The sequence below is a fragment of the Acinetobacter sp. Ag2 genome, from assembly GCF_001005515.1.
Lineage (GTDB): Bacteria > Pseudomonadota > Gammaproteobacteria > Pseudomonadales > Moraxellaceae > Acinetobacter > Acinetobacter bereziniae.
The window spans coordinates 1-45,994 of the sequence record NZ_LBNA01000025.1 but is presented as its reverse complement, the minus strand read 5'-3'; the positions used below and the strand labels follow the sequence as shown (position 1 = coordinate 45,994).

Annotated in this window: 41 protein-coding genes; 11 read left to right on the top strand and 30 right to left on the bottom strand. The window is 35.6% G+C overall.

Features of this window, described 5'->3' with window-relative positions; translation table 11 throughout:
* The first annotated feature begins 70 nt into the window (after positions 1–70).
* Together AAV97_RS02070 and AAV97_RS02065 are read left to right on the top strand one after the other, a co-directional pair.
* Positions 71–1,146 (top strand): IS3-like element ISAbe6 family transposase gene (locus AAV97_RS02070; RefSeq protein WP_155769243.1). Its coding sequence is split into 2 segments (ribosomal slippage): positions 71–323 and positions 323–1,146, totalling 1,077 coding nucleotides; the frame shifts between segments, so codons are not numbered across the junction.
* 448 nt (positions 1,147–1,594) lie between these two features.
* Positions 1,595–1,828: a DUF2171 domain-containing protein gene (locus AAV97_RS02065; protein WP_004830796.1), complete on the top strand. Its 234-nt coding sequence runs from the start codon at positions 1,595–1,597 to the stop codon at positions 1,826–1,828.
* A gap of 149 nt (positions 1,829–1,977) precedes the next feature.
* Here AAV97_RS02065 and AAV97_RS02060 read toward each other — a convergent pair whose 3' ends face one another.
* Positions 1,978–2,943, bottom strand: coding sequence for a DMT family transporter (locus tag AAV97_RS02060; protein WP_046759669.1), 966 nt, complete (start codon positions 2,941–2,943; stop codon positions 1,978–1,980).
* Between the two features lie 148 nt (positions 2,944–3,091).
* Positions 3,092–3,862 (bottom strand): alpha/beta fold hydrolase, encoded by a 771-nt coding sequence (locus tag AAV97_RS02055; protein WP_042086762.1) that lies wholly within the window; start codon positions 3,860–3,862, stop codon positions 3,092–3,094.
* A gap of 337 nt (positions 3,863–4,199) precedes the next feature.
* Between AAV97_RS02055 and AAV97_RS02050 the strand changes: the two genes are divergently transcribed.
* Positions 4,200–5,405 (top strand): aromatic amino acid transaminase, encoded by a 1,206-nt coding sequence (locus AAV97_RS02050; protein WP_005028851.1) that lies wholly within the window; start codon positions 4,200–4,202, stop codon positions 5,403–5,405.
* 331 nt (positions 5,406–5,736) lie between these two features.
* Entirely contained in the window at positions 5,737–7,305 is a 1,569-nt protein-coding gene (locus tag AAV97_RS02045) for an ATP-binding cassette domain-containing protein (RefSeq protein WP_046759668.1), read from the top strand.
* Positions 7,306–7,442: 137 nt separating this feature from the next.
* Here AAV97_RS02045 and AAV97_RS02040 read toward each other — a convergent pair whose 3' ends face one another.
* From AAV97_RS02040 to AAV97_RS02005, 7 genes are all read right to left on the bottom strand, one after another.
* On the bottom strand, positions 7,443–7,871 hold the full coding sequence (locus tag AAV97_RS02040) for a VOC family protein (RefSeq protein WP_046759667.1): 429 nt from the start codon (positions 7,869–7,871) through the stop codon (positions 7,443–7,445).
* Between the two features lie 31 nt (positions 7,872–7,902).
* Positions 7,903–8,649 (bottom strand): helix-turn-helix domain-containing protein, encoded by a 747-nt coding sequence (locus AAV97_RS02035; protein ID WP_046759666.1) that lies wholly within the window; start codon positions 8,647–8,649, stop codon positions 7,903–7,905.
* Between the two features lie 97 nt (positions 8,650–8,746).
* Positions 8,747–10,006: a hypothetical protein gene (locus tag AAV97_RS02030; RefSeq protein ID WP_046759665.1), complete on the bottom strand. Its 1,260-nt coding sequence runs from the start codon at positions 10,004–10,006 to the stop codon at positions 8,747–8,749.
* A 38-nt stretch (positions 10,007–10,044) separates the two neighbouring features.
* Entirely contained in the window at positions 10,045–10,989 is a 945-nt protein-coding gene (locus AAV97_RS02025) for a hypothetical protein (RefSeq protein WP_042088603.1), read from the bottom strand.
* A 156-nt stretch (positions 10,990–11,145) separates the two neighbouring features.
* Complete coding sequence (locus tag AAV97_RS02020; RefSeq protein WP_228136496.1) at positions 11,146–12,471, bottom strand: serine hydrolase; 1,326 nt, start codon at positions 12,469–12,471, stop codon at positions 11,146–11,148.
* Between the two features lie 1,024 nt (positions 12,472–13,495).
* Complete coding sequence (locus AAV97_RS02010; protein ID WP_046759664.1) at positions 13,496–13,804, bottom strand: I78 family peptidase inhibitor; 309 nt, start codon at positions 13,802–13,804, stop codon at positions 13,496–13,498.
* A gap of 162 nt (positions 13,805–13,966) precedes the next feature.
* Positions 13,967–15,076 (bottom strand): S-(hydroxymethyl)glutathione dehydrogenase/class III alcohol dehydrogenase, encoded by a 1,110-nt coding sequence (locus AAV97_RS02005; protein WP_005028868.1) that lies wholly within the window; start codon positions 15,074–15,076, stop codon positions 13,967–13,969.
* Positions 15,077–15,266: 190 nt separating this feature from the next.
* Here AAV97_RS02005 and AAV97_RS02000 point away from each other — a divergent pair, with 190 nt between their 5' ends.
* On the top strand, positions 15,267–16,745 hold the full coding sequence (locus tag AAV97_RS02000; RefSeq protein WP_046759663.1) for a phospholipase D family protein: 1,479 nt from the start codon (positions 15,267–15,269) through the stop codon (positions 16,743–16,745).
* A gap of 53 nt (positions 16,746–16,798) precedes the next feature.
* Here the strand turns inward: AAV97_RS02000 and AAV97_RS01995 are convergent, their stop codons facing one another.
* Both AAV97_RS01995 and AAV97_RS01990 read right to left on the bottom strand, forming a co-directional pair.
* On the bottom strand, positions 16,799–17,449 hold the full coding sequence (locus tag AAV97_RS01995; protein ID WP_046759662.1) for a class I SAM-dependent methyltransferase: 651 nt from the start codon (positions 17,447–17,449) through the stop codon (positions 16,799–16,801).
* Positions 17,450–17,650: 201 nt separating this feature from the next.
* Positions 17,651–19,051 (bottom strand): PLP-dependent aminotransferase family protein, encoded by a 1,401-nt coding sequence (locus tag AAV97_RS01990; RefSeq protein ID WP_046759661.1) that lies wholly within the window; start codon positions 19,049–19,051, stop codon positions 17,651–17,653.
* A gap of 156 nt (positions 19,052–19,207) precedes the next feature.
* Here AAV97_RS01990 and AAV97_RS01985 point away from each other — a divergent pair, with 156 nt between their 5' ends.
* Entirely contained in the window at positions 19,208–20,071 is an 864-nt protein-coding gene (locus AAV97_RS01985; protein ID WP_004830818.1) for a DMT family transporter, read from the top strand.
* Positions 20,072–20,257: 186 nt separating this feature from the next.
* Here the strand turns inward: AAV97_RS01985 and AAV97_RS01980 are convergent, their stop codons facing one another.
* The 3 genes from AAV97_RS01980 to AAV97_RS01970 all read right to left on the bottom strand — a co-directional run bounded on the left by AAV97_RS01980 (position 20,258) and on the right by AAV97_RS01970 (position 22,215).
* On the bottom strand, positions 20,258–20,848 hold the full coding sequence (locus AAV97_RS01980) for a uracil-DNA glycosylase family protein (protein ID WP_046759660.1): 591 nt from the start codon (positions 20,846–20,848) through the stop codon (positions 20,258–20,260).
* Positions 20,849–20,910: 62 nt separating this feature from the next.
* Positions 20,911–21,414, bottom strand: a complete 504-nt coding sequence (locus tag AAV97_RS01975) for a hypothetical protein (RefSeq protein WP_046759659.1) — start codon at positions 21,412–21,414, stop codon at positions 20,911–20,913.
* A gap of 99 nt (positions 21,415–21,513) precedes the next feature.
* Positions 21,514–22,215, bottom strand: a complete 702-nt coding sequence (locus AAV97_RS01970) for a hypothetical protein (protein ID WP_046759658.1) — start codon at positions 22,213–22,215, stop codon at positions 21,514–21,516.
* 332 nt (positions 22,216–22,547) lie between these two features.
* Here AAV97_RS01970 and AAV97_RS01965 point away from each other — a divergent pair, with 332 nt between their 5' ends.
* Positions 22,548–22,898, top strand: coding sequence for a hypothetical protein (locus tag AAV97_RS01965; RefSeq protein WP_046759657.1), 351 nt, complete (start codon positions 22,548–22,550; stop codon positions 22,896–22,898).
* Between the two features lie 13 nt (positions 22,899–22,911).
* On the opposite strand, the gene AAV97_RS01960 is transcribed toward AAV97_RS01965, so the two are convergent.
* The 5 genes from AAV97_RS01960 to AAV97_RS01940 form a co-directional block, all read right to left on the bottom strand.
* On the bottom strand, positions 22,912–23,637 hold the full coding sequence (locus AAV97_RS01960; protein WP_046759672.1) for an SGNH/GDSL hydrolase family protein: 726 nt from the start codon (positions 23,635–23,637) through the stop codon (positions 22,912–22,914).
* Between the two features lie 203 nt (positions 23,638–23,840).
* Positions 23,841–24,584: an SDR family oxidoreductase gene (locus AAV97_RS01955; protein ID WP_009585328.1), complete on the bottom strand. Its 744-nt coding sequence runs from the start codon at positions 24,582–24,584 to the stop codon at positions 23,841–23,843.
* Positions 24,585–24,625: 41 nt separating this feature from the next.
* Positions 24,626–25,324: a histidine phosphatase family protein gene (locus tag AAV97_RS01950; RefSeq protein WP_004830828.1), complete on the bottom strand. Its 699-nt coding sequence runs from the start codon at positions 25,322–25,324 to the stop codon at positions 24,626–24,628.
* Entirely contained in the window at positions 25,321–26,442 is a 1,122-nt protein-coding gene (locus AAV97_RS01945) for a phosphotransferase family protein (RefSeq protein ID WP_005028897.1), read from the bottom strand. Before AAV97_RS01945 ends, AAV97_RS01950 begins: the two co-directional genes overlap by 4 nt.
* Positions 26,443–26,574: 132 nt before the next feature.
* Entirely contained in the window at positions 26,575–27,813 is a 1,239-nt protein-coding gene (locus tag AAV97_RS01940; protein WP_046759656.1) for an acyl-CoA dehydrogenase family protein, read from the bottom strand.
* 107 nt (positions 27,814–27,920) lie between these two features.
* Between AAV97_RS01940 and AAV97_RS01935 the strand changes: the two genes are divergently transcribed.
* The gene (locus tag AAV97_RS01935; protein WP_046759655.1) at positions 27,921–28,838 is read left to right on the top strand and encodes a LysR family transcriptional regulator; all 918 of its coding nucleotides are present in this window, start codon (positions 27,921–27,923) and stop codon (positions 28,836–28,838) included.
* Between the two features lie 133 nt (positions 28,839–28,971).
* On the opposite strand, the gene AAV97_RS01930 is transcribed toward AAV97_RS01935, so the two are convergent.
* The 4 genes from AAV97_RS01930 to AAV97_RS01915 form a co-directional block, all read right to left on the bottom strand.
* Entirely contained in the window at positions 28,972–30,876 is a 1,905-nt protein-coding gene (locus AAV97_RS01930) for an esterase/lipase family protein (RefSeq protein ID WP_046759654.1), read from the bottom strand.
* Positions 30,877–30,883: 7 nt separating this feature from the next.
* Positions 30,884–31,885, bottom strand: a complete 1,002-nt coding sequence (locus AAV97_RS01925; RefSeq protein ID WP_046759653.1) for a T6SS immunity protein Tli4 family protein — start codon at positions 31,883–31,885, stop codon at positions 30,884–30,886.
* 61 nt (positions 31,886–31,946) lie between these two features.
* Positions 31,947–32,942 (bottom strand): T6SS immunity protein Tli4 family protein, encoded by a 996-nt coding sequence (locus tag AAV97_RS01920; RefSeq protein ID WP_046759652.1) that lies wholly within the window; start codon positions 32,940–32,942, stop codon positions 31,947–31,949.
* Complete coding sequence (locus AAV97_RS01915) at positions 32,935–35,673, bottom strand: type VI secretion system Vgr family protein (protein WP_046759651.1); 2,739 nt, start codon at positions 35,671–35,673, stop codon at positions 32,935–32,937. Before AAV97_RS01915 ends, AAV97_RS01920 begins: the two co-directional genes overlap by 8 nt.
* 521 nt (positions 35,674–36,194) lie before the next feature.
* On the opposite strand from AAV97_RS01915, the gene AAV97_RS01910 reads away from it, so the two are divergent.
* Entirely contained in the window at positions 36,195–36,956 is a 762-nt protein-coding gene (locus tag AAV97_RS01910) for a DUF805 domain-containing protein (protein WP_042087029.1), read from the top strand.
* Positions 36,957–37,371: 415 nt separating this feature from the next.
* On the opposite strand, the gene AAV97_RS21085 is transcribed toward AAV97_RS01910, so the two are convergent.
* From AAV97_RS21085 to AAV97_RS01885, 5 genes are all read right to left on the bottom strand, one after another.
* Positions 37,372–37,479: a DUF2474 domain-containing protein gene (locus AAV97_RS21085; protein ID WP_085944238.1), complete on the bottom strand. Its 108-nt coding sequence runs from the start codon at positions 37,477–37,479 to the stop codon at positions 37,372–37,374.
* A 101-nt stretch (positions 37,480–37,580) separates the two neighbouring features.
* Entirely contained in the window at positions 37,581–38,585 is a 1,005-nt protein-coding gene (gene cydB / locus AAV97_RS01905) for a cytochrome d ubiquinol oxidase subunit II (protein ID WP_004830849.1), read from the bottom strand.
* On the bottom strand, positions 38,585–40,021 hold the full coding sequence (locus AAV97_RS01900; protein ID WP_004830850.1) for a cytochrome ubiquinol oxidase subunit I: 1,437 nt from the start codon (positions 40,019–40,021) through the stop codon (positions 38,585–38,587). Before AAV97_RS01900 ends, cydB begins: the two co-directional genes overlap by 1 nt.
* 283 nt (positions 40,022–40,304) lie before the next feature.
* The gene (locus tag AAV97_RS01890) at positions 40,305–40,742 is read right to left on the bottom strand and encodes a DUF2946 domain-containing protein (protein WP_004830853.1); all 438 of its coding nucleotides are present in this window, start codon (positions 40,740–40,742) and stop codon (positions 40,305–40,307) included.
* Between the two features lie 293 nt (positions 40,743–41,035).
* The gene (locus AAV97_RS01885) at positions 41,036–42,013 is read right to left on the bottom strand and encodes a GlxA family transcriptional regulator (protein WP_046759650.1); all 978 of its coding nucleotides are present in this window, start codon (positions 42,011–42,013) and stop codon (positions 41,036–41,038) included.
* Positions 42,014–42,139: 126 nt separating this feature from the next.
* On the opposite strand from AAV97_RS01885, the gene AAV97_RS01880 reads away from it, so the two are divergent.
* Positions 42,140–43,927 carry an acyl-CoA dehydrogenase gene (locus AAV97_RS01880; protein WP_046759649.1) on the top strand — a complete coding sequence of 596 codons (1,788 nt, stop codon included), beginning with the start codon at positions 42,140–42,142 and terminating at the stop codon, positions 43,925–43,927.
* A gap of 67 nt (positions 43,928–43,994) precedes the next feature.
* On the opposite strand, the gene AAV97_RS01875 is transcribed toward AAV97_RS01880, so the two are convergent.
* The gene (locus tag AAV97_RS01875; RefSeq protein ID WP_046759648.1) at positions 43,995–44,597 is read right to left on the bottom strand and encodes a nitroreductase family protein; all 603 of its coding nucleotides are present in this window, start codon (positions 44,595–44,597) and stop codon (positions 43,995–43,997) included.
* Positions 44,598–45,143: 546 nt separating this feature from the next.
* Positions 45,144–45,635: a hypothetical protein gene (locus AAV97_RS01870; RefSeq protein ID WP_004830857.1), complete on the bottom strand. Its 492-nt coding sequence runs from the start codon at positions 45,633–45,635 to the stop codon at positions 45,144–45,146.
* A gap of 211 nt (positions 45,636–45,846) precedes the next feature.
* Here AAV97_RS01870 and AAV97_RS21525 point away from each other — a divergent pair, with 211 nt between their 5' ends.
* Positions 45,847–45,981 carry a hypothetical protein gene (locus AAV97_RS21525; protein ID WP_265597201.1) on the top strand — a complete coding sequence of 45 codons (135 nt, stop codon included), beginning with the start codon at positions 45,847–45,849 and terminating at the stop codon, positions 45,979–45,981.
* The last annotated feature ends 13 nt before the right edge of the window (positions 45,982–45,994 follow it).

The following is a 45,994-nucleotide window of genomic DNA, read 5'->3' as shown; positions in this document are numbered from 1 at the left end:
GGTAATCCCCCCTCAAAATAATTGAACTCAAAAGTAGAAAATCGAATAATCCTGTTCAAGGAGATTTTTTATGAAAACATCTAAATATTCAGATAGCTTAATCATGAGTATTTTAAAACAAGCTGAATCAGGAACACCTGTGCCTAACTTATGCCGTGAACATGGTATGAGTTCCGCTACATTTTATAAATGGAAAGCGAAATATGGAGGTATGGATATTTCAATGATGACACGACTTAAAGAATTAGAGGCTGAAAATGCTCGTCTGAAACGTATGTATGCTGACGAACGCCTTAAAGCAGATATTCTTCAGGATGCACTGTCAAAGAAGTTATAAAGCCTGTACAACGTAAATCTCTTGCTCAGCGAGCCGTTGAACAATTTAAGATTTCAGTGAGTAAAGCTTGCTTCATCTTTCAACTTAGTCAAACCTGTTATCGTTATAAAGCTCAATTAGATGAGCAAAATAAGATGATTGCAGACTGGCTACTGAAGCTCACCAACGAGAATAAGACTTGGGGCTTTCAGCTTTGCTTCTTGTACCTGCGTAATGTCAAAGGCTACCCATGGAACCACAAACGTGTTTATCGAATTTATAAGGAGCTTGAGCTTAACCTACGAATTAAACCAAACAAACGCATTCAGCGAATAAAGCCTGAACCGCTTACAGCACCATCAACACCAAATGAATCGTGGTCAATGGACTTTATGCATGACCAACTGAGTGATGGTCGCAGTTACCGAATTCACAATGTTATTGATGATTATAACCGTGAGTCACTGGATATATTGATTGATTTTTCTTTGCCAGCTCAACGAGTGCTGAGGGGATTAGATCAATTAATTGCATGGCGAGGTAAGCCAAAGCGTATCCGTAGTGATAATGGACCCGAGTATGTTAGTGATTTGATGGAAGCATGGTGTACTCAACATGGAATTGAGCATGTATTTACCCAACCAGGTCATCCACAACAGAATGCTTATGTCGAACGCTTCAACAGGACGGTGAGATATGAATGTTTGAATCAATATTTATTTCGAGAGCTTGAAGAGGTTGAAGACTATACAACGATATGGCAACACTTTTATAATCATGAACGACCACATATGTCAGTTGATGGTAAACCACCTAAATTTAAACAATGATAAGGACTTTGGCTTTCTACTTATTAAATCAATTAAAAATGGGAGTATTACCGATTTAGTAACTGAAGATTAAAAAATTAGCCCCCTGCTTAGCCTGTCGTTTTTTCGTTTGTTGTCGTTTTATTCGTGTATCAGTACTTTATTTTATCAATTTATTTTCTTACTCACAGCAGAAGCCCATTTTAATCATTCAATGAAAATGAAGTTTAGTTTTGTGAAAACTACGATAAAAGTGTTAAAAACTACAAAAAATAGTCAATAAAAACAATTAACTATCAAGAATTAAATACTGCAATCTTTTTTATTTCAAGACATTACCATGTAGCAATCTTAAAGCCTTAAGTAAATGTTTAGGTGGTCTTGTAGTGTTTCCTTTTCATTCCAAGACTCTCTAAGATCTTTAGGCTATGGTGAATACTCAAATCACATTTCAATAGGAAAGAATCAAATGACTTCTATCAATGTTGAGAGTATTAAAAATCATGCTGATGTTATCGCTGCGTGCGGAACTAAAGTTGGTGAGGTAGATCATCTGGTAGGTACAGATCAAATTAAGCTGACCAAACATGGAGATGGACACCATCATCTGATCCCAACCTCATGGGTGGGACAAATCCAAGATCAAAAAGTTATTCTGACCAAAGACTCTCAAGAAGTAAAAGATACTTGGATAGAGGTTTAGGAAAAAATCTATACCCGTTTTATTTTAATTTAAACTGAATCTAATGATTACGAACAGCCCTCTTTTGAGGGCTGTTCTATTGAAGAAACCAAATCATTTTTAAAACTTATTGTCCGACAATAATTCGATATCTTTTGATTTGGAAAATATCAATTTAATCCTATTCTATTTTGATTCGCTGATTTGTCCGTCGAATAGCGTGTGTCGTGCCAGTTTAAAGGTTTTTTATTGGTCATTAAAACACCAATAAAACTCATTGCGCCGCCGACCAACATTACTACTGTTATTGGTTCATTAAGAAGTAAAAATGCCAGTAGTACTGCAAATAAAGGCACTAAATTGTTAAAAATAATTGTTCTGGATGTACCTATTTTTGCAATGCCTTGTGCATACCATACAAATGCCAACACTGTACCTAAAGCGCCTAAATAAAGGATACTCAAATAAATACTGGCATGGAACGTAAAACTTTGCCATTGTCGAAGATACGGAATAAAGCTCATCGATAAGAAAAATAGCCCCCAAAGTGTTGAATAGGTTGTAATGATCAGTGGTGATAAACCCGCAATTTTTTTACAAAGCAATGTATATGCAACCCAACTGAGTACAGCACAACTCATCATTAATTCACCCGTTCCAAAAGAAGTGTTTAACTGAGAAAAAAGATGACCTTTGGTCACAACCAGTAAAGTTCCAAAAAATGCGAGAACCACACCAAAATAGTTAAATTTCGAGAGTTCTTCTTTAAAAAAAATTCGTGCTGCAATTATGGTCAATATCGGTGAGAGACTAACAAATAAAGCGGTTCGCCCTGCTTGCATATGCGATAACGCACCAAAGAAAAAAATATTATAGGCAAATACCCCAGTGAGTCCCATACATGCAGTAAGTAAATGCTGTTTAAAGTTTATTGTTTTAAATGACCCTTCGACTTTTATCAAAATTATCATCAGTAAAATAGAGGCAACGATAAAACGCATCAATGCTGCAATTTGGGCAGGCATTTCAAAGGCAATCACACGCCCTGCAATAAAAGTTCCACCCCATAGCATCGCTACACAGGTCAGTTTCAAATAAATTGTAAAATCCGCCCAGACGATTCTTTTTGTGTTCATGTGCAATGTTCAGTTCAAAATATGTATTTTTTAAATATTAAAACTAATAATACATCATGACATAATGAGCATTTACTCATGAGACTAAGCACAATAATTCAAAAATATTGATTTATGAAGTGCTGTGGAAATTCGAAATTTTATCTGATTATTTCTCTATAAAGGTAGAAATCAATTTATTTACTTCAGCGGGTTTTTCGGCATGCAACCAGTGACCAACCTGTTGAATGATTTCAACTTGGCTGTGGCTAAATTGTGATTCAATTGCATCAAAATGCTCTGGTTTTGAAATATAGGGAGAATTCCCACCTTTGATAAATAATGCTGGAACTGTATTTACCGACTGATTTTGCCAGTCCAAAATATCAGCATAATGGTTAAATAATGCGTGCACATTGAATAGCCACTTCCCTTTATTAAAAGATTTCAATAAAAATTGAATGACCATTTCTTCTTTTAAATATTGGCGCATAAGCTCAGTGGCTTCTTTTCGAGACTCCAATTGCGCATTTTCAACAGCAAATAATGCTTTAAAAATTTGATCATGGTGATTTTCTTGATATGCATAAGGCGTCATATCTAGCACCACCATCTTCAACATACGATCCTGTGTAAGATCCGCCAGTTTCATTGCAATTTTACCGCCCATGGAGTGCCCAACAACAACAAAAGTTTCAATCTTGAGATGGTCGAGTGTTTCCAAAACATCAGATGCCATGAGCGTATAATTCATTTCAACAGAGTGTTCAGAATGCCCGTGGTTACGCACATCGAGTTGCAATATATTAAATTTTTCTTGAAAGGCACGTGCAATAATCCCTAAATTACTTAAACTACCAAACAAGCCATGGATCAAAACAAGTGTTTGTTGATTTTCCGATGTAGATTGGGCTTGATCGTATTGATAATTGAGTAACATTAAGAATCTTCCAAAATTAAAATTGCTTTCACGCTATGATGACAAGAAGCTAAATCTAGGACAATAGTTTTATCATTCAGGTCACAATAATGCGACTTAAAGGCAAGCCATATTTTAAAATATTTTGTGCCTAGCATTAACCACCATATATTACTTATTTTCTACTTAGCTTCTGCTTTAATCGCAAATTCAGTCGTAAATATAGACAAATAAGACTGAACTTCATCTAAAGTTGAATAAATAATAAAAAATAAACTTCATTCTGCTGTTGAGTCGGACTTCGAATTACCTATATTATCAGACACGAATATCTTCGTTTGATTTAGGACTTGAGACCATGTTTCAACATGTAGATCCTTATGCAGGTGATCCAATTCTTTCTTTAATGGAAGCCTTTGGTAAGGATGAACGGACACATAAAGTAAATTTAAGTATTGGTCTTTATTATAATGAGGACACGATTGTTCCTCAGTTAAATGCTGTAAAAGCAGCGTTGAAGAATATTGAACCAAGCAATGATAAGGTAAAGCTTTATTTACCAATGGATGGTTCAAAGTCTTATAACGAAGCGACCCAAAAATTAGTGTTAGGCGAAAACAGTCAAGCGCGTAAAGATGGTCGTGCTGTGACTATTCAGACACTGGGCGGTTCTGGTGCGCTCAAAGTGGGGGCTGATTTTCTCAAAAAATATTTCCCTGAATCTGATGTTTGGGTCAGCCAACCGACTTGGGAAAATCATATTGCAATTTTCAATGGCGCAGGAATCAATTCGCATTTCTATCGCTACTTTGATGCTGCAAGCAATGGTGTTGATATTGAGGGCATGTTGGAAGATTTAAAACAAATTCCAGCCAAAGGTATCGTTCTACTGCATCCATGTTGCCATAACCCAACTGGAGCAGATTTAACACCTGCTGAATGGGATCGTGTTATTGAAGTCTTAAAAGCACGTGATCTAATCCCCTTCCTTGATATTGCTTATCAAGGTTTTGGGCAAGGCTTAGAAGAAGATGCTTATGCTATTCGTGCTTTAGATCAATCTGGTTTAAATTTTATTGTCAGCAATTCATTCTCTAAAATTTTCTCACTGTACGGTGAGCGTGTTGGTGGTTTGACATTCATATGTGATGATCAAGCAACAGCACAAAAAGTTTTAGGTCAGTTAAAAGCAACTGTACGTCGTATTTACTCAAGCCCACCTACAACTGGTGCGTTAGTGGTCGATAATGTATTGAACGACGCAACGCTGACTGAACAATGGCATGCAGAACTAAAAGAAATGCGTGAACGTATTATTCAAATGCGCGAACTGTTAAAAGCAAAATTATCTACTGCTCTGCCTGATCGCAACTTTGATTATCTGACTGCCCAACAAGGTATGTTTAGTTATACAGGTTTAACTGCTGAACAAGTGGATATTTTGAAAGATCAATATGCCATTTACTTGGTTCGTAGCGGTCGTATGTGCGCTGCTGGTTTAAACTTGAAAAATATTGACTATGTGGCAAGCTCTGTTGCAGAAGTCATTAAGGCAACCTCTTGATTTAATAAAGAGTGGTTTGAATCTAAAAAAATCCCTGGTTGTTAAAAGCTAGGGATTTTTTAAGTTATCCAATATCATCCATAAACATGGATTGACATCTGGTTTGAATTTTATAAAATATATATTCTCATCTCATCTTTTAAAGAGTAAAGCCAATGAAGTAAGTCATTTTCTCATCATTATTTTTAACTTTTGATGTGCAAAATAGATTTTACTCAAGGCAAAACTTATCTTTTGGTTCTGATACCACACTAACGATAAATAGAATAACCCTGTTATTTATAGCTTTATTTCATCCTATTTTGTGCATCCTCTATATGAGGGTTCTCCCATGCAACAGGCATGTATTATTTCAAATCTGAGTTTGGCATTCCCTACTCAAGATATGTTTAATCAATTGAATTTGGTGCTTTATTCAGGGCAAAGTTCAGCTTTGATTGGACGAAATGGTCTAGGTAAATCATTACTTTTTCAGATTTTGCATTTGCAACAATATTCAAATCTCGCGTATAGCGGTCAAATAACGTGGCATATCCAGCATGACTATTTAGCACAATTGCAACGCTTAGAAGCACAAACCATTGCTCAAGGATTGGAGGTTGAACACTTACATCGTGCATTTCAACGGATTGAGGAAAATACTGCCAATTTTGAAGATTATGACTTGGTTGAGAATGCTTGGGATCTGCCACAAAAATGGCAACAGATTTTACATAACGCACAGTTACCGATGGATTTAAATTATCCAATTCAACAACTGAGTGAAGGACAAAAAACCAAATTAGCCTTGTGTCGTTTATTCTTAAAGCAAGATCATTATTTGCTGTTAGATGAACCGAGTAATCATTTGGATATTCAATCTAGACAATGGCTTATGGAGTCTATTTTGGCTCATCCTGCTGGTGTATGTCTGATCAGTCATGACCGTCAATTGCTTGATCAGGTTCAACATATTTATGCATTAACCGAATTGGGATTGCAGCACATCCATGGAAATTATACAGACTACATTCTACAACATCAGCAACAGATCAATGCTTTAACTCAGTCGATTCAACAAGATAAACGTGAATTAAAACAGTTAAAGCAACAACAACATGAAAGCTTAATGAAAGCCCAAAAACGGCAACGTAAAGGAGCACAGCTAAGAGACTCAAACTCTCAAGCTAAAATTCTACTCGACTTTAAAAAGGAGCAAGCTGGACAAAGTTTTGGAAAATTACGCACGCAACAACTTCGTCAAATGGATGATTCACAACATGATTTACAAGATAAACAAAGCAAACTAGAGAAAATTAAGCCTCAAAGATTTGAATTTCAACTGCATAGCGCGCGTCAAGGTGAAATATTGAGAATCAATGATTTAAGATTGCCCTATACATCGACACAAAAAATCAAATTTTCATTGCATGCTGGTGAAAAAATTCAGCTTAAAGGTGCCAACGGTATTGGAAAATCAACCTTGTTAAAAATGATTGCTCATCATCAGACTCAGGAAATCTTTTTTAATGGTGCTTGTCTATATCTGGATCAAAACTTTAGTCTGTTAAATAATGATCTCACGGTGATTGAAAATTTAGCCATGTTTAACCCTCAAATTGCTGAAGTTGAGTGGCGAAAACTTTTGGGACAATTACGTATCCGTCGCGAGAAAGCCTTGTTCAAGTTGGGGCAATTAAGTGGTGGGGAAAAGCTTAAAGTCGCATTATTAGCCATCAGTCAAGCAGCCAATGGTGTTGATTTACTTTTATTGGATGAACCTGAAAATCACTTAGACATTGAATCTAGAATACTACTTGCACAAGCCATTGAGCAATTTAAAGGTGCCGTCATTTTAGTTTCGCATGATGCATTCTTTGTTGAAGAATGCGGAATAAATGAGGCATATCTACTTCACTAGTACTGCAAATGAATATTTCAAAGCAACATTAATGTGTTTATCGCTCTATAACAGGACATGACAAACTCTCTAGCAATGAATTGAAATGTATTCGTTTCGACTTGGTGAGAATTTGTCATCATGCCCATGTTGCACATTTATTGTTTTTGAACTGCTTCAGCGAACCCGAGAATATAACCATTTGGATCTTTTAAATAAAACTCTCGCATTCCATACCATGCTGTTTTTAATTCAGTAAGCTCAAGATTTTTACTTTTAAGCGCTAAATAAAATGCCTCTATGCCTTCAATTTCCATATAAAATGATACTGATGCGCCTATATTCAACCCTTTGGAAAATATAACATCATTTTTAAAAGTGTCTGAACGCTGAAACATAAATTCGATTTGATTTCTTTGTACCAAAGCATAAACATAAGCTTTGTTGTCCATAAAACGAGTATCTATTCCATCTTGAGATTCTGCAACTGCCATGATTAATTTAAAACCCAAGTGATCGACATAAAAAGCCACAGTTTTTTGAATATCAGACACTTCAAAGTTTGGAGAGATTTTATGAATATTCATATTGATTTCACCTGCAAATTAAGATGATCAATTATGATTGTGATGTCACCTTAAATAATTGTATAAATCGGTCATTTTTGTTTTTACTTAATTCTTTCGGTGTAGTCCCTGTGTATTTTTTTATTTGTTTAATAAAATGTGCTTGATCATAATATTCACAATTCGGATTGAGATGATCACTGGTTATTTTCCTATATGCTGTATGGCAGCGTACAATGTTCAAAAATTCTTTTAGTGTGATCCCAAATGTTGTCTGAAAATATCTGTTGATTTGTCGACTGCTCCAGAAAACATGGTTAGAAATTTCAGCCACAGTTTTCACTTCTTGATCATAGACCATGCGAAATAATTTCAATTTTCTATGGTCAATTTGATTTAAATCATTAAATAAAATTTCTAAATCTTTTGATATTTGAACAACAAAATGTTCAAATTCATCTGAATGATACAGATCAAGTTGCCAAAAGTTTAAAGCTAAGTTAACAGATGTGTCTAAAATCGACTTTAATTGATCTTTGAAAACATATTCGATTGCCGGAAGTTTAAATCTAACCGCAAAAATCTGAGTGTTTTTTGAAATTCTTATCTCTTTTGGTGTGGTCCATATTCCTGTAAGTTTAACAAGCGTTAATTTCCTATGACTAAACTCAGCAATTAAGTCGAAATAACCATCAGGCAAAATAGTATGCTGAATGTCTATTTCTTCCGTTTCATAATACCAAAAGCACTTTATAAAATGATTTAAAAAACCTTTTGCTTCAATTTCCCGATATTTCAATTCAATACTCCGCTAAAGTTTGATTCTCATAGAGAATGAACAAACTAAGTTTTACACTTCAAAGAAAAGACGACTGTATAAATTTTGATTTTCGGTTTCAGGTACATTGAACTAAATAGCCGCTTACTTGTGATTGATCACACCAAAATACATAACATATTCCACCACTTCCAAAATAAACTTCACCGTTTTCCATATCTGGGAGATCAGTATCAAGTTGCATCAGAAAATCCATTTTCTCATTGCACACTGGGCAAGTTAAAACTTGAGGACTTTGAATCCATGTAGGTTCGCCGCCTAATCTAAACAAGTTTTCTCTACCATTTGAACTACCCCAACTTTGATATAGCCATCTAGATGGAGTTTCTGAAAAGCAAATTTGAGTATGTTTAATCGCTAAATCGGGATAATTCTCGACAACTGTTGTATCACCAATTTTAGTCGGCTCTCCAAACTGGTCATGTTGATAGAATATTTCGCTATATTCATTTAATTCTCTAATGTGCATGCCGAGTTTAAGCCGTTCTAAACTTTTAATATTTAAACCTTTTGGAATCTCCTCAAATGTGACGAGATGAATAAATGGATTATGACTATCCTCTTGAATCAATCCACCAAATGCAAAGTGTTTATCGTTGGTTGTCAAACGCCAAGTCGGATGTTGTTTTTTATTGATATGGATAGGACGATCATCATGAAAATAATGTTCAGGAAATTTAAAATGAAATGTTAGGTTTGGACAATAGCTTTCAATTTTTCCATGCCTAAATGTAAATCCAACAGATTCTAGATCATCAATTAAATAGTCCTCTATATCCTCTCTTGCAAAAATATTATTTTTAACTGCAAATCGATAAGCAAAATTGAGCGTGTCTAAGTTCCGTGTTTCCATCAAACACCGATAGAGTTTTTGCTGATCCAATAGTGCTGTGGAATGACTCTTTATTTTCTCAATAAAAGGTTTTATATCGTCTGCAGCTAGATTTCTCCAAGGATATTCAGCATAAAAAGCAGATTCATTCGGTTTTAACTCAAAAATGAGGTCTAAATATGGATGCAGTAATTCTGGAAACTGTAAACTGGCATATTCAATGACTGCATCCGCATTTTCATTGTGTTGCTGTTTTAATCGATCAAGGGATAAAACGATCAATTTAGAAAAATCTGCTTTTTCAATATAACTAAGCGAATCATTAAATATTGTTGCTCCTTTCTCAAAATTTGTCATAAATAAAAGACAAAAAGTAGAAGTAGCTTGGTGATCATCAAGCAGCTCAAAAAGCCTTTCATAAAGATTTGGGGTCTTCCAACCCTGTTGTTTAAAATCATCTATTAAATTTTCAGCTTTTTCTTTCATTATTTCTGTTCATCTAAATCCAATAAAAAATTACTGCGTCATAATGGCGTCTTTTCTTTACACATTGCAAGACTTTGAGCTTCGCGTAAATATACCCAAAAAATATCACCTGAATGCTGGATAATTTGCGGATATTTGCCCAAACCACGTGGAAAAGTGATGTCTAAAATTTCGTTTGTGGCGAGTGAAAAAATCTTTTGTTTACCTTTCCATTCGTCATTTTGGAAAACAGGTGTAAGCATTAAATACTTTTGTGAACTACTCAATAAGCCATTTACACCACGCTTTTTCTGATCAATTGAATGCAAATCTCCACTATCAATCAAAGTTTCAACAACCTTTCCCATTAAGTCAGTTTTGATAAAAGCATAATAATCCATTCCCCACTTGTTTATGGATACCAATTGCCCACCCGCGCTAAATATATATAATTCATTATCTTGTAACATGACTGTATCAATTTTAGGTGGATACTGCTTATCTTTGTGAAATGAGAATGTCTGTGCCTCTAATGTAATCCAACTTTTCCAATAAGCTTGATGATTTATAACATCTAAATCCAGTAGTGCTAAATATCTTGTATCGTGCCCCATGCCATCACTGTTAAAGCAAATGGGGAAAACAGAACAATCACTTATTGAGTTTTTCCAATACAAGTTAAATCGTTGAGGGAGCGTTTCAGTTTTGTCTATCTTAATCGGCGCGAATCTGTTTTTTTCATGTGAATATAATAACAGCTCATTTTTGTCTTTAATGATGCCGAGTTGATGATTTATACAAAACAAAACGGGTGAGTTTTCAAGTTGATAATATTTCTCACTGTAGCCTAGATCTATTGTTTTATATTTATCTTTAGACACATAGACGATTTGATATTTGTGATCTTCACTATACGACAAGAATGCAGATGTATATTCATCTATACAAATTGCAGAAAGAATAGGACCGACAAAGATATCTTTTTGAATAAGCTCTAGTTTCATAAGTTCAATTCAGTTCACTAAAATACAACTTGGATGACAACTTATATTAAATACTAAACTGCCTTACAGATGTGCATCAAGTATAGGACAATTTGAGTGTTTGATTATTTCTAAACATTTATTTTCACAATCCAGTACATACGTCATCTGATGTTATCATTTGTCCTTTTCATTGATGAGCTCAAAAGATAATTGATCAATATTTTTGTTTTTTGCATGAAACGCTGAAAGGCTGGATAAAACAATCACAGCAGTCTGATCTTTCACATTGATAACCATAGATGATGAATATCCACCTGTCCCGCCATTATGCCAAATTACATCCTTGCCATTAGGTGTTTTTAATAAGTGCCAAGCTAAACCAATTTTTAAATCTTTATTGATCTCAAAAGTCGGTGTACGTGTTAAAGCTAACGCCGTATTCTTGGCGTCAAAATGTGCACGAGCAAACTTTGCTAAATCTTCTGTGGTTGAGAGCATTCCACCTGCACCAAACAAAACGTCAAAGTCCCAATTCGGTATTATTTGACCCTCAGCATTCTGTCCTTTGACCAACTGATCAGCTAGATTATTTGAGTTTACAAATGAATTTTTCATTTGATATTGATCAAAAATTTTCTGCTGTAAAAGTGTTTGAAAACTAGCTCCTTGTGATTGTCCAAGTGTATAACCGAGTAATCCTGCACCTAAATTTGAATAAACATATTTTTTTTGTACTGTATTTTCAATTGCTAATGAATCTTGAAGATAATGTTCAATCTGACTTTTACCATAATCTTTATAAGGATTGCTTTGATTAGATAAATCTAGATTATCAGGTAAGCGTGGTAAGCCAGAAGTATGATTGGCTAAGTCTTTAAAGTTCAGTTGAATATTATTTCTAAATTTTAAAGCTGGATAAAACGAATTGATTTCATCCGTTAATTTAATTTGACCTTCATCAACCAGAGTAGCTAAAACAGTTGAGGTAAAGACTTTTGTAATTGATCCTATTTCAAATACTTTATTCTGATTTTCAATCTCTTGAAGTTTGTTATTGGTTTTAATTACACCATAATATTTGACTTTATCCTTTTCAAGGATTGCAATCGAAAGCTGAGTATTATTCGGAAAATTTTGCGCATTGGTAAAGATGATGTTTGAAATCTCTTTAGGATACGTGTTCAGTGCATTAACAGTATCGCTTTTTGTCTCTTTTTGTTGTTCATTCGGTTTAAAAAGAAGTCCACTGATGTGATTCTGATGATCGAGCGAAATTTTCACAGTGAACTCCATTTTTTCAAACTTGGTTTTATAAAGTGCATAGTCACCTTGCTGCTCATTGAGAAACACTGTACTTTCAATTTTTCCTGCCTTGTTTTTTAATCCTGAAAAAAATTGTTTTGTTTTTTCAAGTGGCAGCGCTTGTTGCATTTCAGCAGAGAAATCATTAAAAATTTTCTCATACTGATCAGCATTAAAGTTGCTTATAAGCTTGTTCATGACCATTTTATAGTTTTCATTTTGTGCAAATACTGAGGTTGAAGCCATAATTAAAAATAAGATTAAAATCAGTCTTTTCATAATGGGTAATAATAATTGTGAATGAGGAAAGATAATGTTTTACAGCACGTATGCAATTAAACTATAGCAAAGATAATTTTTCAATCAAGTATTATAAATGCATTTATAAAATATTTTTTTATTATATCTTAATATCTTTAATAAATAGTATTTTTATTTATATATTATTCACTTACTCTATAACATGATATTAATTTAAAATTATAAATTAAATCTATGCTATTTATTAAAGCGAGATATAAATGATGCACAATGAATAAAAATATGTTGTAGTATTTCAGACATAAAATGATAGGTATTTATCGGATATATCAGCTTTTTAATGGGAATTTCTAAACCAATCATATTTTGGCTATTTTGTTCATCATATCTAAATAACTGATTTTTGGTCATCAGTGAAATATTATTTCCATCCATGTTTAGTTCTTGAATTTCATAATATTTCCATTCAGGAACAGTATCAACTATGATAAATTTTGACAGACAATTTTAGGGTGTGTTGACAAATTCTCACTATTTTGAAATGCGCCTGTCGCATCAAGCGCTTGAACAAGTAGTCGTATGCCAGAACCTCCACTAAATATGCCAATTATTTTATTATTTTTATCGAAATTTAATGTTTTTAAGTGGGTTAGAACACCTCGATCTAACTCATTCGATGTTACAAAAATTTGAGTCTGGTGACATAGAAAAGTAATTTTTTGATTTAAATTCCAAATCGCTTGTAATAAAAGTTGATCAAGTTTGGTTTGCGGTTTTAAATGAATTGTTTTAAATCCTTTTCATACAATTAAACATGAAAAGAGAATGATCAGCTATAGATAAAATGAACCTATTGATCATTTTTCTATGAAAGAGATCTATTATTTTACACATAAATAAAGATCGAATAAATCAAAATTTATTCGATCTTTACCATAACTTAATGATTTAAAGGTATAAATTAACCACAACTTGCTTGGGTAATTTTTTTAGTCACTGGGTCAACAGTAATCGTCACGCGTTCTACACGATAATCCATTGTTACACCTTGATTTGGAGCAACTTTACGAACTATCGTGGCTTGTGTAAGTTGTTTAATTTTAGCTTCAGACATATCATTTTGACCAATCAATTGCGTCGCACGTTCAGCAATACAAGTGCTTTGCATATTTTGTGCTGATTGGTCTTGCGCAGCATTGGTTTGAATTGAAGAGCATGCAGAAATTGCTAAACTTGCAATACCCAAACCGATAATAGCAACATTTTTCATAAAGTGATCCACTCTGAATTTTTTGAATTAAAGCGATAACATAACAAAAAATGATAAGCTTAGAATATTTTTATATAAAACTCATACATTTATCATGCAAATAAAAACCAGTAATACATGATGCATTACTGGTTGTTTAAATTCTAAACTAGTATTGGGCTTTTAGAAGTTAATTACGGTGCGAATTGATTTTCCTTCATGCATTAAATCAAATGCTTCATTGATATTTTCCAAGCCCATTGTATGTGTGACAAATGGTGCAAGTTGAATATCACCTTTCATTGCATCTTCAACCATACCTGGCAATTGGCTACGCCCTTTAACGCCACCAAACGCAGTACCTTTCCATGTACGCCCAGTCACCAATTGGAAAGGACGAGTAGAAATTTCTTGACCTGCGCCCGCAACACCAATAATTACAGATTGTCCCCAACCACGATGTGCACACTCAAGTGCAGAACGCATAACATTGACATTGCCAATACATTCAAAAGAGTGGTCTACTCCCCATCCGGTCATTTCAACAATCACCTCTTGGATAGGTCTGTCATAATCTTTAGGATTAACAAAGTCTGTTGCACCAAACTCTTCAGCCAGTTTGAATTTTTCAGGGTTGGTATCCACCACGATAATACGCCCAGCTTTTGCTTGACGAGCGCCTTGAACAACAGCAAGACCAATACCACCTAAACCAAACACAGCAACGGAATCACCTGGTTGCACTTTTGCAGTGTTGTGTACTGCGCCAATGCCTGTTGTTACACCACAGCCCAATAAACAAACCTGTTCAGGATTTGCCTCTGGGTTGATTTTAGCTAAGGACACTTCTGCAACTACTGTATATTCACTGAAAGTTGAGCATCCCATATAATGATAAATCGGCTCGCCATTATATGAAAAACGTGTCGTTCCATCAGGCATCACACCTTTACCTTGAGTCGCACGAACCGATGTACATAAGTTAGTTTTACCAGATTTACAGAATAAGCATTCACCACATTCTGCAGTATATAATGGAATCACGTGATCGCCCGGTTTTACCGAAGTCACACCTTCACCAACTTCAATCACAATCCCTGCGCCTTCATGCCCTAAAACAGCTGGAAAAATACCTTCTGGATCATCACCAGATAAAGTAAAAGCATCTGTATGACATACGCCAGTATGCGTGATTTTCACCAAGACTTCGCCTTTTTGTGGTGGAGCGACATCTATTTCCACTATTTTTAAAGGTTGCCCTGGACCAAATGCAACCGCAGCACGTGATTTCATCGCTAAATTTCCTTTTGGTTTGGTTTTTTAACAGTTGGACTACAGTAACCTTTTTTACTTTACAGATTCAACCATTAACTTGATGATATGATTTAGTAAAATCTAAATACTCATTGTAAAAATGAATAATTCAAAGACCTTCTTCGTCTTCATTATGCTGGCTTTTTCAATTACTGGATGTCATCTTCCTATGAATCAATCACAACAAGAACAACAGAGACAGGTATATCAAGATCATTGGATCACAGAACCACAAGCAAAAAACATGCTAACGCAAGGTTTGACTGCATATCTTGCGATGAATGATGCCTTTCAAAGCATTGCTTCGCGCATACATTTAATTCGAAAAGCAAAATATACACTTGATTTACAATACTATATTTGGGCTGATGATTTTATTGGTAATCTCATGCTCCATGAATTACTCAAGGCAGCTGATCGTGGTGTAAAAGTCCGATTATTGATTGATGATCAAAATGGTACCAAAATAGATCGACAATTGAGCGCACTACTGACTCATCCCAATATCTCAATCAAACTCTACAATCCCTATAAGTTCAGACATTTCCGCGTGATGGACTATATATTTAGAGCGCAACGAATTAATCATCGTATGCACAATAAATTGATTATTGCTGATGGTGCTATTGCCGTGACTGGCGGACGAAATATCAGCAGTGAATATTTTGATGCTAGTGAATCTTTTCAATTTACAGATATGGATGTGTTGTTTTTTGGTCAATCCGTTAATCGTGCCAACGAAGTCTTTACTGAATTTTGGAATTTTGAGCTGAGCTATCCAATTGAGCAATTTATTTCAAAAGGCTCCACACAGGATTTAATTGATTTAAGAAAAAGTTTTGAAAAACTTGAACAAGCTGAGCACTCTACAGATGAAAAAGTAAATTTAGAGCAGAAAGAACTTGCCAATGAGCTGAATCAAAACAAAATCAATTGGGCTTATGCTGATTTCCTAGCAGATTCACCAAAGAAAAGCCTTGGAAAAGCACAAGGCAATGAATTGATTTCTCATCAAATTCATCAACATTTGGGTGATCCAAAACAAGAAATGGATTTGATTGCTGCATATTTTGTTCCGACGCAAAATGGAACAGATTTTATCAGTCAATTTCCAAAGCAAAATGTCAATGTCAGAATTTTAACCAATTCTTTTGTCGCAAATGATGTGGCTTTGGTGCACGCTTTTTATCAAAAATATCGCGTTGACCTATTAAAAAATGGCGCCAAACTCTATGAATTTAAACCTTATATAGAGCGGAAACGCCGTACATGGTATGAGGTGGTTACAGGCAATATTATTCCTAAAAAGGGTAAGAATAAGTCCAGTCTACATGCGAAATTTATCAATATTGACGACAAAGTCTTTATTGGTTCTTTTAACTTAGACCCTCGATCATTCAACATCAACACTGAGGTTGGTCTTGTACTCAAATCAGATCCTTTACAAGAACAAATTTCTGATTTATTAGATCGAACCTTGCTGACTGTTGCCTATGAGCTCCAATTAAATTCTCAAGGGGAACTGATTTGGCTGGACTACCAAGCCGATGGTAAAGTAATCGAACATCATGTGGACCCTGAAACGACAAGATTCCAAAGATTTATGATGTACAGTGTATCCTACCTTCCTCTTGAGTGGATGATGTAAGTTTAATGTAATGACATATTCAGTACCAATCAAGATATCTATCATCGTTGATTTTACAAATAGCATTCAAATAAACAAAGCCCTTTAATCTCTTTGACTAATTCAATATCTGTATATCCAGCCTGTTTTATACATTGAAAATGCTCATGCTTAGACATATACAGCTCATTGTTCTGCATTGCCTCATCGGCAAAAATGTGATCACAAACGAGATAAATTGCATCATGCTTTAATAGTTTTTTAATTTGTTGATGAAACTGACTTGCATATTCTTTATGGCGTAATTCATGTAAAGCTTGATGGATAATCACCGCATCGAATTTACCCAATGAATTGTTCCAATCATCTTGCTTAAAATCCTGAATCACAAATTCAGCTCTAGCTAACTCATCTGACGATAACTTACTTTTAGAAAGCTCATGCATAGGTTCTGAAAAGTCTAAAGCGGTATAGAAAATATCTGGACACTGACTCAGCAAATGCTTTGCAAAGAAACCCGGACCTGAACCAATTTCCAGCACACAAAAGCTTGACTCATCTTGATCTTTAAATTGCTTTTCTTTGTATAAGTTCTGAATAAGATTGACATAATAATCAAAAAACTCATATCGCCATGGTCGTTTCTGATTCACTTCTTCAGCCCATTGCAACGCATCTTGTGGATTTCTTAAATCAATTGGACTAGGTACATCCTGAATATTCATTGTCCTTTTTCCTTAAAAATAATCAGCAATTGCGTGTTATTTAGGCATATTTTTAAACAATAGGGAAAATGATTCGATAAAAGTTTGTAATTGTTCTTATCCAAAAAATATTTTTGATGATTTCTAGAATATATCGTTTTACAGCAAAACTACTTTTTTGATTGCTATAAATTCAATGTATTCATTACATCGTATATTGTATCAAGAATTCTCTATTGAACTGTTTTGTAGCTGTTGAATAGCTGTCTGTAAAATATCAAAAACCTTTTTATCAATACATTGTGCAACATTAAACCGCATGAATTGTTCACTTTGTTCTGCTTGGCTAAAGGAATTTCCGGGTGCCAAAATTAGACCATGCTTTAAACACAGTTTACTCAATTCGGCAGCTTGCACACCATGAGGTAAAGTACACCATAAAAAAATTCCTGCTGTTGGAATTACCCATGGCTTTATTCCCAATGTCTTTAACTTTTGAATTGTTTCATTGCTCAATTTTAGTAATTGTTTCTTTAACCAATCTAGGTGTCGAGGATAACTACTATCCATCAATGCTTGATAAATGATTTCAGCATTTAAATGGCTCGGACTGAAATTTGTCGCGATTCTTAGATCAATCAAATCATCTATAAGTTTAGGATCAGCGATGATATAGCCACAGCGAACGGCTGCTGAAAGTGTTTTAGTAAAACTTCCTATTTGAATGACATGCTGAAAACCTGCTAAAGATGCATAACGGGGTGCTGGAATATATTCAAAATCAGCAAAAATTTCGTCTTCAATAATCATTAAGTCTGTTTGTTCAACCAGTTTTGAAATTTGATAAACAGTTTGTAATGAAATTGTCGCACCTGTTGGGTTGTGGATTCCAGAATTTGTCAGATAAATTTTTGGTTTTAAGCTTAGCGCTTGCTCAAATTTTGCTAGATCTGGTCCATTTTCGGTAAAAGGAATTGAAATAGCTTGAAGGTGATGTGCCTTAATGAGTGCACGAAAATTAAAATAACAAGGATCATCAATTAAAATCACATCCCCTGCGACCAGTAAGTGTCGAAAAATTAGATCAATTGACTGTGTAGCTGAGTCAGTAATAAGAATTTGATTAAGTTGAAATTTTATTTGATATTGCTCTTTCTTTCGCGCAATCAGTTTTCGCAATTCAATATGACCATGGGGTGTTGCATAATCAATGAGCATTACAGCTTCTGATTTTGCAGCTATTTTTAAAGCTTTACGTATGGTTTGCTCTGGCATCCAACTGGTTGGCAACCAGCCACATCCCGGTTTAAGCACCTCATTTTTTGCTTCAAGTGATTGCCTTGAAATCCATAGAGGGTCAATTTCACGCTGATAATGTATGTCAGTCTCAATAACAGGCATTGGCTCTGATTTACCTCGTACGTAATAACCAGAACCGACTCGTGATTCTATAACACCTTCCGCAATCAGTCTTGCATACGCTTCCACGATGGTGGAAACCGAACAGTGTAATTGTTTGGCAAGTTGCCTTACTGAAGGCAAACGAGAACCTACAATTAAACTTTTATTTGAAATTTGGTTGTTAATGAGTTGAATCGTTTGTTCTATTTTAGTTTTTTTCACAAAAATTTTCCCCTAACCCATCAACACTCAAAGCTAAATATTCCTCATTGTACTGGTTTTACTTCCATAACAGTTATTTAAAATTGTATTGGACTGTATATGTGTTTATTCAATAAATCGGCATTTAATCAGTATAAATTTATTGAGTGATTTATCATGGATAAAACAAATCTCGGTTGGATTAATGGTTTTATTGGCGTTGCAATATTTGCAGGTTCGCTACCTGCAACACGAGTCGCAGTGATGGGATTTAGCCCAGAATTTCTTACCACAGCCCGTGCAGCGATTGCAGGAATAATTGGCTTGCTCTGTCTGTTACTTTTACGTCAAACCAAACCCAATTTTGCTCAATTTAAATCTTTAATGATTGTTGCTTGCGGGGTAGTGATTGGATTTCCATTATTTACAGCACTGGCATTACAAACCGTATCTTCAGCACATGCCATCGTTTTTGTTGGATTACTCCCCCTATCGACTGCAATATTTGCGGTATTACGAGGCAATGAAAAACCTGCATTACAATTCTGGCTATTTGCGCTGTTGGGAAGTGCCATTGTGATTGGCTTTATGTTTTATGAGAATCGCAATCTAAGCTTCAGTTTAGGTGATCTATATATGCTTGCATCCATTATTGTATGTGGATTGGGCTATGCTGAAGGTGGAAAACTCTCTAGAGAACTGGGAGGATGGCAAGTCATATGCTGGGCTTTGGTGGTATCTTTACCTTTAATGCTCATTGGAAGCTTTTATTATTTGCCACAAAGTTTTGAGAATATTCATTGGTCAGAAACACTTGGATTAATCTATGTTTCACTATTCAGTATGCTGATTGGCTTTATATTTTGGTACAAAGGCTTAGCTCTTGGTGGAATTGCATCAGTGGGTCAGATTCAACTGGTACAACCATTTATTGGACTAATACTCTCAGCCTTTTTATTGGGTGAACATGTAAGCTTGGCAATGGTTTTGGTTTGTTTTGCTGTAGTATTGTGTGTAGCGATGGCAAAAAAATTCGCATAACTATTTTATCTTTTTTATTAGTGTTTAAGTCGATTGATTTTCCTCAATCGACTTTAAGCTTATGTTTATCATGGGTAATTGATATGCGTTTTGATCAATACCATTTAAGAATTAGATTGTTTATAAGCCTTGCAGAATAATCCATCCTCTAAATATTGATTTTAAAATTAACTTCTCAATACTTTCTTAAAGTAAGCCTATTTCTTTAAATAAGCATTTATATGCTTCAGCTTTTTTGTCCAACGCTAAAGGATAAGCTCTTGATGAAGACGGCATTCGGTATAAATTTAATTCTCTTTCTAAGTATCGTGCTTTTGAAGCTTGTCCGATCTGAGGTTTTTCAGTTCCTTTAGGCATTGATAACATCAAAGTATCTGTTGCTTTATCGCCTGTGGTCATAATACTTTTACATTCAGGAATATTTTCCAAAAGTTGAGATAAATCTGTTGGTGTTTCGATCTGTAGGAACTTATCCGAAGCATTGCCTTTTAAACGAATAACTTGATAAGCCGTATCAAAAATTGCAATGCCTTTTTCCATTAAAAAACTACGGATCACAGCTTCTTTAAAGTTTTTGTTGGGCAAATCTAAAAAGTGATCTTTATTCTCAAAGAAAATCAAACCAAAAATTCGCCACATATCATTTTGATAGTTCGGATAGTAAAAATCCATTTTCCAACGTTCTTTTGGCGGTGGAAAGCTACCGAGCATCAATAGCTTTGCGTTTGAAGGTAGAAAAGGTTTAAGTGGATGGGTTTCTATTGTTAATTCAGACATTTATAAATAAGAAATAATTTAAGGATTCTGCTGAGATCTTAACATTATTACTTGCTCAGCCCCTAATTATATACGTCATCACATTGCTTTAAAAACATCTCAAATTTAAACAATTCAGGATCCTGCTTACTCCCCAAAATTTGAATTTTTTTGAATCCTTCTGCCTGTTTAAAAACTCGACTTGAACCTATGTCATCGTTACAGGCACCCCATTTAAGCGTAGATTGGATTTCATCAGAGTAAAACCTAGGGATAAACTGTATTGAATCATCATCAATTTCAATATAAGTAATCAAATTTCGCCCTTCTATTCGAATCTTCTTTAATTCAACATATTTATTGATCCTATAAGGTAGACCTTGATTGGCTTGTTTTAAAAATACTTGACGCAGATAGTCATCAAAAGCCTGATTATCTACAATTTTATAATCTTGGTTGATAATACCCGCATTTAATAATAAAGCTTCAATAGCCTCTATTGACTCAAATTCCGTTTTTGAACCATCGGCGCCAGCACAAACATTTACACTTAACAGTAGTGCAATTAGGAGTAAAAACAATCTCATATGTATCTATCTTTGTTAAATAAAGCAACTTTATCAATTGTTATACTTATCCAATAAAACCACCCGTAGGTGGTTTAAATACAAAATATACAATAAAGCTCAATAACCATTCGCTTTTAACTTAACTTTGAAAGGCTCTGATTGAGCTTCTACTGCTTCTTTTAGTTCAGGCGTAATTTCAGCACCCATTTCTTCTAACATTAACAATGCAAATTCAGAAGCACTTTCAGCAAAATCTTGATTATTGATCAATGTCTTAGATAATTTTATATTCTTTGGGAAATCTGGAAAAAATTCATTAAAATCCTTTTTATCTTCAATCCCTAGATAAATAAATCTTCTCCAATCATTAGTTTTAAGATCACGAACAAAGATAACATCTGCTTGGGTCTGCATATTTTTTTTAAACATTTCATCTTGCGATCGCATTGGAACCACACAAACTTCCCCAACGCTAGAGATATAGTTTAACTTTGGTTTTAGCAATGAAAAATCAATATTTTTATAAGAATCATCTTTAGCTAAATCCTGTTGAATTTTTACATCTTCTCTATATTTAGCATCACTGATCCACTCACCAGATGAAAAGGTTTGTCCTTGATGATTAGGCTTTAGTTTACGATCATATTCAATCTGATCATAATAATGAATGATGTCATCAAGTGTGCCATTTTTTAAAATTTCAATTTCTTTATCACCTTGCTGCTTAAAAATTTCATAGCTTTTTTCGCATTGTAAATTTTCTGCAAAAGAAACATTTGATGCTAAAGTTGTTATAGCAATCATTAATAATTTTTTCATGAAATATCCCCCTTAATCTTTTGGGGAATACGATACGCACAATTAACTCAAAAATAAACTTTTGCTTAGAAATTTCTTCACGAATGATGCTTTTGAGTGAAATTTAACCTCAAATAAATCAAATCAATTTAGCTCGTCATGTCCTCATAATATGAAATTTCCAATAATATAGTCAAAATACTTGAATTTGTAACAAATTCAAGTTATGGTAATAAAAATCATTGCACAAATTGGTAAATTATTTAATAGTTAAGTTTTTAAAGAATTGTCGAAAGACTAGTTAACTGAATATTTATCAATAATTTCTTATTCACATTAAAAATCAATCTATTATGAACAGTAAATTCGTTACCACATTATTGATGATCTTCGTTCTTTCCGCTTGTAGCAAAGAGCCTGATCAAAATATGTCTAAGCAAACAGATCGCCCTACGGTGACTGCACAATTTGAACAATCAGATGAAATGATTAGTAAATATCTTGATCAGTTGGATGATCCAAATACTACATTAGATGATAAAAAAAGAATCGTATGTGTAGATTATCCTAAGGAATACAAAACAAATTACATGCCGAGTTTACTCAAATTGAATCCAGAAAATTACACACAAGCCAAATTGCTATCCGATTTGGACATCGCTTTGAGTTATTACAAGGAAAAAGAAAATATTCAATGCCCTTAATATTTTCGATTTTTTAATCAATCATTGATTTAAATTTGCTTAAAATACGCTGTGAAATCTCTTTTGCCCAAAGTTGATAGATGTCTTGACTTGGATGAAACCCATCACTCGCCATTTGCAAATTTAAGGCTTTAAAATGGGCTAAATCAAAATGAATCAACTGGTAATTTTTATTATTTTCAATAAATTGGGCTAATTTTTCATTCATCTTGCTTGAGTATTTTCCAAACAACCATGCCAATGGATTTGGCAAAGCTGGAAATAAATTCATTGGCGGTACACCAGTGACCAAAATCAATTGTGGTGTAAATTTGGACTCAATGGTGGCATAAAACTGTTTTTGCTGTTGTATCCATTTTTTCGGGGAACGTAGTTTTGTCACATCATTGACGCCAACAGATGTAATCACAACATCAAATTGTTGGTTTGGTAACTGCTTGGTTCTCTGCAAAACTTGTAAAGTGGTATCCCCTGTTTTTGCTTCAAGTCGATAAGTCACTTCGAAATCTGTACAAACTTCCTTTAAAATTGAACCCAATAATGCTTGTTGCTGATTTTCAACACCAACACCTGCTGCGGCAGAATCGCCTAAAATCAAAATCGATAAAGCTTGACCAGTACCCAAAACGCCACTTCGCAGCCCTTGAGCTTCAGGTAATCTTGGTGTGTTTTTCTTGACTCGATAACCCTGAATAAGTAAAGCAGGCACCAGTACAAATGTTGAAAATTTCAAAAACATAACAATACCCATAAAATTCAATAGATTGAATATCCATCATCGCCAAAGGCAATTTATACTGTCCTAGTTCTTGCATAGGTTTAAAAGTAAATTAAAGTAATCCAGTTCTGATGAACACTTGTTTTCTTTTAACGATAAACTCAAAAGACCCGTTAGGGTCTTTTGAGTAATGAATGCTAATCACAGTTTAAAAGTAAAATGAATCAACCTAATTTATTCACCAATTTTAATGGCAACACTTTCATTGCGAGTCCTATTGGTAACCACGGCCATTGTGGAACATAAGCTTTAACAGGTTGTTTCTCAATCGCTTTAACCAGTAAATGTGAGCCTGTTTCAACATCAACTTCAAAAGGTAGTTTTTTTGCACCTTCGTTGATTTCAGTACGAATATAACCTGGAAAAATCGTAGAGACTTTGATTTGGGTATCAATTAATTCAGCACGAATGCCTTCTGCCAAGGCAGCCACTCCTGCTTTGCTGGCACCATAAGCAGTCAAGTGTTTAGGCATGCCGCGGAGAGCGCTCATTGAAGAAATCACCACCAAATGCCCGAATTTCTGTTCACGAAAAATCTCGACTGCTGCCTCACACTGTGCCAAAGCTGAAATAAAATTGGTTTCAACAGTCGCTCGGTTAATTTCAAACTTGCCATTTCCAATACGTCGTCCTTCACCAACACCAGCATTGACAATGATTCGGTCTAAGCTTCCAAAGTCTTGTTTAAACTCACGAAAGACTTGAAAAACCTGTTGATAATTGGTCACGTCCAAGACTTTAGTGATGACTTTGACGCCATATTTAGATTCCAATTCCTGTTTTAAACTGTCAAGTCTTTCTAAACGCCGTGCGCAGATTGCTAAATTATAGCCTTTTTGTGCAAATTCCCGTGCCATTCCTGCACCGATTCCTGAACTTGCGCCAGTAATTAAAATCGTTTTTGCCATGATAAATTCCTTGAATAATTTTTATATTTCTCAGTGTGGTCTTAAATCCATGTCAATAACTGTGGATCTTCAACCTTAATAAAATGATGTTCATTTAAACTGAGCAATTGCGGTTCATTACCCACCAAACGTAATGTCGTCAGGCTGGTATTGGCAATTGCCCAATTCAGTGCGAATGTTTTGTTTGGATTTAATTCCAAAAGTTTGCCCGCAACAACTGAGATTACTCCACCAGAGGTAAAAACAATTGCATAACGAGGTTTGGTTTTAGCTAAATCATCACATAGATTTTGCAATGCACCTTCGACTCGATTCTTAAAATCTGGCCAGGATTCGTCATATTCATGATGATATTCACCACCCGTCCAACGATTGATTGCCCCTTCAAAAATCTTGGCTAAATAAGCACGAGGACTTTTTTCTTTAGCCACATCTTGTTTAAGCAAATGAGGTTCATTAAAACGTGGGTCATATTGAGCAAAAACCTGTTGATGATTAAACTCATTCCAATTGTGATCAGTGACAACGGCAACATCTGGAAAACTTTCAGCTAAAGCAAAATGCGCTGTTTGTTGATGCCTTTGCATCGAACCTGCAATCACATAAGGCGCTTCTTTCAAAATTTTATCGAAATATTGACCCAATACCTTTGCCTGTAATTCACCATTTGGAGAGAGCTTATCGTAACTTTCAGCGCCAAATGATGCTTGGCCATGACGTACCAAATAGATTGTGGTCATTTCCCTAAAATTTCCTTAAACTTTTCAATGTATTTCTGAGCAACTTCATTGGCTTCAATTTTCTGCATACCAATCAACTTTAGAGCACGAATATGTAAAGCATGGATCACAATCCAAAAATCTTTAAATGCTGGATTATCCGTTTGCTTATGGTAATAACGATAGTAAATTTGCTGTGCAATGACTGCTAAACGGAAAATACCAAAGACTTCATAGAAAGCCCAATTTTCAGGTTTTAGACCTGTTTTTTCTAAATAATATTCAACCACTTCCTTTCGGCTAAACATACCTTTAAGGTGAGTGGGTTGTCTGCGAGTAGACTTAAAGATTTGATTGTCTGTATCTTCAACCCAATATGCCAATGCAGAACCTAAGTCCATGAGAGGATCGCCAATGGTAGCCATTTCCCAATCCAGTACACCAATCACCTGTGTCGGATGCTGAGGGTCAAGAATGACATTATCAAAACGCCAATCATTATGAATCACACAACTGGTCGAATCAGCAGGGATATTTTCATTTAACCACTTACGAACAAATTTAAAGCTTGGTACATTGATGGTATGTGCTTTTTCATAACGTCCATCCCATCCTTCAACCTGACGACGACAGTAACCATCACCTTTCCCTAGCTTTTCCAACTCAGTACCTTTAAAAGGAACTTGATGTAATTCAATCAGCTTATCAAGAACATTGATACATAGCTCTCGAACCTGTTGTTCATTAAAATCAAGTTCAGGCGGAAGTTTGGCACGGGGAATGATTCCTTCAATACGTTTCATCACATAGAAATCGCATCCAATTACTGATTCATCTTGGCAAAGTGCGACCATTTCAGGCAAGACTGGGTAATAAGCTGCGAGCCATTTCTGTACATGATACTCACGTGCCATATCATGTGCAGATTTCGCTTTTGTTCCTTTAGGTGGACGACGCAAAATTAAATCTGCATTGCTATATTTTAAGCGATAGGTCCAATTCGAAGCACCACCAGAATACTGCGTAACTTCTACTGGACCGATAATTTCAGAGCCATTCTCGATCAACCAATTGCCAACTGCACGAATGTCAAGTTCTTCACCTTCACGTACTTTTCCACCAACATCAATAACTGACATGCTTTTTCCCTGAATTTTTTCTGTTTTAAATCAAAAAAACTTTGAACCGTAAGCTAAGTTTGATTTTATGTACTGACCGTTTTATGTATAACATCTTTAAGATAAAACAGTCAGCATTCAATCATTAAACTGTTACTTTTTCTTTGAAGCATATCCTCGTTTTTTTAATTCTAATTTTGCAATCATTCCTTTATGAACTTCATCAGGTCCATCTGCTAAACGTAAGCTTCGTGCTTGTGCAAAAAAGCCAGTTAAAGGGGTATCGCGAGAAACGCCCATTCCCCCATGAATTTGGATCGCCATGTCCACCACTTTTTCAAGGACTGAGGGAGCAACCACTTTAATTGCAGAAATTTCAGTAAGTGCTGCCATATTACCTTGAGTATCCATTTTGTAGGCTGCGTACAACGTTAATAGTCGAGCTTGATCAATCGCTACTCGCGCTTCTGCAACACGTTCTAAATTTCCACCCAGTTTCAAAATTTCTTTACCAAAAGCACTGCGGCTCATACCTCGATCAATCATCAATTCAAGGGATTTTTCTGCAGCGCCAATACAACGCATACAATGATGAATACGACCAGGACCTAAACGACCTTGTGCAATTTCGAAACCTTGTCCCGCTCCGCCAATAAAATGACTGACAGGCACACGGACATTATTGAAACTAATTTCACCGTGACCATGTGGTGCATCATAGTCACCAAATACAGGTAACATACGCTCTATCTTCACACCTTGTGTATCTACTGGGACCAGAACCATTGAGTGTTGATGATGACGGTCTTTATTTACATCAGGCGTATGCGCCATAAAGATAATAATTTTGGCATTGGGATCGCCTAAACCTGAAGACCACCATTTACGACCATTTAAGACAATTTCGTCACCATCCACCACAGCTGTTGCCTGCATATTGGTTGCATCAGAGGAAGCAACAGCAGGTTCTGTCATACAAAATACTGAACGAATTTTGCCTTCTAATAGAGGTTGAAGCCATTGTTGTTTTTGCTGCTCTGAACCATAGCGCCAAAGCACTTCCATATTGCCACTATCTGGAGCATTACAATTAAAGACTGTTGGTGCAAGTAAACTACGTCCAGACAGTTCAGCAATATGGGCATATTCCTGCACTGACAAGCCTGCCCCTAGTTCTGGATCTGGCAGAAACATGTTCCAAAGCCCTGCTTTTTTTGCTTTATTTTTAAGAACTTCTAATTGTGCTGGCCATTGCCACGTTGTCCAGTCACCGCCTTGGTTAAGGTGATGAACTTCATTCCAAAATTCAGTTTCTACAGGTTCAATTTCATTTTCAATAAACGCTTTGGTCCGTTCGACATATTCTTTTGCACGTGCTGAAAGCTCAAACATTTTTTATCTTCCTGTAAAATCTTTTGATCAATATTTGGATAACGACCTTTACTTTACATTAGCTGAAAATTTATTATGAACCAAATGATTTAATTCAATATCAGACTATGAATATGATTCATAATAATACGCATCTAGACCTATCAATTTTCAATCATGTTGATATTAATTTATATCCACTTTTTATCGCCATCTATGAGCAGAAAAGTATTTCTAAAGCGGCAAAAGTCTTGTTTATTACACAATCCGCTGCAAGTCATGCCTTACAAAGATTACGACAACATTTGCAAGATGATCTATTTGTACGCGTAGGCAGTAAAATGTTACCTACACCTTTTGCTGAACAGATCTATCCCACTGTGCAGAATGCATTATTTTCTTTTCAAGATATTTCTAAACAAAAACAAATATTTGATCCTAATTCAATACAAACACTGAGGGTTGCTGTACATGATGAAATTGAACCGATAATTTTCCCCCGCTTAATTCAACATTTTCAGAAATTGAACTTGAACATCCAATTTTTAAGCACGAAATTAGATCGTAAAAATGTTGTTGTAGATTTGGCTACACAGCAAGTTGATTTTGTGATTGATTTAGAACAAAACTATGGTGAAAAAATTAATTATCAAAACTTAGTTCAAGATCAGTTTGTGATGTGTAGCCAACATACGCAAATGAATCGTAAGCTTTATTTTTCATCACCGCATATTGGAGTGTCTTCACGCCGTACAGGTGTGCTCTTGGAAGATATATATTTGAATAAAGAACAGTATAATCGACAAATCTTTTTACGCTGTCAGCATTACTCAACTGCGTTACAAGTTTTAGCACAATATCCTGAAGCGATTTTAACAATTCCCAAACAGATTTTGTCGCATCTGAATATTGAAGATTGTATTCATATTTTTGATATTCCAGTTGATTTACCTGTTTTAAATATGGGCATATATTGGCATCAAGCTTTAAGTGAAAATTCTAGACATACTTTTTTAAGAGATGAAATTTTTAAAATTTTTGCTTAGGCTATTTTAGTAATGAAAATTTTATATAAACATCATTAAGATGTACTAGCCCATACTCATTAAGTCATGATCTCGTTCATTTTAGTTATTCCATTATTTTTGGTCCTTAACATAAATTTAAAATTTAAATCATTTATGGATGTTGAGTTGTTTGCTTATTACATTGTTCAGCTTCAGCACCAAGCTTTAAAATATTCACAATATGTGCAATACAGTAGATGGTATTCAGTTGAACATGTTTATTTTCAAAGCTTTTTGAATGCTCATAGCCATTGATAATAAAAGTTTCTTTAGGACTTCTCCCCTCTGCGCGCACATCTTGTCCAGATTGATAGCTCACCGTACCATCTCCTGCACAAGTCGGTTTTAAATCCAAATAAAATGTCGCTTTATTGGTTTTTGAAATTTTAAATTTTTCATCCAATAAAATCTCTCTTACACCATCTTTTTTATATGCATTGTCTTGTAAATTATGCGCCTTGGTTCCATCTATTTTCACCGATTCGTTTTCATCAATTTGATTCGACTCTGCTGCGTTAATATCTGTACGGTATTTGATATTAGGGAATTCAATGATCTGTTTCTTGCCATATAAACTCATTAATTCAATCAGTTCTTCTTCACTCGTAATGTTCAGGACTTCTTTACAACGCCAAACCACCTGTCCAAATGCTTTATAACTTCCATCAGCAGCATAGTTCGCATAAGTATTGCTATGGTAAACATCTTTAATATGATCGTGTAATTCTTTAACTGTTTCGATATTTTTCATATAAACGTCAAAAATACTAGCAAGCTTCTCTTTTTTCATTTGTAGTGCAATTAATCCCGCCGGATCAATAAAATCAGGGTTAATCATTGCCCACCAACAATCTTTACGTTGGTAAATATCAGTATAAGGGTCATTACTTTTTGGCAATGTTGCTGTGATTTCTCCTGTTGGTGTTTGAGCTTTAATGACCAACCATGCACTTGAATTTTTCGGAAAATCGACACTGTTTGAATAGTTTGAAAAAGGTAACAACTCCAAACCACCTGGCGCACTTGCTAATGTTGCAGTCAAGCGTTCAGAGGTATCGCCAAACATAAATTTAGTTGCCCAAGCTAATGCACTATTGAGTAACCCTGTAGAAGCCTTCCATCCATCCCAACCTACAGTAAGGCGTTGATAGACTGCTGGTGCACCACTACCCGGCATTGCACCATGCACTACTCCTGCAATCTTATCTTTGACTTTATCATTTTGGATTAATGCACGAGTCACCAATCCCCCCATAGAGTGGCTAACAATAATGAATTTCTTAAATTTTGCTGTCGGAAATTCTTTTTTCACTTGTGCCATGACTTCATTATTAAGCCGATCAGCAATTTGATCCGCTGACTTCATATTGGTCTGTAACCAATTATAGCCACAAGCAAACACTGGAAAGGCATAATCTGCCAACTCCTCATGTTGTGCCAAGTTTAATAAATCAATCGTATTTTGAGCAGACCAATGGTTGAGGTTTTTTTCAGTGTCTTGATTTGCATGTTGAACTATTTTTTCCCATTCCGCTGTACCATTAAACTTATCCTTTTCTTGATCTTTTAATTTTTTAAATGGACGATTTAACTGATTTTCCATATAAATCAACAAATCAGCATAACCAATAGTGATCACTGATCCCCAGCCTCGCGCTAAAGCAAGCTCTTGGGTAAGATACGGCAGATCCTTCTTATTGATTTTAACATTGCCGTCATAGCCCACTTCAGTGGTTTTAGGATTTAATGCAATTTGTCGCGCGCGAGCATCGCGTTTACTGTACTGAATAATTGTACTCAGTGAAATTCGGGGATACCAAACTTTATTTTTCTTTTTATCCTTAATATTTGATCCCATAATGCCTGGAATAAAAATAATGGGGACCACATATTTAGAAGGTGCAAGAATTTCACACTCAGTTTTGACACTACTCGGAGTGGTTTGTGAAACATAGGATATCATTCCTGATTCGTATAGCGTTTCATATGGTTCATGGCTGTGTATATTGTTGGACATGTTATTCTCAAAATTTACGGATGGTTTTTAAAATTGATTCATAAAGTTTAATTGCATCGACCTGATGTAAACTGCTACTTTGAGTCAGCGGGGAATCATATCCAGTGTCTACTTCAAAGCTAATTAAAGGGTCTTGATTGTTATTGGCAGTACCTGTATGTTCCCACAATGCACTTAAGCCATCTTTACCTTTCATTTTTTCCACTGAAATCCACTCTTGACCTGTTAAGTGAGTAGTCTGTTTTTCTCCTTTACGAATATTGCCTTTGTCTATTTGACGCTGACTTTGACCTACCTCTTTTAATTTCTTTTCGATGCGTGGAATCATCGGTAAAACATATTCATCATTGGTTTCTGCTTCAAAACGTAACACAACTGTTGGGTAGTTTTTAAAATCAAATGCATGAGTCTGAATGCTATAACGATAGCGTTTTGTCTCATCTTTGATAAAACCTTGATAGATACATTGCCCTACTTCTTTAGGGACTTCATGTTCAGGGCGATAACGTAAATTTCGAATCAGATTTTGAAGAGCTTCATTACTTTCGGCTGTCCACTGTGGTGTATCACTGTGCATACCTTCAATCAAAAAAAGTGTATTTCTATCAAGTACAAATCCAAAAACATCATATGGTAGGTTTTTTTTGTCAGCTAATTTTCCTTTAAAAATCTTAGTTAATCGTCCATCAATTATTTGTACTTCTGGATCCTCAAAAATTTTACGATTGCCTTTTGTATAATCATTTCTCCATTTTTGAACTGCCTTATCAAAATCCTGTCTCGTGGCTTTGCTTTGCGAGCTAATCGTAAATGAATCGTATTTATCATAACGTTCAAGTGGATTGGCTTCGGCTGGAATATCAACGACATAGCGTCCAATACAATAAGGTTTTGTTTTTTCTAAATTGATCATGTTATTTCCAGTATTGTTTATTTCAGATTTTGCAGTAATGCAGCCTGCACTCATCAAGCAAGTGCTTAATAATAAAAAAAATAATATTTTGTTCATTGGTAGTCTCTTTTAACTTTATGTGTTTGAGTGCTAGATTATTTTTTAAATACTGACATGCTTAAAATTTACGGATGGTTTTTAAAATTGATTCATAGAGTTTTAATGCATCGATCTGCTGTAAACTGCTACTTTCGGTCAACGGAGATGAACGTGCAGTATCTACCTCAAAGCTAATTAAAGGGTCTTGATTATGGTTGGCAGTACCTGTATGTTCCCACAATGCACTTATGCCATCTCTACCTTTCATTTTTTCCACTGAAATCCACTCTTGACCGGTTAAGTGACTAGTCTGTTTTTCTCCTTTACGAATATTGCCTTTGTCTATTTGACGCTGACTTTGCCCTACTTCTTTTAATTTCTTTTCGATGCGTGGAATCATTGGTAAAATATATTCATCATTGGTTTCTGCTTCAAAACGTAACACAACTGTTGGGTAGTTTTTAAATCTAAAACCAAGTTTTTGGATGCTATAACGATAGCGCTGAGTTTCATCTTTGATAAAACCTTGATAGATGCATTGCCCTATTTCTTTGGGAACTTCATGTTCAGGACGATAACGTAAATTTCGAACCAGATTTTGAAGAGCTTCATTACTTTCGGCTGTCCATTGTGGTGTATCACTGTGCATACCTTCAATCAAAAAAAGTGTATTTCTATCAAGTACAAATCCAAAAACATCATATGGTAGGTTTTTTTTGTCAGCTAATTTTCCTTTAAAAATCTTAGTTAATCGTCCATCAATTATTTGTACTTCTGGATCCTCAAAAATTTTACGATTGCCTTTGGTATAATCATTTCTCCATTTTTGAACCGCCTTATCAAAATCCTGTCTCGTGGCTTTACTTTGCGAGCTAATCGTAAATGAATCGTATTTATCATAACGTTCAAGTGGATGGGCTTCGGCTGGAATATCAACGATATAGCGCCCAATACAATAAGGTTTTGTTTGATCTAAATTAAGTATATTGGCATTACTATCATTAGCGACAGAATTGGCACATATACTGTGTGCTTGGATAATCAAAAAAGTCATTAAAATACACTGTTTAATCATCGACATATCCAAGTAATGTGACCTTGGCTTTGGTCATGGCAAGCGAGGTCACTAGATCAGTTTTACCTTCTGCATCTGTGATACCTTCAATGATTTTTCCATTTTCAGTTTTGATTTTATACTTCATATTCGGCATTGCTTTACCTGCCTTATTTCGTAACACAAAAAATTCATCATAGTCCACTTGTAGTTTAGGCATCGCTGTTAAATCAGTATTTAAAGTATCTCCTGGCATGGTTTTGATTTGACCAGCTTTTAACGACAAAGTGCCAGGACAAACAATATCAATATTCCCGCCCTCCATTTTGAAGAAACTGCCGCCAGATGCGATCAATATCCCTTTACCACTTTCGATTTTGACAAAATCATTTACCGAATACAGATGCATGAGTTCTTCTGAGGCAATTTTTAAACGATCTGCTTGCGATTCAATTTCTACAGGACCTTGCCCAGCTTTAATTTTGATTCCAGCAGTTTTAGCAAAGAGTGAAATCTTATCTAAAACATTTGCTAAAAATCCCCGACCAGAAAATATTTGAACATTACGTTCAGTGCTTAAATCTATATTTTCTTTGGCTTGCGCAATAATTCCTTGATCTGCATCTAAAATCAGCGACTCTTTGGCATCAATCGCGATATAAGGTGTTGAATTTGATTCATTCCATTGAGGTAAATTTGTTTTAATTGTTTCTTGCAAGCTAAGTTCTGGCTCAGTTGTTTGATGTTTATACGTTGCCGTTTGAATCGCTTTATTTATTGCTAAAAATTTTTCGATATTCTGTTGCAACTGATGATGATCGAGTTGCTTTCCTAAAGCATTCTCAGCTTCTTCTGTGGTAATCAAGATACCTTTGGGTGCACGCATTGCCCCCCACTGATCTGTCCTTAACTCAAAACCCTCTCCACGACCTTCACTCTCTGCGCTTTCTTTAGGGTGACTTAAATTGCCCAAATTCAGTTGACTCGCGCCATGACTTGATTGTAATTGTGTGCTTATTTGTGTAGTCGTATCATCAAATCTGAGTTGCCCAAAGCCCTCCCCAGCGACCTCTTTTGAGCGGATACCACTGAGCTTTTTGGTGTCAGGTAGTTTGCCTTTAATATCGAACTGGGTTGGATTTCGATGTCCTTCATGAATCCGTCCAGTAATAAATGGACGATCAAGGTTTCCCTCAAAGAAATCTACCGCGACAATCTCTCCGACACGCGGGAGAAATCTTGCGCCATAACCCTCACCCGCCCAAGGGGTAAGCACATCCACCCATGCAGAGTCCGTGTCATTATCATTAGCTCCTGCACCGCCATCATGAGCATGGTCTTCTGTTCGGGTAAACAAGAAACGAATTTTTATTCGTCCCCATTCATCGACATAGATTTCTTCACCATCTCCCACCACAATGGCACGTAGAACATATGTAGTGGGGCGATGTGCCAATGGATGATATTCAGGTACAACTGCAATATGCCGTCGTACCAAAGTTAATTCGTTGCCTTGACGCTCTTGTTGAAGGTCTTTAGTCGTTTGCCAATGACTCAGGCTGAGGAGTTTTTCAATTTGATCTTGAATGTCTTTGGGAAAATTGTTCTGATTATAAAAATGCTTACTTAATATCAACATCTCATTGTTTTCGATATGATTTCTATCCAGCTCTGGATGACCTGTTAACTTAAACCAATAGCCGACCTGTATATCACGCACACTACTCTGTGCCTTAAAATATTTGGCTTGCAAAGCTTGGTATTGATTTAGTTGGGTACTCAACTTCTCTAGTTGATGATTGCCTGATGTTGTGGCTTGATCTTCACCTTTAAGATCACGAATCCAAGCAGGAGAAATACTCCACGCTTGTTCTAAACTTAAACTTTCATTGTCTCTATTTGCACTGTGTTTATGTGCACTCAGAATAGAACCACTGCCATCTTCCTGCACTAAACTGTCTGCTTGCCAACGTTGTACATGGATTGCTGTTGACTGTAAATTGCGTTCAGCAATCAAACTGGTGATACTGTCATAAGCTTCAGTCGCATTTGATCGATGATAGCGAATGTTGCGACGTTCAAGTGCCTTAAACTGATCATTGTGATCTATTAATCTAAGTTTTTGTGGTTCAATACTTTGATTGTTGTTTAAAGCAATAAAATCAGATTCATCAATCAGCCAATTAATTGATTCCTCGCGTAAAATCCGAGTCAAATATGTGTGATCAGATTCGTTAAGTTGCATAGAAAACGGGCGTACATCATAGCTCTTGCTGAGACCACTGAGGTCCAGTTTTAAACTGGATGCAAATAAAGCGCTTTTGGCTCTCCATTCATTGAAAATTATTTCAAAAATTTCAGGAACACTTTTATCTAAAAACACCCGACTATTATGACGCTTATGCCATAAGCTTGTTGCATCTTGCAGGGTCAAACGATAAAGCGTAAAAGCACCATCAGATTGTCCCTGACTCGCCCCAGTAATCATCCCTGTAGTTCTAAACAGCTTACCTGAATCTGTGACTTGATCTACAGAGACTTGGCAACCGATAAACGCTTTAAGTTCAATAAATGGATTGAGAGACAGGCAAATCAGTTCTGCTGACAATCCTTCATTGATGGCATGAAAACCATCAATTCGTTGTAACATCACTTGTGCACTGAGTTCCAAGTTTGAAAATTGAACACTAATTGCTCGTTTTTGTGTCCCATATCCCATTTTATCTAGAATAGTAAGAATATTATTCAACATTATTATGACCTTATTTTTAATGTAGAAAAACTTAACACAAAATTTAAATTCACTCAAATAATAATGATAGTTATTATTGATTATCGTTGTTGGTGCACAAACACACCCTTTTAAACTATTGATTTAAATAATAAAAAAACTACAAAAAACAAAATTTTGTGTTTTAAACATATGTACTTAATTATTATAATTAAGTACATAGTGGTCGCTGCTTTGCAGCCACTTTAGAGAAGATAAAAATCATCAATCAAAAATTATGCTTTTACCGTACAGTTTTTTTCTGTACACGTTTTATCGTTGAGAATGTAAATTTTTAATTATTTTTAATTAACCAGATTAAAAACTGAGTATTTTTAGTCGTTTATACAGTTTAATACGATTAATATTATATCTAAAATGCTTAGGTTATTTAGATCAACATGACTAGCATTGCTTATTTACCCTTGTTTATATTTTTGTTTTTGACTAAAATAGCGCCGAAAATTTAAACATTCTTAATAAAAACAACGTATAGGAAACTTATGAATCCTCTTGAAACTCAGACTTCAATGTCTCAACCCCACCCTGCTTCGTTTACCCCCAATAAAGATAACCCATTTTCACCTAAAGGGCGTTTTGGTCGCCTGTCTTATCTTGCTTGGTTATTTATTATCAGTATGCTCTATACATGTGTACTGTTTATTATTGCTGGTATTGCTGTTGTCGCGCTCATGCAAACAGGAAGTCAGAATCCAGCTGCTTTATTGCAATCTGGCTTAGGCTATTTTGTTATTTTCCTCGCTGTTGTTGTGGTTATTGCTTTTACCGTAGTCAATATTTGTATCGCGATCCGACGTATCCATGACTTAAATAAAAGCGGCTGGCTATGGTTGTTATTTTTAATTCCTCTTGTGAATATTTTCTTTGGTATATATGTGATGTGCGCCAAAGGTACTGAGGGCAATAATAACTATGGTCCGCAACGACAAACCGAACAAACAGAAAAGTTACTCGGTAGCTTATATGCTGTTTTCTTAGCTATTTTTATTGTGGCTTATGGTTCGATTGCAGTATGGATGATTTCAATGCAAGGCAGCATGCCACAAAGCATGGATAGTATGGAAATGACTGAGCATGATACGTCTAACTTAGAACAAGAACTTGCGCAAGCAGCTCAAGAGCTCGAACAAACAAGTGATGAGATCGAACAATCAGCACATGATTCTGAACAAAGCACTGAAGCAGCAAATCAAACTGAAAATGAAGATACTCATTCCAACACACAAGAAGTCAATCAAAGATAATGCTTCCTGAGTATTTAAAAGAGGTCTATCAAGACCTCTTTTTTATTGAGCAATCATAATCAATTTTTCAGATTGGTTAATTAACGAAAATTTAACTTGATATTCACGGCGTCTCACTTAACGAAAAATTTTTGCCATCTTTTATCTAAACAAAAAGAACAAAGCACTAATTGGTTTGTAGCGCATGAGTGATACATCACCTACGCAAATCTATTTAAACTTTAGATATAAAGCGTGGCAATGGAAAGTTCATATCATTCAACAATAGCTTTACTGGATAGATTTTATTGATCAAGAGAAATTATATTTTACTGCATGAGTCTTTCAATGGCTTAACAATATGAAAAAGATCTATTGATTTAAATAAAAAATGAGGAATAAATTCCTCATTTTCATTTGTTCTAAAAATTAAAATTTAATATGCCCATTGAATCAACATTCTAAAAAAACCTGCAATGATGGCTAACGTTAAAAAACCACCAAGCCATAACAAAATAAACCACTGTGTTTGAGAAAGTTTCAAAATTCACGACCTCGCTACTGACAATGTATCTGGTTTCAATCAACCCAACGATCAATTTAAATCGCTGAGTCTTTAATCTTTTAAAAGATTTACTGAATGAATCAGTGATAACCCTCATCCCCAATACGCACTTTGTCTCTAAACACCCAATATGAAAGCCCGGTATAGATCAAAATAATGGGGATTAAGATTAAAGCACCAATTAAGGCAAACAATTGACTGCTTTGTGGCGCTGCAGCATCCCAAATCGTGATAGATGGCGGAATAACATAGGGCCACAGACTGATGATAAATCCAGTATAAGCAAGGAATACCAAAGCTAAGGTATAGATAAAAGGACTGAGTTCATTATGTTGTTTACATGCACGTAAAATCAGAACAGTAAAGATCACCACCAAAATTGGTACAGGGCTGAAATACATCAATTGAGGCTGACTAAACCAACGTGCGGCAATTTCAGGATGTGCCATTGGTGTATAAATACTGACAGCGCCAAAAATGAGTAATAATGCAATCACTAACTTCGGCATGAGTTGATACATACGATGTTGCAAATCAAGCTCAGTTTTAAAAATCAACCATGCGCAACCCAAAGCAGCATACAGTACAACCACACCAAACCCAGTAAAAATCGTGAACGGCGTCAACCAATCTAATCCACCACCTGCATACATATGATTTTCAACTTTAATCCCTTGAATATAGGCACCTAAAATCATACCTTGGAAAAAACTGGCAAGAATTGAGCCACCAATGAAAGCCTTGTCCCATAAATGTTTGGTTCTATTGGCTTTGAAACGAAATTCGAAAGCCACGCCACGGAAAATTAAAGCCACCACCATCAAGATAATTGGCATATAAAGTGCGGATAATACTGTTGCATAGACCATCGGGAATGCAGCATATAAACCCGCCCCACCCAAAACCATCCATGTTTCATTACCATCCCAGACAGGGGCAACCGTATTCATCATCACATCACGTTCTTGTTGATCCTTGAAAAATGGGAACAGAATTCCAATACCCAAATCAAAACCATCCAGAACCACATAAATAAATACGCCAATGGCAATAATGACAATCCAAATCAGAGATAAATCAATCATTATTTAGGCTCCTGTTCGTTTGAATCAACACTTTCATCTACACTGGTCAGTGGTCGTTTCGATGCAAGAATTACAGCTTCTTCACTATGTGCTTGACCTTCAGGTGTTGAATAAATAAATTGCGGACCTTTATGCATCAGTTTCAACATATAGTAGATGCCAATTCCAAAAACAACACAGTAAACCACTACAAAAATAATCAGTGTTAGACCGACTTGTTCAGCAGATACAGGTGATAAAGCATCTTTCGTGCGCATCACGCCATACACAACCCACGGCTGACGACCAACTTCAGTGGTGAACCAACCTGCAAGCAAGGCAATAAAACCCGATGGTCCCATCACAAAAGCAAAACGATGTAGCCATTTGTTTTCGTATAGCTTACCGCCCTTGCGTAAGAACAAAGCAAATGCTGCAAGTAAAATCATCAGCATTCCTAGCCCAACCATGATTCGGAAGCTCCAAAACACGATGGTCGAATTAGGACGATCTTCAGGTGCGAATTCTTTTAAGCCTTTGACTTCACCATCCATCGTATGGGTCATGATCAGACTACCCAAATTTGGAATACCGACTGCATATTTAGTTTCTTCAGCCTGCATATCAGGAATCCCGAATAAATATAAAGGCATACCTTCACCTTTATTGGTTTCCCAATGTCCTTCAATCGCCGCAAGTTTAGCAGGTTGATGCTTCAAGGTATTTAGACCATGGTTATCACCGATTAAAACTTGCAATGGCGCAAGGATTAAAATCATCCACATTGCCATAGAAAATGAGGTTTTGACCAAAGCATCACGGCGACCTTTGAGTAAATGCCATGCAGCGGTCGCAGCAACCAACAATGCTGAAACTAGGAATGCGGCAGCTGCCATATGTGCTAAGCGATATGGAAATGAAGGATTAAAGACAATGGCGAACCAATCTTGTGGAACGATAATGCCATTTTCAATCGTGAAACCTTGTGGCGTTTGCATCCAACTGTTTGAAGACAAAATCCAAAACATTGAAATACAGGTACCCACCGCAACCATTGCAGTTGCAAAAAAATGCGCCCGTGGACCTACACGTCCCCAACCAAACAACATAATTCCAAGAAAACCAGCTTCAAGGAAAAATGCACTGAGCACCTCATAAGCCAATAAAGGACCTGTGACAGAACCTGCAACACGGGAAAACTCACTCCAGTTGGTTCCAAACTGATAGCTCATGACAACGCCTGATACGACGCCCATCCCAAAAGCTACAGCGAAAATTTTCACCCAAAATTTAAATAAATCTTGATATACAGGATTTTTTGTCTTGAGCCAGCGCCATTCTAAAACTGCCAAGAAACTTGCCAATCCGATTGAAATCGCAGGGAAGATAATATGAAAAGACACTGTAAAGGCAAACTGTATACGTGCCAATTCTAAAGCTGTTAATCCTAAATTCATGACATCACCTTATGCATAGATAAAGGTTGAGTATTGAATGCTTCTCGCAATATTTTTTGTTTTGCCAGATCAGCATACGCCTGAAATTTAGCCATAGTCTGTTGCTTTATGTTTTCATTCTGAACGATTAACCCTAAAAATTGCATGCAAGGGATCGTTTCCTGCCATTTGAGGAAAATTGAATACATCATGGTGATTCTCTACATCATAAATTCGAAATAGCATCCGATTGTTTTACATGCTTAAAATTAAACATTTCAAAGCAATGGATGGATGAATATGTTTATGTATAGCGTATCGGTGGGGCTCGCCCTTGAGGAATAAGAAATAAACGCTGTAATTCAAAATAGACATGTTGGAAGGCTTCAACATAAGCCAATAAGCGTATTTGTATACGCACCAATATTTCTTTTACGCCAATTTCAGGTGGCATCACCAAATTACCATAGACCACGCAATACTGGCATTGATGGTTCATATCATGATGATCATGACCTGAAGATGTTGCCTGTTGTGTCTGATCTAAGTGTAAATAGTGATGAATAAAGCTGGATTCTTGCTCATGATGACTATGTGCATGTGTTGGACGTAACAAAGATTGAGTGATGTCTTCACAGACCGGAGCAATTTGATATTGTTCAGGCAAGAGCGGCTGTAAAAAAACCGCAAGCTGTAAAAATACTGTTGCAAATGCTAGCAACAAACCACTGCGTCTTAACACAATTGATTGCTCATATTGACAGAGATACGAAAAAGGAAAATGTCACTTGATGCAGTCATTCTTAATCTGTGGTCAATAATGACTGAATAAAAACCAAGCACATTACTCAACTTTTCTTATATTACTATAGTACATTTATTTTGTTATTCAAAGCTTCTTTAGCACTATTTTAGCAATACTTTGCACTTTTTTTCATTTAGATTTTCTATATAAATCATCACTCGAATAGATACATTGATTAATTTATAAACTACATTAGATAAATGATAGTCAGTCTTTCTATAAAGCGGATTTTAGCAACGGCTAAAACGACGGCGATACTCCAGTGGTGTCAATCCTGTCTTCTTTCTAAATAATCGTCTAAAGGAACTTGGATCAAGATAACCAACACTTTGCATAATCATGTCAATGGATTGTTCTGTTTCCTCTAAACGCTTTTGCGCGGCTTCAATACGAATCGCCTGAATATAACTATTCGGTGGTACACCTAAAGCTGTTTTAAAACGGCGAATCAAAGTCCTCAAAGTCACATTAAACTGCTGTACTAAAAAAGCGATGCTGATCGGCTCTGCAAAATTAACTTCTATCCATTGTTGTATACGCTGCACCAATTCATCATGATGAAGATTAGAAATTTGTAGAATTGAATAAGACAGTTGACTACTACGACGATAATCAATCACAAAAGACTTCGCTGTTTGAATCGCAATTTCAAAACCATAAAAATGTTCAATCAAATGCAAGCCCATATCAAACCATGCCAATCCTCCACCAGCACAATAAATATGTTCAGAGCGAGTAATTAATTGCTCAGTCTTTAAATTAACATTTGGATAACGGCGCTCAAATAAATCTTTAAAGCCCCAATGTGTTGTAGCTAGACGTTGATCTAAAATCCCAGCCTCTGCTAAAAAGAAATTACCCGTACACATACCAACAATCATCCACTGTTGTTGGTTTGCATATCGAATAAAGTCTATCACTCCTTGCTGTTGGCTAACAATCTGTTCAATAGAAGCCCCTATCGTCGGAACAACGATAACATCCGTAGCTTGAACCGCATGAAAGGCGATGTCAGTCTGAATCTGTATACCGTTTATACATTGAATAGCATCTCCGTTTAAACTGGCAATTTGGACTTGAAAGAGTCTCTGAACATCTTGGTTCTGAATACGATTCCAACTGGCTCCAGTCATTGAAAATAAATCAACAATACAGGTCAAAGCTGAAGCCAAAGCACCATCAAACCCAACCACGGTGATTTTAATCATGACTAAAAATGCTGTAAGAATAATAATGTCATTTATAGCACTGATGATGTCATTTTTGACAAGTCTTATATTGATATTTTTTGATTAAGCTCGTTTCAAAATAAAAGTATTTAAAAAGGAATTTTTATGTCGTCATTGATTCATACTAAAGATCTCAACTTCTTGCTCTATCAAGTTTTCGAAGCTGAAACGTTAACTGAATTAAACCGCTACAAAGAACATGATAAAACCACATTTGACAGCATATTAAATACCGCACAAGGTATCGCAACAGACTATTTTGCACCGCATAATGCCAAAGCCGATCAAAATGAGCCTATTTTTGATGGCACCAACGTCAAAACAATTCCTGAAGTTAAAATTGCATGGCAACAATATGCAGCTTCAGGTTTATTGTCTGCACAGCATGATTATGAGCATGGTGGGATGCAACTTCCCACTCTAATACATATGGCATGTCATGCATTTTTTATGTCCGCCAACCCTTCTACAGCAGCATATCCATTTCTCACTGCTGCAGCAGCGAACCTGATTCAAGCCTTTGCTGCACCTCAACACAAAAAAATCTTTTTACCCGCAATGTTTGATGGTCGATTTGCTGGAACAATGGCACTCACGGAACCAAATGTCGGTTCTTCATTGGGTGATTTGACCACCAAAGCGATTCCGCAAGCAGATGGTAACTATCTGATCAAAGGTCAGAAAATGTTTATTTCTGGTGGTGATCAAGATATTACTGAAAATATTGTCCATTTGGTTTTAGCAAGAATTCAAGGTGCGCCGCAAGGCGTTAAAGGAATTTCACTGTTTATTGTGCCAAAGTTTAAAACGCATTTAGATGGTTCTGTAGCAGAATCGAATGATGTCCATTTGAGTGGTTTATTACATAAAATGGGCTATAGAGGGACAACTTCGACTGTGCTTAGCTTTGGTGAAAATGATCAATGCCAAGGTTATCTTATTGGACAAGCTGGTGATGGCTTAAAATACATGTTCAAAATGATGAATGAAGCACGCGTTGGTGTAGGTCTGGGTGCAGCGATGATTGGTTATCGTGGCTATTTAGAATCTTTAAACTACGCAAAAAATCGACCTCAAGGTCGATTGGTTGAGGAAAAAGACCCATCCAGCAAACCTGTCAATATTATTGAGCACAGTGATGTAAAACGAATGTTATTGGCACAAAAATCTTATGTAGAAGGTGGATTGGCTTTATGCTTATTTGCTGCACGTTTGATTGATGAACATCAGGCAGCGGACAACACAGACAGCGCGATTCTTTTAGACTTGATTACACCAGTCGTGAAGTCATTCCCCTCCGCCTATGGTCCCAAAGCCAATGATTTAGCAATACAAGTGCTTGGCGGTGCTGGATATACAAAAGACTATCCTGTCGAGCAATGCTACCGTGATAATCGCCTCAATCCGATTCATGAAGGAACCTATGGCATTCAGTCCTTGGATTTATTGGGGCGTAAACTATGGCAACATGATCAACAAGGCTTAAAATTACTGTTGCAACGTATTCATCAAACGCTTGATGAAGTCAGTGATGATGCTGCCCGCGAAATTGCTACGATATTCTGTAAGCATTTAGCCACGATTAAAAAAACCACCAATATACTCGGCGCTGCACTTAGACAAGGCAAAACCAAACAAGCCCTTGCCAACTCAGCACTCTATCTCGATATGTTTGGAAAGTTACTGGTTGCTTGGTTATGGCTTGAGATGGTCAATAAAGCAGTAAAAGCGTTTAAAGAATCAACGCATCAAGAGGATATAGATTTTTTAGCTGGAAAAATTCAAGCAGCACGTTATTTTATAATGTGGGAACTTCCTGAAATTGAACATCAAGCCAAACTTCTAATCAGCTTCGATGAGACATGTTCAATGATGCAAAATGACTGGTTTTAAATTCAAAGCGGTTTAATGAAAGCACCTTAACTGCACAGCTAAGGTGCTTTTTTAATAGGTATTTAAGTTATTTAAACACTTTAAAACGCACAGCATCATCCATATATGTTTTTTCTGATGCGTCAGCTTCAATTGAGCCAAACACCAACTGCGCACGAAGTTTCCAATTTTTAGGAATATCCCATTCAGCATGAACTTGTTCATCTACAATAGGATTATAATGTTGTAAAGAAGCACCTAAGCCATCACTATTTAAAGCGGTCCATGTTGCAAACTGTGCAATCGCGGTAGAATGTTCTGCCCATACTGGAAAGTTATCGGCATAAGAAGGAAATTGCGCTTGCAAATCTTTCACGACATCTTGGTCTTCAAAGAATAATACTGTTCCAAACCCTGCAATAAAACTATCCATTTTTGCTTCGGTTTTTAATGCACTTGCTTCATCTTTAGCATAAGTTTTGAGTTGGGCTTTGACAAAATTCCAAAATTTTTCATGCTCAGCATTAAACAAAATCACCGCTCGAGAAGATTGCGAGTTAAAAGACGATGGACTTTGTTTGATTGCTTGTTGAATGAGATCAGAAAGATATTCTGGAGAATGATTGACATGACGTCCAATCGCATAAATGGTACGGCGTTTATGAATTAAATCTAAAAAGACATTCGACATGAATTAAAATCCTTGGATATATCCTCGGGAAAATCCGATAGCACTAAAAATATTGTGAAGATATTTTAAAAAATCATCAATTTCAATGAATTGATAAAATCTGAAGTATTACAACATAAATAAATGGCTTAAGAATATCTGATTTCAATATAAACTTTGAATAAAAACAAATCATCAACATTAACTACTCTTCGATCACACACCAATGTTTTCTTAATGGATCCATTTGATTTTTATCAGAACAACATGTTTGCTATTTATACAATTTTTCATCTTTATTACACATAAGTATCTTATTTTTAAATAGTGTACTTATAATCTTCTGTAATCAAAAGTTGTAAGTTTTTATACTGCTTTAAAAAATCAATGAGTTATAAATGAAAGTCTTAAATTTAATGGGTCTACTCAGTTCAATCTTTATTCTTTTTTTATTATCTATTCATTATAGCCACTTAATATAATCAGACCCTGAAATGACACCGTTATAAGTTCAACAAGAACAGTAATGACTGTCCTTGTGAACGATGATGTACTTCCGAGATTTAATTAAAAATGTGCATTTAATACCTTTGCTGATACGGTATTTTTCCAAAGCTCACGTAATGTCGGCAAATAAAATTTTTCACCAAGATCAACCAACTCAGCATCAATCAAGGCATGTGTTTCATGCATAAATAAATAATCTAGCTCAACCGTAGACAATTGCTGCTGTTGTTTGGCAAATTCTTTACGCTTGGCTTGTGCTTGTTTAAGCAGTTGATCAGCAAAATCCTTGGTTTTATATTGACTGATTGCCTGTAATCTTAGTTCGATCACGCCCCAACCTGTCAATAGTTTTTTAAAGGTTTCAAAGTCTTCACTGGTCGACTCCCATGTCATTTTTTCTAGATCTTCATCTTCTGGGAGTACAGGAAGTAAAATTTCCATCACACTAGGAAAAATCTTTTTGAAATTTAAAATAAATTTAACAGGATGTTCACCAGGATAATCTTTAAACTGAACATGTTTCTGGACATCTGTTAAATAAATAGACAACATTAAAAAATCCTTAGTTAAGACACTGTTTCAAATGATTTATTCATAAAATATAAAATACAAATAAGTAAAGAACAGCAAAAAATGCAATCTCACAATTATAACAGTATATTTGATTCTAATTTAAGTGTTAAAAACTCTTTTAGGCATTTTGGATGATTAAAAAACCATTGAGTAAGATGATTTTTTAATCCATCCGATTGAAATTTTTTGCATGGGGTATGCTCTGACACCGCTTGGTCAATCGCTGAAAGCGCCTTTTAATGCCTTATATGATTGGACTGTAGAAAACATGGAAATGATTCGAGCGTATCAGTCTGATTATGACAGTAATGATAAATTGTACTAGCTCAAACCAGATC

Coding starts and splice junctions, on each gene's coding strand:
- AAV97_RS02065 (WP_004830796.1), top strand. CDS start 1,595: ATGACTTCTATCAATGTTGAGAGTATTAAAAATCATGCTGATGTTATC.
- AAV97_RS02060 (WP_046759669.1), bottom strand. CDS start 2,943: ATGAACACAAAAAGAATCGTCTGGGCGGATTTTACAATTTATTTGAAA.
- AAV97_RS02055 (WP_042086762.1), bottom strand. CDS start 3,862: ATGTTACTCAATTATCAATACGATCAAGCCCAATCTACATCGGAAAAT.
- AAV97_RS02050 (WP_005028851.1), top strand. CDS start 4,200: ATGTTTCAACATGTAGATCCTTATGCAGGTGATCCAATTCTTTCTTTA.
- AAV97_RS02045 (WP_046759668.1), top strand. CDS start 5,737: ATGCAACAGGCATGTATTATTTCAAATCTGAGTTTGGCATTCCCTACT.
- AAV97_RS02040 (WP_046759667.1), bottom strand. CDS start 7,871: ATGAATATTCATAAAATCTCTCCAAACTTTGAAGTGTCTGATATTCAA.
- AAV97_RS02030 (WP_046759665.1), bottom strand. CDS start 10,006: ATGAAAGAAAAAGCTGAAAATTTAATAGATGATTTTAAACAACAGGGT.
- AAV97_RS02025 (WP_042088603.1), bottom strand. CDS start 10,989: ATGAAACTAGAGCTTATTCAAAAAGATATCTTTGTCGGTCCTATTCTT.
- AAV97_RS02020 (WP_228136496.1), bottom strand. CDS start 12,471: ATGAACAAGCTTATAAGCAACTTTAATGCTGATCAGTATGAGAAAATT.
- AAV97_RS02010 (WP_046759664.1), bottom strand. CDS start 13,804: ATGAAAAATGTTGCTATTATCGGTTTGGGTATTGCAAGTTTAGCAATT.
- AAV97_RS02005 (WP_005028868.1), bottom strand. CDS start 15,076: ATGAAATCACGTGCTGCGGTTGCATTTGGTCCAGGGCAACCTTTAAAA.
- AAV97_RS02000 (WP_046759663.1), top strand. CDS start 15,267: ATGAATCAATCACAACAAGAACAACAGAGACAGGTATATCAAGATCAT.
- AAV97_RS01995 (WP_046759662.1), bottom strand. CDS start 17,449: ATGAATATTCAGGATGTACCTAGTCCAATTGATTTAAGAAATCCACAA.
- AAV97_RS01985 (WP_004830818.1), top strand. CDS start 19,208: ATGGATAAAACAAATCTCGGTTGGATTAATGGTTTTATTGGCGTTGCA.
- AAV97_RS01980 (WP_046759660.1), bottom strand. CDS start 20,848: ATGTCTGAATTAACAATAGAAACCCATCCACTTAAACCTTTTCTACCT.
- AAV97_RS01975 (WP_046759659.1), bottom strand. CDS start 21,414: ATGAGATTGTTTTTACTCCTAATTGCACTACTGTTAAGTGTAAATGTT.
- AAV97_RS01970 (WP_046759658.1), bottom strand. CDS start 22,215: ATGAAAAAATTATTAATGATTGCTATAACAACTTTAGCATCAAATGTT.
- AAV97_RS01965 (WP_046759657.1), top strand. CDS start 22,548: ATGAACAGTAAATTCGTTACCACATTATTGATGATCTTCGTTCTTTCC.
- AAV97_RS01960 (WP_046759672.1), bottom strand. CDS start 23,637: ATGTTTTTGAAATTTTCAACATTTGTACTGGTGCCTGCTTTACTTATT.
- AAV97_RS01955 (WP_009585328.1), bottom strand. CDS start 24,584: ATGGCAAAAACGATTTTAATTACTGGCGCAAGTTCAGGAATCGGTGCA.
- AAV97_RS01950 (WP_004830828.1), bottom strand. CDS start 25,324: ATGACCACAATCTATTTGGTACGTCATGGCCAAGCATCATTTGGCGCT.
- AAV97_RS01945 (WP_005028897.1), bottom strand. CDS start 26,442: ATGTCAGTTATTGATGTTGGTGGAAAAGTACGTGAAGGTGAAGAACTT.
- AAV97_RS01940 (WP_046759656.1), bottom strand. CDS start 27,813: ATGTTTGAGCTTTCAGCACGTGCAAAAGAATATGTCGAACGGACCAAA.
- AAV97_RS01935 (WP_046759655.1), top strand. CDS start 27,921: ATGAATATGATTCATAATAATACGCATCTAGACCTATCAATTTTCAAT.
- AAV97_RS01930 (WP_046759654.1), bottom strand. CDS start 30,876: ATGTCCAACAATATACACAGCCATGAACCATATGAAACGCTATACGAA.
- AAV97_RS01925 (WP_046759653.1), bottom strand. CDS start 31,885: ATGAACAAAATATTATTTTTTTTATTATTAAGCACTTGCTTGATGAGT.
- AAV97_RS01920 (WP_046759652.1), bottom strand. CDS start 32,942: ATGATTAAACAGTGTATTTTAATGACTTTTTTGATTATCCAAGCACAC.
- AAV97_RS01915 (WP_046759651.1), bottom strand. CDS start 35,673: ATGTTGAATAATATTCTTACTATTCTAGATAAAATGGGATATGGGACA.
- AAV97_RS01910 (WP_042087029.1), top strand. CDS start 36,195: ATGAATCCTCTTGAAACTCAGACTTCAATGTCTCAACCCCACCCTGCT.
- cydB (WP_004830849.1), bottom strand. CDS start 38,585: ATGATTGATTTATCTCTGATTTGGATTGTCATTATTGCCATTGGCGTA.
- AAV97_RS01900 (WP_004830850.1), bottom strand. CDS start 40,021: ATGAATTTAGGATTAACAGCTTTAGAATTGGCACGTATACAGTTTGCC.
- AAV97_RS01885 (WP_046759650.1), bottom strand. CDS start 42,013: ATGATTAAAATCACCGTGGTTGGGTTTGATGGTGCTTTGGCTTCAGCT.
- AAV97_RS01880 (WP_046759649.1), top strand. CDS start 42,140: ATGTCGTCATTGATTCATACTAAAGATCTCAACTTCTTGCTCTATCAA.
- AAV97_RS01875 (WP_046759648.1), bottom strand. CDS start 44,597: ATGTCGAATGTCTTTTTAGATTTAATTCATAAACGCCGTACCATTTAT.
- AAV97_RS01870 (WP_004830857.1), bottom strand. CDS start 45,635: ATGTTGTCTATTTATTTAACAGATGTCCAGAAACATGTTCAGTTTAAA.
- AAV97_RS21525 (WP_265597201.1), top strand. CDS start 45,847: ATGGGGTATGCTCTGACACCGCTTGGTCAATCGCTGAAAGCGCCTTTT.